Origin of the sequence: Bacillus sp. FSL R9-9492 (assembly GCF_038007365.1) — a bacterium.
Classification (GTDB): Bacteria; Bacillota; Bacilli; order Bacillales; family Bacillaceae_G; genus Bacillus_A; species Bacillus_A mycoides.
Genome location: NZ_JBBOXC010000001.1, coordinates 1,347,401 through 1,405,071, shown reverse-complemented (window position 1 = coordinate 1,405,071; position 57,671 = coordinate 1,347,401). Strand labels below are relative to the sequence as shown.

Sequence of the window (57,671 nt, the reverse complement as noted above, 5' to 3'; positions counted from 1 at the left end):
ATTTATTTGTAGTATCCATAACAGAACGATGTACACGGGATAATGCAATAAATACTTTTAAAGATTGAGAAATGTCTTCTCGCTCATTATTTGATGTCATACCATTTCAACCCTTCACTTAAATTCTCCGCAACAAAAAGAAAAGCAACGTAGCACTTCATTACAACTTCCGAATGAATATTCACTCATTCCTTTTCCTTTCCCTAATGTAATGCAAATGATTCTTGAATAAAAACATGACAATTTTAACATAGTTTATATATAATGATAATAAAAAAAGAAGGAGTACCAAATTTGAAAGTCAAATTACAAAGCATAGTTTTTTACATACTGCTTGTTATACTGCCAACGATAGGGATTGGTGCCACATTTTTTTCATATCACACTTATCAAATGAAACAGGCAAACAAACTATCTGCTCACACTGTTCTCTTTTTATATAGAGACTATTTAGACCATCACCTTGGTGAAGCTATATCTGCCTTAGAAATGCTCGCAAAAGTCGTAGGGACCGAAACTGGAAACATCAATGGGATTAAACAGATTGTACATGATACCGATGGAAATGATGAACGTTTTTCCGGTCTATATTACGCTACGACAGATGGGATGATTACACTCGCATCCCAAGGCGATTCGCCGCCTATTGACGTTTCTGACCGCCAATACATCCAAGATGCGTTGCAATCTAAGAAAACAACTGTATCATCAGTTATTACAGATCGCGTTCTTGGACATCAAGCTATTATGATTGCGTCTCCAATATTTAATAGACAAAAGGAACTCTCAGGCTTATTATTAGCAAGTTTACGCTTTGACTACATTTCAGCCTCTTTAAATGCTATTAAACCACAATATCATTTCGAAGTGACTGATAAACATGATGTAGTTTTTCTAACCGATGATAATAACGAAACAAGCGATGGGCATTCTAACATGCTTACTACCCCACTCCAAAGATTAAATTGGAAAGTCTCTGTTTCTCCGTTACCTATTCATCAACAAACTTTATACCAGTTAGTTTCAATAGAGTGTATAGCTACTTTATTTTTAATGTCTATTTTATTTTTACTTGCTCAATATATGTTATTAAAACGTCAAACAAAACTAGAAAGACAACAAAATGAACTACAAAAAATTGAATTGGTTGGAACTTTTGCAGCTAGTACAGCTCATGAAATCCGTAACCCTCTTACTGGAATTAAAGGACTCGTTGCTCTGTTAAAAGAGAAATATAAAGATGAACAGGATCAGTTCTACTTTTCCGTAATCGAGCAAGAAATAGAGCGGATTAATGAAATTGTAAGCGAATTTCTTATTCTTGGAAAACCAACTGCCATCATTGAACAAACATATGATGTAAGAACGATTCTTAATGAGGTAGCATTAATTATCCAATCTGAATCGAATCTACATAACATTGTATTTCATTTACATTTGCCAGACCACCCTGTTCATATACGTTGCTCAAAAGACCATATGAAACAAGTGGTTTTAAACATTACAAAAAATGCAATTGAAGCCATGGCTTCTGGTGATTCATTAACCATTGTAGTAACAAACAACGAAAAACACGCACACTTGCAAATTATTGATACTGGAAAAGGGATTCCTAAACATATTCAAAAACACCTCTTTCATCCGTTCTTTACTAATAAAGATACTGGAACAGGTCTTGGGCTTGTTATATGTAAACGAATTGTAGAGATGTACAATGGGCATATATTTATTGATAGTAAAGAAAACAAAGGAACGACAGTTCATATAGAGATTCCATTACACATAGTATAATTATCCTTATCCTAAAAGGGTAATTATACTTATTTCATAAAACCAGCTACAAACATTCTCCAAAAATTGTTTGATTTCCCTTCATACCCAATTTGAAAAATAGGAACCTTTATAATTGAAAACCATTTCGGTGTTTGTTTTTCTTTGTAACGCTGATACTGTACGATAAGCTTGTCCAATTCTTGACTAACTTGAATTGTCTCCATACTATTTAACCCACTTGTTAATCCTAAATGAATCATTTCTTCACGTTTCATATGAATATCATGCGAAAGCTTTTCTAATGTGTACTTCCTTTTTACAGTAAACATCCATATCCCCCTTATTTTTCTTCCATACTCTCAACGCCTCTTCTACTTTAGCCCTTTAAACACTTAATTCTATTTAAAATTGAAGAATCAGAAAATTTAACATTTTTCTCCTGTAATTTACAAATCTTTACCCTCACTTTGAGAATTATTACAAATTATTCTATCTTTGTAAATACATTCGCAATAATAGACATTTTTTTCATCTTCTTTTTTGTAAATACTCCGTAAACAGTGGATTCTCTATTTTCAATGTACTTTTCTTCGACATTTTTTGTTTAATTTATGTAAAAACGCAAAACATAATGATGATTGATAAAGTGAACTTTAATCAGTGGGGGTTTTGTCCATCCCCCACTAATTATTAGCCTTCACCAATCGGGCGTTTACGGGCAGTGGATTTTCCACCTAACTTCTTTACTCCAGCCAAATTTTGAGGTGGGAGTCTTACTGTCCGCAAATAGCGGGATAAAATAGAAAGGAAATATTTATATGCGCAAATATACTATTACAGTTCTCATCTTCACCCTGTTCATACCATTCTTCCTCTTTCCTATTCAAGCAAACGCTCATACGAATAAAGTTGCTATTGTCATCGATGATTTCGGCAATAATATGAAAGGCACAGATAAGATGTTATCACTTCCTATTCCACTCACTGTTGCTGTTATGCCATTTCTTCCTTCTACTAAACAAGATGCAATAGCTGCCCATAAAAAAGGGCATGAAGTTATTATACATATGCCAATGGAACCAATTAGAGGAAAAAAAGAGTGGCTTGGACCAAAAGCGATTACAACAGATTTAAGCGATGAAGAAATAAACAACCGACTCGAACAAGCAATTCAAGAAATACCTCATGCAATAGGAATGAACAATCATATGGGATCAAAAGTAACCGCTGATGAAAGGATTGTACGTCTTATACTTTCTGCCTGTAAAAAGCACGGTTTATTTTATTTAGATAGTAAAACAAACCCTAATAGTGTTGTCCCAAAAATCGGTAAAGAATTAGGCGTTCCTATTATTGAAAACCAATTATTTTTTGATGATGTATATACGGTAAGTCACATTTCAAAACAAGCACAATTACTCATAAAAAAAATCCAAGACAAACCCATTATGGTAGCTATCGGACACGTTGGGGCTCCAGGTGAAATTACATCACGTATTATCGAAACTTCTATTCCTAAAATTCGTGAGCATGCAGACTTTATTTTTTTATCTGATTTAGCATTATCTCCACCTTCTGTTTCAAAATAAAATTCATTTCTCGTACTAAAAAAGATACCTATCTACACATAGCAGATAGGTACCTTTCCTTTTCAGCTTAAATATAATCTACATGACTCACCCTAAATCCCTTTTTCTCTATCTTTTCAATTAATTGCTTTAATTTTTTTTCATTTAACTCATCCGATATATTTACGATAACACGGCGAATATATTGATCACCGTTATCAAGAGTAAACAGTCCACCGATATTATATGCTTTTAATAATGTCCCAAGCTCTTTAATTGTTCCCTTACAATCTTGTGTTGCAATTGTTAATATATAACCACCCGTCCGCATACCGAACGAATCCTCAATGACATCAAATACATTAGAGTGTGTTAAAATGCCGACAAATTCATTATACTCATTTAAAACCGCTAAAAACGGGAGACGACGAATAACGTAAAAAGCTCTAAAAAAAGAATCCTTTTCAAAAATAAACGAATTTGGATTTTCCAGTACATCTTCTGTACTTACATCCTCTAATCTGCTATTACACTTCTTTTCTAAAAGATCTACTTTATAAATAATCCCCGTGAATTCCTTCTCATTTTCTGCTAATACAGGGATTGCGCGAAATCCCGTTTCATTCATAATTTGTAACGCCTTTTCACCAGAATCATTCGTTTTGCAAAATGTCACCTGCTGTTTTGGCAGAAAATGATATTTAACTCGCAAAATATGTTCCTCCTTACATGTCAACATGTAATCTATATATAATAAGGAGACCTATATTTTATGAGTAAAATTTCTTTTTAAAACGCTTTCATTTTTAAGGGATGGTAATATCTGTGAATACCTCTTTATATAACAGAACTTTTTGCCCCTTTTATCATTAAAAGCTTTACGTGATAGTTCATTAAATACTCTATACCTTCCAACCATTTTTTCGCTTCTTCTGGAGTTTTACCCCACACGATCATTCCGTAATTATGAACAAGGACTACTCCTCCACCTTCAATAAAATTCGGAACATTATTTTCTAATAAATTAGCGAATTTCTTTTCATCTTCTACAATTGGAATTGTCATTTCTGTAATACCGTCTTTTCCAAAAACACGTTCCACACTACGTTTTTCGAATGTTACTTCTCCTTCTTTCCCATATAGCTCTGACATTAAATGACTATCTACAGTCTGTACTTGTAAAATGCATTCTGCACTACTTTTTTTATAAATATCCGCATGCATAAATGACTCTATAGCTGGTTTTTCTTCGTTTTCAAATACTGGCTCACACATGCAATTTACGACAATAAAATCTTCTTCAGAAAATACCCCTTTATCTCTTCCCTCTACATTCACTAAAAATGTTAATGGCTCTTTTGATGTACACATCGATAAACTAATTTTCGTACCATAAAACCAATCGCGAAGTGCCAATTCTGCTTTCACATCTTTTAATTCGTTCCATTTTTTCAGAAAAAATAACATTTCGTCACCCCCGGCGTAATATTAATATAATATTCAAACCCTTTCTATATAAAAGGAATGTTTTTTGATTATTCTAAAAATTTAATTGAATTATCACACGAGAATGCCTTTTTGTCAATATGGTTTCAGCACCTATCGGAAAAATAGGCATATCACATGTAAGCACTCCTGTCTATTTCGTACTTGATTTTGTACATATAAAAAATACGTTATTCTTCTTATTAAAGAATAACGTATTTTTCTCATTTGTTATTTAATTATTGCGTTATATAAAAATTGTGCGTATTGTTCACGTGTTACGAAATCATCACCTGAAAAATTACCTTTGCCGTCACCTTTTGATACTTTATTATCCACTAAAGCTTTCACATATCCTTCCGCCCAATGACCAGATGGCACATCTTTAAAGCTATCTACACTATTTTCATTTTCCTTTAACTGGAATACTCTTTGTAATACCACTGCCATTTCATAACGAGTTAATACTCCATCTGGACGGAACTTATCATTACCGTATCCTGTCATAATTCCAGCTTGTACCACTGCATCAATAGCCTTTTCATACATATTTCCTTTCGTATCTGTAAACATCATTTTTTGTTCTAAATCAGTGTCTAATTTTAAATACCTTTGTATTAGAAGTGCTACTTGCCCGCGAGTAATGTTGTCACCAAATCCAAATTGCCCATTTCCATAGCCTATAAATAACTTTTCTTTCGCTAAATAGTTAATTGCTTCTTCTGACCAATGACCCTTTGGCACATCTTTAAATTCAATTACTTCTTCCGCTACTTTTTCATTTACAACATTTTGAATAACAGACCCTGTGAAGAAGATTCCTGTATCCGCAAATGGATCTTTCACTCCAAATTCATATGCTTTCTCACCTGGTGTACTCCATTTCACTACACCATTACTATACGTACCACCATCACTCTTCAGACGGATTTTTGTAGATACCTCACCGTCTTTTTCGTATATAGGTACTTTTACTTCTTTATTTACTTCTGTATTTACTTCTGTATCCTCTAAAAAGACTTTTTGGTTTTGAACATTAATGTAAGCTGTCTTACTTAGTTCTATTACTGGTCTAACATCGCGGATTTCATTTGCAACAAAACTTAAATATACTAACTTATTCAACTTACTAACTGGCGATAAGTCTGAAATATAATTTGCTTCTAAATCAAGTTTTTGTAAGTTTACTAGATTTGATAATGGAGTAATATCCTTTAACTCATTATTAGGTAAATCTAATTCTGTAAGCTGAGTCATTTTAGCAAGTTTTGTCACATCTTCAATTTGATTTTTACCGATAAATAATTTATTTAATTGATTCATTTGATCAATACCCGATAAATCTTTAACCTTATTACGCGTTAATACTAAGTCCTTTAAAGGTAATGAATATAACGGTTTAATATCTTCAATTTGATTACCTGCTAAAGTTAAGTATGTTACATTTTTCAATGCGCTTAATGGAGCAACATCCGTAATTTTATTATTTGCTAAATTCAAGTAATCTAGTTGTTCCATTTTCGCTAATGCTGTTACATCTTCTATTTGGTTGCCTGATAGATATAAACTTTTTACATTTTTCATTTCAATTAGTGGTGCAACGTTTGTAATTTTATTATTACTCAAATCAAGAGATTCTAAATTTTCCATCTTAACAAGTGGTGTTACATCTGAAAATTCATTACCTCGCAAAGCTAAATGATTTAATTGCTTTAAATTCGCAAAGAACGACGGATCTGTTATCTTCGCATTCGCAACTGTTAAAGATTTTAAATTTGGCATATATTTTAATGCACTATAATCCAGAATCTCATTCGTGTTTAAAAACAAGTCCTTTACTTGTAATAACTCTTCTTTCGTAATTGGTGTATTTAAATCTTTTCTATTAAATACTTTTTTATTAACAAGTTCTCTTAATTTGTTATCTGTTATCATATTTTGATTATCAACTGGATTATCTGTTTCCGAATTGCCTGAATTAGAGTTATCATCTGGTTTCTCTGTTTCTTTTTCACCTACAGTTGGATCTTTAATTTCAAATTGAACTTGATATTTGTGATCATATCCAATAGCCGGAATAAATATATGCATTTGCATATTGTGCTTCTGCTCAAATTCGCCAATTTCAAATTGGACTACTTTCGTTCCATTTTTTCTTTTATCTTCTGACAGAACTTTCACATCATGAAATACACCAGGTTGATTTCTATCTTCTATTCTAAGATATTGAAAATAATCGCTATCTTGTATTGTTACAGTAACGATTTTTTTCCCATCTTCAATTGCTACTTTAGGATTTTTTATGTACTGAGAAACCATAGATGGCTCATCTTTTTGATCCTTATATATTTTAATCTCAGTATCATACGTGCGATCACTGGCTGCTGCTACCGACTGGTTTGCTTCAATTTTTATTGCTGCTAACGCTGGAGTAGAATACGCAGCAAATGGAATAGCTAATGTTGTTGCTACTACTAGAGCTTTAATATAACTTTTTTTCAAAATAATATCCCCTTATCTTATATATATTTCAATTGATAATTACTATCAATTGCTAACATAATAAATGATAATGAATCTCATTATCATTGTCAATAAGAATATTACATTACGTTTATATTTCCATAGATAAAAAATAAAAAACCCTTTACTCAAAGGGCTTTTTTGCCTATCGTATGAAGGATTTCACTTTTTTCTTTTTCATTAATAACACCAATTTTTTGCAAAATGTTTGCATACAATACAAGTTTATTATATATCCGTTCCGACATACTTTCCCTTCTTTCCTTCGACCAACTTTTTTTGTATTGGTAAATTATATGAACGAGATGAGAAAATGTGTCCACTTTTTGCATAAATACAAAGCTTTTATTTTTTTACTTGCTGATAGTAAAACTCCCACCTAAAAATTAGGTGGGAGTCTAAACGTATTCAATTCATTTAGCAAACTGTCCATTGAATATTATGCTTTTTGACTTCTTCTTCAAAACTATAGGGCATTTTCTTATCACAAATAATATGTTGAATACGAGAAAATCCTGCTATTCGGTAGTTCCCTTTGACGCCTACCTTTGTATGATCGCATAAAATATACGTTTTCTCAGCTAATTTCATCATCGCTTCTGACAGTTTCGCCTTTTCTAATTCAAAGCTAGAAACCCCAAAACCTTGCAACAACCCATCAATCGAAACGAATGCTTTATGAAAATGAAATTGATGAATTACTTGCTGTGAAATAGACCCCGACACACGTGAATGTTTTGGAGATACTTTCCCTCCTATAAATAAAACTTCACCGTGAAACATCTTTTTATTAATAGAAGAAATTAATTGTGTTGCTACTGGAAATGAACTTGTTACAATCGTTAAATTTTTACGATGAACAAGATATGGCACCATTTGAAGTGGTGTACTTCCATCATCAATCGCAATAACATCTCCATCTTCCACAAACGTTGCTGCTTTATACCCAATTCTTTTCTTCTCTTCTATATGCAGCATCTCTCGTTCTAACATCGGTGCCTCTATCCCAGCTCCCGGAAGTTGAACGGCTCCACCGTACACTTTCTTCAATTTTTTTTCACGATCTAATTCTTCTAAATACCGACGAATCGTCTCTGTTGATACTGCGAACTCTCTCGCTAATTCTGAAACTTTTACTTTTCCTTTAAACTCTACCTTCTCAAGAATTGTCCTCTTTCTCTCTTCACCTACTACAGACATAGCCTCACCCCATTTATATCTACCTCATAAACTGTCTTGCTTATACAAAGTTATAATTTTCTTTGTAAGTAGAAATCTCTTCATGAATATAAATACCGCGCTTTTCTAGTTCGTCAAAAATAATTTGTGGATTTTCGAAAGCTTCTTCAGGAGTAATAACACCGACTTTATTAACTACTCCTTTTGCAATTAACTCTGTAGCGATTCCAAATGGGATACCAACATTTCTTGTATAGGCCCTTAATTTCTCCCAACCTACTACAGAACCGTCAGATAGCGGATGCGTATGGTATAACACATGCCTTTGTTCTTGATTATTTTTCATACCTACTACTTCTACATGAAGTGCATAACCATAAAGCTCTGTTGCTTGTCCTTCTTTCGATTTTAATAGATACTTCGAAATACAATCCATAATACCAATTTCTTTACCGTTTATTTCAATTTGATCATTACGCAATATACCATAATCATATAAAGCACGAACGAGCTGCATATTTTGCTCTGGCCAAGTTCCTCTTGTTTCAATAAGCTGTACACCTTTATCTTCCAGTGCCTTCGCTAACGTAATCGTTTCTGAATGCGGGATTATATACTGCATTGTTTTTCCGTAAGGTGCTGGTAATTCAATTTCTCTCGGGCGCGCAAACGGAGGTACTTGCTTAAATTCACCTTCCTCATACACTGTACGCGTCGGCAAATGTGGATCATATTCATATGTCGTTGTCTCTGTAATTGATGCAGAAAAAGCAATTGGACGATACGAGCCATGACTTACTCGAACTGACTCTACAGTATCTAACTGATTTGCTGCATACATGGCCATCATTTGCGTTACACCTGGTGTCATACCAAACCCAGGTAAACATGTTGTTCCATGTCGAACAAATTTAGAGTGGAATTCATTTTCTTCACCAAATCCATTTAAGTTCACACCGTGACAACCGGCATCTGCGATACAGCGAGTAGACAATCCATTTAACTTTATCGTCGTACCATCCATTACAATGTTATAGCCCTTCATTTTTGCGACCGTATCCTCATGATTTGTCACATCGACTTTCACAAAATCAACACGAGGATCATTTAACCACTCTACTACTTTTCGGCCTTCCTCTTCATTAAAATCTGCTACCGTAATCGTCTCAAAAGATGAAAATTGAACTAAATCTAAAATTGCTTCACGACAAATTTTACCTGCTCCACCTAAGCAAAATACTTTCACCCTATAACAACCCCTTTAGCAATACTATCAACTAAGCGATTAATATCGTCTTCATGTACATCACCGATATTTCCAATGCGGAACGTATCTACTTTCGAAATTTTACCTGGATAAATAACAAATCCATATCGCTTTAATTCATTATATAGCTGCAAAAATTCAAATCCTGCTTCTGGATAAATGAAAGATGTAATAATAGGAGATTGATATTTTTCATCTACTAATGGCTTAAAGCCTATTTCTTTCATTTTGTGCACTAGTAGTTTTTGATTGCTATAATATCGATTGTAACGGGCTCTTACCCCGCCTTCTTCTTCTAATTCAAGCAATGCCTGATAAAAAGCATGTACAACATGTGTAGGTGAAGTAAAGCGCCATTTCCCATTTTGCTCTTCCATCGTTTCCCACTGATCATATAAATCTAATGATAAAGAACGAGCTTGTCCTTTACATTTCAATAGTTCATCACGATTTGCGATGACAAAACCGAATCCGGGAACACCTTGAATACATTTATTCGCACTACTAATTAGAAAGTCAATTTGCAACTGAGCGATATCTATTTCAATACCACCGAAACTACTCATTGCGTCAACCAGTGTAACTTTTCCATATTGTTTTCCCAATTTACATACGTCTACAATTGGATTAATAATACCTGTAGTTGTTTCACAATGAACAACTACAATATGCGTAATCTCTTTATCTTGTTGTAATAACTGTTCTACTTCTGCAATATTAGTAGGCTCCCACTCTTCTGTTTGACTGACCACCACATCTATATGTAACATCTCTGCCATTTGTACAATACGCTTACCATACGCACCATTTGTACAAACTAGCAGCTTTCCGTTTCTAGGAATAACAGAACCAATTACTGCTTCAACCGAAAACGTACCGCTTCCTTGCATTAAAACTGTTGTGTACTTTTCTTCTTCCTTTGTCGCTAACGATACAAGCCTATTTCTTACATCTTGCACCATCGTGTTATATTCAACATCCCACGTACACCAATCGTATAACATAACTTCTTTTACAGTTTTTGTTGTCGTTAATGGTCCTGGTGTTAATAATAAATAGTGATTTTCATTCATGATTGTGTGCCCCCTTTATGAAATAATAAGTTCTTGTTTCTCGATATGTTCAATTACGTTTTCGAGCTCCTGCATCGTTTCAATTGTAAAATGAGCCCCATTTTCAATGAAACGATTACGAACTACTTCTATTTTTTCACGAAGCTCTAACGGATCCATATTCTCAACTTCCTCTTCCGTTAAACCGAGCTCACTACTACCGAGGATTACACCAACTGTCCACATTCCAGCATTTCTGCCCTCTTTCATATCTGACACGGTGTCTCCAATTTTTATCATATGATTCATTGGGTATACACAGAGTTCCATCGCATTTTTATAACACATCCACGGATATGGACGACCTGCTGGAACATCATTTGGCGTCACAAGAAAATCAGGTTTATACCCTTGTATTTCTGCTTCTTTTGCAACAATGTCCATCATTTCTCTCGTATAACCAGTTGTTGATCCAATTTTAATACCTCTTTCACGTAGTGAAGAAACCACTTCTTTTACCCCCTCAATTGGCGTGGCATAGTACGGTAAAATAGCAAAGAGAATTTCTTCAAACTCTTCATACATCTCATGAATATCTTCTTCTGTTGGTAATTGTCCGAAGACACGCTTCCACTCATTCGAAATACGGGGCATTTCCGTTAATACCCTAACATGATCAATCTTCAATAACCCCATTGGTTTACGAGCTTCTTCTGCTGTAATTTCAACACCGCGTTTATGAAAAATCTTCATGAATACTTCTAATGGTGCAAAACATCCGTAATCAACTGTCGTACCTGCCCAATCAAAAATGACTGCTTCAATTTTCATTCTATCCATCACCCTTCTTACTTATCTTTTTTGCCATTGTGACGTTCGGTTACGAAGTGCTTTCGTTCCCCATTCATATACAACCCTCACTACAATATTTGTAACAACAATAAGTACACTCATTGCAGCTGCTGGTGCTACATTTCCTGCATCATCCATATTTACAATTGATACAGCAGCTAGTTTAAAATCAGCCGCATATAAGAACACTACTGCCGATACAGTCACCATTGAATTTACGAAATAGTACATAACCATTTCTAACATAGCTGGTAAACACATTGGTACTGTTACTCGAAAGAAAGTTTTATAAAACGGTACGCTCATCGACTGTGAAACAAGTTCAAACTCTCGGTCCAGTTTCTTTAAAGCAGTCGTTGCGGTAACAAACGTTACAGAGTAAAAATGAATGATATTTACTAATACTAAAACAACAATTGTGCCATATAAGGAATGAAACGGATTTGTTACTGAAAGTCCTAGAATTTGAATTGTTGGTTGACTAAAGAAAAAGACATATCCTAATCCAAGTACTAATCCAGGAATCGCTAACGGTACAATAGAGAAAAAGTAGCCTACTTTTCTGAAAAACTGTAGCTGTTCTATTTTTTCAATCGCATAAGCGAACACAAATGTTAAAATCGCCCCGATAACTGCCGTAATAGCTGAGACAATTACACTATTTTTAAATGCTTCAATTCCGTCTCCTGTCAAACTTGAAAAATTAAAATGCTCAAGTGTAAAACTCATATTATATGGCCATACTTTCACACTTGCAGCAATACCAACTGCCACAAATAAAAGAATGATCATAAACGTGACTACGCTACAATATACGAATGAAATAACATCTCTTTTCTTATTATTTATTATTCTGTAAGGTACTGCTTTTGAAGATAAGAGATTCGCCTGTTTTCTTTGCGTAATACGATCAACTGCAAATGCGAAAATAGCTGGGATCAATAAAATCATTCCGACAGTTGCGCCCATGGACATATTTTGCTGTCCAATTACTTGCTTATATACGTCAGTAGCAAGTACGTTATATTGTCCTCCAACAATTTTAGGTGCCCCAAAATCAGTGAAACTAAGTGTAAATACAACGAACATCGCACTAATTAATCCGTATTTCACACTAGGTAAAGTAACCGTAAGAAACTGTTTCACTTTACTTGCACCCAACATATTAGAAGCTTCATATAAACGATAATCAGAACCTTGGAGAGCAATTAATAAAATAAGGAATGCTTGCGGAAATGTATACATAACTTCAGCCATTACAATTCCTACTGGTCCGTATAACGGTATTTGTATTCCTTCAAATAAACCAAACATTCCTTTTGTTATTAACCCTTGATTACCAAATAAATATGTAAGCGCTATACCGTGCATCATCGTTGGTGCGAATAATGGTAATAATGCTATGTATTGAAATACGCGCTTTCCAAAAACATTTGTACGAGCGATCGCATATGCGTAAGCGAAAGCGAGTGTAACCGAAATAATTGTTGTAGCGCCCGAAATCCATATCGTATTTTGTAGTGATTGAACTAGCGTTGGTGTTGTGAAATATTTACTGAAATTCGCAACACCAACAAAAGCTCCATCTTTATCATAAAAGGCTTGTGTAAACAGTTGTAATAAAGGCAATACAAGCATGATAAAAAATGAAAGAAGCATACCAATAATTAATAGTCTTTGTATCCACTCTTCTTTACCGATACGTCTCTTAATCTTTTTTTTTGTACTTTCTGCCTTAAAGTTTTCTAACATCTCCATCTATACAATGACCTTCTTTCCATATGACAACATATGATTTTCTGAGAAAGAGATTTGAATTGGCTTTCCTTTTCTAATAGCAGTTTCCTCTACTTCTGATGCCAATATATCCACTACAATTTTCTCATTATAAAGGTGTGTTTTCTCTTCTATGACCCGCACTTCCGTCCGGTATACAGAACCGCGAAATTCCATGCTTTCTACAACTGTTTTAATACCATTATTTTGTACAACTGTTACATGTTCAGGACGAATCGCATGTTCTTCGTTATTTTTCGAAAAGAAATTAATAGAACCAATAAAATCTGCCACAAACGGATTGGCTGGTCTTTGATAAATCTCCTCTGGTGTTCCAATCTGCATAATTTCCGCATGATTCATTACAACAATTTTATCAGCCATCGTTAATGCCTCTTCTTGATCATGCGTTACCATAATAGTTGTTACTCCCACTTTTTCTTGCAAATCTCGCATTTCTCTGCGCAACTTTTCACGCACTTTTGCATCTAAAGCAGATAACGGCTCATCAAGTAACAAAATATCGGGAGACAGAGCAAGCGCACGCGCAAGTGCTACTCGCTGCTGTTGTCCACCAGACATTTGAGCAGGATATTTATCTTTTACATTCAGCAAATCAACAAGTTCTAACGCCGATAGCGCTTTTTCTTTTACTTCTGCTTTTCCATATTTTTTTGTTTTTAAGCCGTATTCAATGTTTTCAAGTGCAGTTAAATTCGGAAATAATGCATACGATTGAAAAACCATTCCGAAGTTCCTCTTTCCAGGTGATAATGCTGTAATATCTTTTCCATTCACAGCAATACTACCTGTTGTTGCCTCTTCTAGCCCCGCTAAAATTCGGAGCAATGTCGTTTTCCCACAACCACTTGGGCCTAATAAACAAACAAACTCATTTTTTTTCACAGTAAAAGAAATATCCTTTAACGCTGTAAATGCATCAAACTGTTTTTGGATGTGTTGAATTGATAAATATTCGCTCATTTTTCTCTCTCCCACTCACTTACTTTTTCGGTTCTGCTTTTTGGCCAAACTCTTTTTCCCATTTTTCTAAAATTTTGTCACGATTTTCTGCTGCCCATTTAAAGTCATTCTTTTTATATAACTTTTCTGTCACATCTTTAGGGAATCCATCTGGAAGTTTATAATCATTTTTAATTGTCGCAAATCCATTTTTCTCGAAGTATAACTTCATTACATCATCTGTAATTGCCCAATCTAAAAATGCTTGCGCTAATTTATCATTTTTAGCATTATCTTTCTTAATAAGTGCGTTCGCTTCTACTTCCCAGCCTAATCCTTCTTTCGGCAGTACAACTTCAACTGGTGCACCTTTTTGTTTCTCTTTCAAAGCACTATAAACCATTGATACACCAACTGGATATTCACCTGCGCCTGCTAATTTCGCTGGTTTTGAACCTGAATGAGTATAAGTTGCCATATTATCATGAAGTTTCTTCATGTAATCCCAGCCCTTATCTTCTCCCATAATTTGTAGCCATGCAGAAACTGTTAAAAATCCTGTTCCAGAAGAAGCCGGATGCGGCATAACTAGCGTTCCTTTATATTCTGGTTTCGTTAAATCTTCATATGATTCTGGCATCGGTAAATTTTTCTTCTTCAATTCTTCTTTATTTACAGCAATCCCTGTCATAAATGCAGTATTTCCTACCCATTTTTCTGGTTTCTTATCGTCTTTAAATTGCGAAAGGACACGATTTGCTCCTTTTGGAGAGTATCCTTTTAACATATCTTTTTTCTCTAAAGCTAATAGACTAGACGCTGCAGTTCCCCATACAACATCTGCTTGTGTATTTTTTCCTTCAGCTAGCAATTTCGCTGTAATAACTCCTGTTGAATCACGAACAATGTTCAACTTCACGTCTGGGTACTTCTGTTTAAAAGAATCAAGATAAATCGGTACAAGCTCTTCTTCAATCGCTGTGTAAACAGTTAATGATCCAGATAATTTATCATCTTTTACTTTTGCTCCAGCACTTTCTTCTTTCTTTGCACCACACCCCATTAATAACGAAAATACCATTCCAGTTGCTACAGCTTTAAAGATTGTTTTTTTCACTGTCTCTCTCTCCTTTTACAAATCTTATGTACAACTCTAATATAAACAACTAGTGTAAAAGCAGTATTAAACCAACATTAATCTTTTGTTTGTTGTTTGTTTTTGTGTAATACGTTGCTACTTCTATGTTTTTTCGCATTTTTCTGCTAATATCAAACATGAAATTTACAAATAATTAAAAAAACCTTTATAATCCCACAAAAAAATGAGGCGTTTGTAAAAAACGCCTCATTTTTGTTTACCTTTTTTTGAATTACGATTTGCATACTTCGCACCATTTTCTCCTTCATACTCTAATGCAAATTCTGCATCTGGTAAGCTTTCTTTCGGAGTTTTATTATTATTAATTGCTGCATTTTGTTTTACTTTTCTTTTTACCAACATATTCACCTGCTCTCACGAAATAACTTTCTATTCTAGTTTGAAACAACTTACAGTAATTATTACTGGGAAGTGTTAACAAGTACATAAGAGCTTATAGATGGAAATACTACATACGAACAAGCCATTACAAAAAGGAGCGATTACTTTGAAAGAAAAAGAAACGATACAATCGCCAATTTTAGACGAGACGCTCCCTCATCAAATGAACTTTCCTTCTTTTAAAGGCACAGGCAAAAAGATGCAACAACCTTTTATAAATCAATATGATGTTGTAATTGGAGACAGTAAATACGATTCCACTAACAGTCCTCTTAATAATTGGAGTGATGAGGTAGATCCTGCCATTATGGCTGGGGAAGAATGGATCCATCCTACAAATGATATCGGATGGATTGCAGAAGAAAATCAAGAATTACTTAAAAACGAAGTTGATAATAAAAATGGTGCTTTTATGCATCCCCAATTCGGAATTAACGACTAAAAAACCATTCTACCTAACGCAGGTAGAATGGTTTCATACTATCCAATAATAATTCGCTCTTTCGGGTACTTATAGCGAGCTGGTTGCTCTCTTCCACCACTAGCTAAAATAAATGTCAAAATACCGACGCGTCCGATAAACATAAGTACAATAAGTACAAGTTTACCAACAGTTGTTAAATCAGGAGTAACACCTGTTGATAGTCCCGTCGTTCCGAAAGCAGAACAAACTTCAACGATTAAGCTCATAAGCGGTACATTTTCCGTAATAGATAAAATGAATAGCGCTGAGGCACATAATAAAATCCCCATCGTCATAACGACAGATGCTTTCAACACGTCCTCTTCATGTAGCTGACGTTTGAAAACTCGGACTGTTCTCCCGCCTCTTGCAAATGTATATAACGATAATATACTAACTGCAAATGTTGTTGTACGTATTCCGCCCCCAACTGAACTTGGAGATGCCCCAATGAACATTAATATACTCATAAATAAAAGCGTTGGTTGTGATAATTCACGTATGTCCATTGTAGCGAGTCCTCCACTTCGCGTCGTCACAGATTGGAATAATGTATAAAATACAGTTTCATGCCATGACTTTCCTACTAAAAAATGATTTCGTTCCAATAGAAAAATCATAATTGTTCCAACAATAACGAGTACAAAAAATGTCGTTGTCGTCAATTTTGTAAATAACGAAAAGCGAAATAGTTGTTGTCGCCTTTTACTAAGGAATTGTTTTACTTCCATTAACACTGGGAAACCGATAGCTCCTAAAATAATAAGCAACATATGAATCATTTGAACAATATAATCTTTTTTGTACGGAATAAGTGATTGTCCTGTTAAATCAAATCCTCCGTTCGTTGTTGCGCTCACAGCGGCAAAGAAACCGTGAAAATAAGCTTCTTGCCAAGTCGGGAAATATAGTAAGAACCTTGTACCTAACAGTATTGCTCCAATGAGTTCTATCGAAATAATTACAATTAAAATAGAACGCATCAATTCTACAAGGCCCGATAAATTCCCTTGGTTATGGTCTGCCATAATTAATCTTCTTCTTTGCAAACCAATCTTTTTCCCCGTTATAATCCAGACGAATGTACCAAGCGCCATAATTCCTAATCCGCCTAATTGTAAAATAAGGGCTAAAACAATAATTCCTGCCGTTGTAAACGTATCTGAAATCGTAACAACAGACAGTCCCGTAACACTTACTGCACTAACAGATGTAAATAGTGCATCGATAAATGTCCATTTCACTTCAGGCTTCGTAACAAATGGTAAACTAAGCAAAATTACCGATACGATTACTGCTAGTAAATAAAATACAACGATAAGTTGTACGGGACGTAACTTTTGTAAAAACTTTTTTATATCTCTCATTCCATCACTTCGCTACCTTTTTTCTATCGATTAAATAAAGAAAAATCATCACTTTCTTCATTTGTAAATAACTGCTGAAATAGTTTCGCAAATACCATTCCGTATACAGTTCCATTTCCCCCATACGGCAGTGCGTAATATAAATTATGTATTTTTTTATCTTCTTTTAAAATAGGAAGACCGTCATGACTGCCACCAAATGCTGCTGCCCAATAGTACTCTGCCCGTATATTTTTATACTGCGGGAACATTTCTTTTACAATGTTAATAAGAAGATCACGCTTATGCAATAATTTCGTATCGCCGATTTTTTGAATTTTCAGCGCCTCATCTAATCCGCCTATAACAATGCGGTTTTGATACGTTCGACTATACAAATACGGACGTGCTGTTTCCCAAATTAACGATTGCTCATGCCAGCCTTCAAAATAATCTATCTTATTTGTCACAACGGCATAAGACGTTTCTACTGTTGTATTTTTTTCTTTCTTTCCAAAAATTGCTTCATAACCTGTCGCCATAATAATATTCTTTGCTACAATTTTATTTCCTGTTTTCGTGTAACAAATTAAATCATTTTGGATTTGTTTAATATGTAATGCCTCTGTATGTTCATATATAGTAGCGCCCATTTGTTTCGCTTTATGCAAAAGACTATGCGCTAATAAATACGGATTCACTTCTGCATCACCGCTTGTATATAACGCTGCTTGTTTTGCAAATGAATAACGTTTCTTAATATCAGACTCTGTAAAATATTCAACCGGAAATCCATAATGGCGTAACGTATTATATTCTTCTTGTAAAAATGAAACATCCTCATCTCTACTTGCATAATACAAACTATTTCGCGGAATAAAATGGGGATCAATATCGAGAGTTGGCACAACCTTCTCCATTGTTTGCAGCGCTTCATAACAAAGTCTATATGCTCGTACCCCTTTCTCTTCACCAAATGTATGAATAAGAGAGGTTAACGATTTATCATGAACAAATTGTAATAATCCTGTATTTGCAGCTGTGCTACCACATGCAATTGCTCTTTTTTCAATGAGCATAACACGCATTCCAATTTTAGCTAACGAATATGCTATATGAGCACCTGCTTCTCCACTTCCAATTACTAGTACATCACATATCATATCATTTTCTAACGTTGGATAACAAGGTACAGAAACTCCAGCACTCCAAAACAACTTACCAGTCATAAGCTTCATATATTATACTCCTACAATGTATTTTTCTCCTTCCTATGTTTCGTCATTTTCCATAAAAAAAATCCAACTAACATAAGCTAGTTGGATTTCTTCTCTTTAATTAGAACGCTCTTCAAGCCAATTTCCAACCGTCGGATATGTTTGCTTTACAGCCGTTCCACCATACACGATAGACATATGTCCTGTCGGTAAACATACATACTGTTTATCTGTGCTAGAAATATGATCAAGTAAAGCTTCTACTTGACATGGCAGAGCAATGTGATCACGTTTCGCAGAAATATTTAAGACATTCGCCTTAATATTTGCAAGGTCTACCTTTTGTCCGCGAATAACGAGTTCACCCTTCACTAATTTATTATTTTGATAAAAATCACGAATCCATTGTCTATACGATTCACCTGGGAACGGAATACCATCGCCTACCCACTTTTGAACTAATTTCCAACTTTCGACGAAGCGCTCATTTTCTGAACGATCGACTAAAGCAACATATGGACCGACAAAGTTTGTAATTGGTTTTAACATCTTATTTCCGAAATCAATCATTTCTGGCGGAATATTTCCGAATGTATCAACCGCTTTATCTAAATTGAAATATTTCTCATCTAATAAAGGACCGTATAATCCTGTTTCAGAGAAATCAAAAGGACTTGTCATAAAAATCAAGTTACGAATTGGCATGTCCGGATGAAGCGCTGCATAAATAGATGTTAACGTTCCACCCATGCAATAACCAAGTAAAGAAATCTCGTCCGATTTTGCAGTTCTCATTACTTTTTTCACTGCTTTTGCAATATAATCGAACACGAAATCATCAAACTTCAAATGACTATCTTCTAAACCGAATGTGCCCCAATCAAGCATATACACATCAAAACCACGATCTACTAAATATTCCACTAAACTATTTCCTGGAGTTAAATCCATAATATACGGTTTATTAATAAGAGCGTATATTAATAAGATTGGAACTCTCTGTGTTTTTTCTTGTTTTGGAATGTAACGATACAGCTTCGTTTTATTCTTCGTCCAAATAACCTCTTTCGGTGTTAAACCAACTTGTGGTTCTGGTTCGCGTAATAAAACTTCGCTCGCCCTTTTCACACGGCGATATGCTTTACGATATTCTTCTGGGTACAACTCCAATTGCTTTTCCCATTCCGTTACGAATGTAGTCATTTTTCCTATCTCCTTTTTGGTCAATTTCTTTCTAAAAAAAGAAGTGCATTCCTGCTATGGATATGCACTTTTTTCTTACTTCATTACATGTATAATCCGCCGTTAATGTTTAATTGCTGACCTGTGATATACGCACCGTCACGGCATAGATATACTACACCTTTTGCAATTTCATCAGCTTGACCAAAACGTTTTTTCGGGATTTTCGCAACGATTTTTTGACGCACTTCTTCTGGTACTTCTGCTACCATTTCAGTATCAATAAATCCTGGGCAAATTGCGTTTACAGTTACATTTGTTCTTGCAAGTTCTAACGCTAATGATTTTGTAAATCCTAGCATACCTGCTTTTGCTGCTGAGTAGTTTGTTTGTCCAAATCCACCAGCTTGGCCAATAATAGAAGAAATACTAATGATTCTTCCTTCTTCTGCTTCCGATATGTATGGAAGTACCGCGCTTGTCGTATTAAATACACTGCTTAAGTTCACGTCAATTACGCGCTCCCAATCTTCACGATTTAACTTCTTGAATGTACGATCTCTTGTAATACCAGCATTATTAACAAGAATATCAACTTGACCAAAATGATTCACAGCTTCTTCTACAAGTCTGTTTGCATCTTCTACTTTAGAAACATCCGCTTGAACTGCATAAACGTCATGTCCTTCTTTTCCTAATTCATTTACTAAGTTTTCAGCTGCTTCTTTACTGCTGTTATAGTTAATAACTACTTTTGCTCCCTCTTCTGCTAATGCTACTGTAATTGCTTTTCCAATTCCTTTTGCCCCACCTGTTACGATTGCTACTTTGCCATTTAATTGAACCATTTCTTTTCCCCCTTAAATGAATTTGTGAACGATTATTATGAATCATTTTGGTACTCATACTATTGAGTCCATATATTAATTATGTTTCGTTGTTTATACATGAAAAGAGATTCTCCCTCTCTCTTTTACACGTTATAAACAAACGCCATTATCATTTTTTATTTTCTGGCTTATTTACAGGCTTTACTTCTTCTTTTACAGGTACTTGTAGTTTAGCTAGTACTGCATTTTGCTTTTCTAGCAATTCTAAAATTTGATCAACTTTCGTTTCTAACGTGCGCATATCTTGTTTTACTTTCGTAACATCACGCTTTAATGTAGGAGCTTGTCCTAATGAATCCACTTTCTCTTCTAGAATTTCCTCGATGTTATCAACTTTATTTTCTAAGTTAATAACAAGCGTAGCTACTCTAGCGATATCCTCTCTCGTCGGCACATTCACCTGTTCTAAATAATTTTTTGTCGTATCATTTAATGCTTTTTGATAAAACAAATTCAAATCTAGAACGCTGCCCATCCAAGCAGAATATTCTTCTGTTTTAATTGTTTCATTGAGCGCTTTCCCCCAAAATGTTTCGGTTTGTTCATAAGCATTTTTCCATGCTTGCAATGGATCGAATTTTTGATCAATCACTTCGACTACACTCCCTTTTTCGTTTTTGAAACAATTCAACCTATTCACTATTTTCTAATATTCCGAATAAAACTTCAAGTATATATTTTATTTTTCTTTATTTTCTAACAAATGTATTGACATTAAAAACAGATAGGTGTAAATTGCACTTATAAGCAAAAAATTCCATCTAACTGATTCATGAGGTGATGCACAATCATGCTACATAATGAACCAGAACACCCAGAAAGTTTGGAAAAAAACCAAGCGAAACAACCAAACTCCATGCCAAAAAACTTCTTAGTTCCTTTCTTACTTCTCTGTCTAAAAGACTGGAGTCTTCATGGTTACAAACTTATTCAAATGCTAATGGACATCGGCTTTTCTTCTGTTGACCAAGGTAATGTGTATAGGACACTACGCAAATTAGAAAAAGAAAATCTTATTTCTTCTACTTGGGATACAAGCGAAGGCGGGCCAGCGAAACGAATTTATTCTTTAACAGAATATGGAGAGCAATATTTAACAACATGTGCGACTTCTTTTGAACATTATCAAAATATGTTGCGGACGTTTTTCACGTTATACACCAATGCATTCTTTCCATTTTCTACTTCTCCAGAAAAGGATGAAAAGGATTCTTCATCTTCACCTGGTGGTACAGCAGAGTAATCTGCGTTCACAATACGCAAAAAAACATTTGGAGGTCAAACAATGGAAACTAAGCCATACGAATTAGTCGATGCATTTTGGAAAAACTGGTCTCAATCTCTTTCCCTCTTCTCTTCAGCTGGGAAACAATTAGAGCAACTTACTTTAGAAACGTTAAAACAACAACAAGACGCTTTGCATAAATTAACATCAGGAGTAGATGAACTAGAAAAAGAACTACACCAATTCACTGCTCAGTTCAATAACCAATATACAGACTATGTGAAGCAATTAACTGGAAACTCCTTAAATGATCAAATTAACGAGTGGCAAGAAAAGTGGAATGAGCTTTCTAATCAAATGCACCAACTTACTGTTTCGCCTACGAAAACATCTTTGTCTATTCTTACTCAAACTAGCGGCCAATTTGAAGAAACAACAAAACACTTTATCGAACAACAACAGTCGCAACGTGAAGAGGTTCAAAAACAGTTAGAAGTTTTTTTGGGAGAGTTCAAGTCCAAACAACTAGAACTCGCAAAGCAGTTCGAGGAAAACTCAAAAAATCTATTTACTTCCATCAAGTAAGAAAAATGTGGCAACTAACTGCAGCACAAACAAAACTCTTTCTTCCTCCTACTACATCAAGATGGCTTACATTTTTCGATATGGAAAAGAAGGAGGACAAAATGAATCCATTTCAAGAAGCACAAACTGTTCCGGAGCTTCGTTACGATGAGATTCAAGTCGGTGATCAAGCATCACTGACAAAAAAAATTACGGATGAGGACGTTATCAATTTTGCAAAATTGACTGGAGATGTAAATCCTATTCACATTCTAGACTCTTTTGCAAAAACGACAATGTTCAAAGAACGTATTGCCCATGGCATGCTCGTTTCAAGTTTTATTTCTACCATTCTTGGAACGAAACTTCCTGGCAAAAATACGATTTATTTATCACAAAACGTTTCATTCCGTGCTCCTGTCAAAATCGGTGATACACTTCGCGTTGTGGCAGAAGTTATTAAAAAACGGGACGATAAAAAAATTATCACATTGCAAACAAACATATATAATCAATCTGATGATATTGTCGTAGAAGGTACAGCGACAATACTGAAAAAAGAGTAGCAAATTTGCTACTCTTTTTTCTATCCAAGAACTTCTAATCACACCGTTTACTTCCGTGTATGAGTACGTCTTTTACACATAAAATAACATTACCAGATAGCACTTAGCTAAACTGGATTACTCTTTAAGGATGTGTATCAACATGGTGAAAACAAACAAATTACTAGTTCCGGGTGCAGAGCAAGCACTTGAACAATTCAAATATGAAATCGCACAAGAATTCGGTGTAAGCTTAGGATCTAATACAGCATCTCGTTCTAACGGATCAGTTGGCGGTGAAGTAACGAAACGTCTTGTTGCTTTAGCTCAACAACAATTACGCGGATAACTATATAACCTATGGCTTAGAGGCAGATATTCTCTGCCTCTTTCTTTTTTAACATACATAATAGTGCTTCTTCACATACTAGTAAGAGCAAATCGAAAGGAACGATATGTGAAATGAAACGGATTAACATTAGCATGAGTCCTCCCCGTGTTCTTACTGTATCTTTTATTATGCTATCAATTATCGGTACATGCCTATTGAAATTGCCAATTGCTACAACAACGTCTATTTCATGGCTCGATGCTTTATTTACAACGGTTTCTGCTTGTACGGTTACAGGGCTTGGTGTTGTGGACACTGGTAAAGTATTTACCTTATTTGGCCAATGTGTCATTTTAACACTTATACAAGTTGGCGGGCTTGGCATTATGAGCTTTGCTGTTTTAATCGCAATTATGCTCGGCAGAAAAATCGGCCTTCAAAACCGGATTTTATTACAACAAGCATTAAACCAAACAAATGTCGGCGGAATCATTCGTCTTGCAAAAGCATTATTTTTATTCTCTTTTACTGTAGAATGTATCGCTACTTTACTTCTCTCTTTTGAATGGGTACCAAAATATGGGGTTGCCAAAGGTATATATTACAGCTTTTTTCATTCTATCTCAGCCTTTAATAATGCTGGGTTTTCTGTGTGGAGCGATAATTTAATGTCGCACTCCCATAGCATTCTCGTCAATCTCGTTATTTCTTCCCTCATCATTTTAGGTGGGATTGGTTTTACGGTTATCGTAGATATAAAAAGAAAGAAAAACTTTAAAAACCTTACTTTGCACTCAAAGCTTATGCTCTCTTCTACTCTAATCGTCAATATTATTGCTACAGCTTTTATCTTTATATTTGAGTTCCATAATTCAATTTCCATGAGAGGTTTTACACCATTTGAAGAAGGTATGGCTGCTTATTTTCAAGCGGTTTCAACACGTACTGCCGGGTTTAATACTGTTGATATCTCTGCATTATCAAAACCTTCACTTTTATTAATGATGCTTCTTATGTTTATTGGTGCTGGCAGTGCTTCAACTGGTGGTGGGATTAAATTAACGACTTTTTTGATTATGTTTTTCGGCGTATTTAAATTTTTGCAAGAACAAGATGATATTGTCGTGTTTAAAAAATCCATTAAAGATACGCTCATTGTCAAATCATTAACGATTACTATTATTTCAATTTCGTTTATTTTTCTTTCCATTTTAATTTTAAGCATCACTGAGAAGGTTCCTTTATTAATGAGTGCTTTTGAAGTATTTTCAGCATTTGGAACTGTCGGCCTTAGCATGAATTTGACGCCACACTTAACAATTATCGGCAAAACAATTATTATCTTTATGATGTTTTTTGGAAAGATGGGGCCTTTAACATTAGCCTTTTCATTTGCACGTAAAAAACAAAGAAAAATAAAATATCCCAACGAAGATATTTTAACAGGTTGACAACCGTATAAATTATCCATATAATGAGAGTACAATAGCATATCTCCAAAGGGGAGTAGCGTCCAAGAACTATTTCTTGGAAACAAAGTCGTCATTACGTAGAACTTAGTTCTTCCGGCTTTGTTGGCATTTTCATTACATATGTCTAGCAAGACCTTTGCCTATCAACGGCAGAGGTCTTTTTTGTTTTCAAATTCCTTCCACCGTTGATACGCAGGAGTATGGGGAAACTAAACAGTGGGGAACTTCTTCACTTGTTTAGTCTTTATAGAAATGAGAGGAGAATGTACATGGATGTATCATTATTATTGGAGTATGGTTGGGTATTACTCATCCTAATTGCACTAGAGGGGATTTTAGCGGCTGATAACGCTCTCGTTCTCGCAATTATGGTAAAACATTTACCAGAAGAAAAACGAAAGAAAGCACTATTTTATGGATTAGCAGGAGCGTTCGTTTTCCGCTTCGGATCACTATTTATGATTTCGTTCCTAGTAGATGTATGGCAAGTGCAAGCAATTGGTGCGATTTATCTTATGTTTATCGCGGGGAATCACTTATTTAAAACGTATGTTAAAAAGAATACACATGAAGAAACAGAAGAAAAAGAAGCAAAGAAAAAACAAGAGAACTTTTGGTGGACTGTATTTAAAGTCGAAGTTGCTGATATCGCCTTCGCAGTTGATTCAATTTTAGCTGCTGTTGCATTAGCAGTGACTTTACCGAAAACAGGATTAGGTACGATTGGTAGTCTTGATACAGGTCAATTTATCGTTATCTTTACAGGTGGACTTATCGGATTAGTTATAATGCGATTTGCAGCAACTGCTTTCGTACAAATATTAAAACGTAAACCAGGACTTGAAACTGCAGCATTTTTAATTGTAGGTTGGGTTGGTGTAAAATTAACAGTTTATACGCTAGCACACCCTGCTTTAAATGTCCTTCCGCATTCATTCCCAGAATCCACTCCGTGGAAGCTTACATTCTGGATTGTATTAGTTGGAATCGCAGTTTGCGGTTGGTTCTTCTCGAAAGAAGTAGAAGTAAAAGTAGAAAAGAATTTAGACGAAAAAGCGCTGTAATTACAGCGCTTTTTCTTTTTTCTCGTTTCAATTCCCCTCTCTATTTTTAGAAAAAATTCCATTATACTACCTTTTGTAAACGCTTCCTTTCTAGATGTATGTCCTTTTTGTGAAATATTGCACAAACTTATTGAAACTATGAACAAATCCATGTACCTTATTCATATAAGGAGTATTTATAGACGATGTATTAAAGGAGCGTATTACTCATGCTAGAACAAGGATTAGATTACGTTGTAAAACTGGCTAAGAGCAAAAAACAAATGCTAGATATAAATCCAATGCAATATTTCATTCGTGCTGCACTTGCGGGCATTTATATCGGTTTTATTATTGTACTATGTTTTAAATTAGGTAACTTTTTTCATATTGCAGATTCACCAGCAACATATTTAGCTTCCTCCATGTTTTTCGGAATTGCTCTCGTACTTATTATATATGGCGGCGCTGAATTATTTACTGGCAATACGATGTACTTCACAGTGGCAACTTTAAGAAAAGAAACAACGATTTCTGATACACTTCGCAACTGGGTTGCTTGTTATGCAGGTAACTTAGCTGGCGCTTTATTCTTTGCCTTACTATTTTACGCAACTGGAATTTTCGAAGCAATTGATCACAGTCATTTAATGAATAAAGTTGTTGAAGGAAAGATGAATACACCTACAATGCAATTATTCTTTAAAGCGATTTTATGTAACTGGCTCGTATGTCTTGCCTGCTTCTTACCTTCTCAAGTGAAAGGTGACACAGCAAAAATATTAATGATGATGATGCTCGTTTTCACTTTCTTTTTATCTGGTTATGAGCATAGCATTGCAAACTTATCACTGTTTGCTTTATCTTTAGTATCACCACATCCTGAGACAATTTCTTTTGCGGGCGCTATTCATAACTTAATTCCAGTTACAATCGGTAACATTATTGGCGGATCCGTATTTGTCGGTATGGTATATCATTACTTAACAAAGAAAGCACCTGTTGTTGAACAAGAGAAAACTCAATTAGTTGGAGCTCAAACGGAGGAAATTATTCCTTTACAAGCACATATGAAACATTAAAAACTCCAAAGTTTTACTTTGGAGTTTTTAGCTCCCTACATATTTCAAGGCAATATAAGGATTAATTTCCCCGTTTTCCTTCCCTCTCTCTATGCTCTTTTTCATCTGATGCATACCGATGACATCATTTGTATGAAGGTGAATTTCATTAACATATAAACCTTCGTTGCAGAAAGCTTCTACGAAATCTAACCCACTTTTTTGTCGCCATCCCATATTATAATCGAGGGAAATAATATTCACCTCATTATCCCTAACAATTTGCAAGGCAGATTCTACTGTAGTTGCCAAAACATATCCGTATGGGCAACTTCTTTGATCATCCATATATACATTCATTTTCTATCTCCTCTCTATTTTGCATATGTGACCAACACATAACATATTGCTCCAAGGCTAATAAAAGGTCCGAACGGAATTGGAGTTCTTATGTTTATACGTTTTAGCGCTATACCTATCCCGAAAAAACAAAGACTAAAGCAAGATGCTAAAAATAAAATCATAAAAATCCCTTTCAGTCCCACTATAAATCCAAGCAGCGAAAGTAATTTTATATCCCCTCCACCAAGCCCTTCTGGATATATCTTTTGCATGCAATATAACAAAATGAATATAACGCCACTACCAACTATACTATCTGTCCAAGTGACTAACGGTACAAAAATACATTCTAAAATAAGCAAAAGCGAAAACCAAATTAAAATACGATTAGGTATTAGCATATATACTAAATCTGTAACTGAAATAATTAGAAGTAACGAAAAAAGCGATAAAATGATGATGAGCTCTCTTTCCATTCCAATTACATATACAGTAAGAAAAAATAAACTGCCTGTAACAAATTCAAATACTATGTACAAACTTGAGATTTTGCTCTTACAATTCGTACAACGCCCTTTTTGTATACAAAATGAAATGATTGGAATAAGTTCTTTCGGCTGTAACGTATACTTGCAGTAATGACAGTACGAACGCGGTGTAATAATAGATTCCCCTACTGGAACTCTCATCGCAATCACCATAAAAAAAGAACCAAACACCATACCTATTAACAATGCATATAAATAAGTGAACATCCCTTCCTCTCCTTTCCAAAAGAACATAACAAAAAAAGGAGAGAACTTCTACTTCATATTATCTTTATTCTATTAAAAAAGCAGGCCGTTTTCCGGCCTGCTTTCCCCTATTTTATACGATGAAATATACTGCTTTTAACGGCCCGTGTACTCCGACAACAAGATTCATTTCAATATCCGCAGAGTTACTTGGTCCTGTAATAAAGTTAATACAAGATGCGACTGCTTCACCTTTTTCCACACGTGAGTTCATATCCTGAACTGCTTGCGTAATACGAGGTACAAGTGTTTCACGTGGAATAATAGCAAAGTATACAGTCGGTAAAAAGTGTAAAGAACGCCCTTGTCCTTTATGACTTTGTACAACAATCGTACCAGATTCAGCTAAAGTATAATCACTAAATGCAATACCGATATTCGCTTTTTCCGCTATACGCATATTCTCTTCTTTTTTCTCAGGATCCCATACATTTACCTCAACATTTTGCTTTGGAAGCTCTTCTTTAAATAAAGAAGTCAATCCATAGGAATCAAAACGTTCATCTGCTGATAATATAATAGGTCCTCCGCCGTTTTCAACGATTACTTTTTGAATATCTTCACGTAAGCGGTCGTTTGTCGTTTCCACAACAGTTGTATGAATGTTTGTACATTGCTTTTTAAATACTTCTAACAATTCTTCTTGTGAATAATCTTTTAACGTTTCTACATTCACATTACTTTTCCATGCTGGACGTTCTACGCCTTCTGTTTTACGCGCGCGCCCAAGTTCTTTTGCGATATTATCTAGAAAGGACTCACGGTTTTGAATTAATCCTGTCATTATTTGTCCCCGCCTTTCTTATGATCTTTATACCAATCACGGAATCGTTCTTTACTTGGAGCTGGGAATTCACGAATATCCGTCCAGTTTTTAAGTGGTCCAACACCTTTTGATACACGGTTACCAGATGTAAATGGACTCATTGCTGCCGGTGCCATTTTCGATCCCATTTTATATAAAGCTGCTGAAGAAGCACCCATACTAAACATTTTCATTGCTAATTTTTCTGCAAGTGGGGCACGACCTTCTTGCTCAACGATGACTTGACGATGTTTTAATAATAAATCATGTAATGGAATTTTTACTGGACAAGCTTCTGTACATGCTCCGCATAAACTAGATGCATAAGGAAGCTCTTTGTAATCGTCATACCCACCTAAAAGTGGTGTTAATACCGCACCGATTGGTCCTGAATAAATAGATCCATACGAATGTCCACCAACGTGACGATATACGGGACATACGTTAACACAAGCGGCACAACGAATACATTGCAATATTGAACGGAATTCCGATCCAAGAATTTGAGAGCGGCCATTATCAACAACGACTAAATGAAACTCTTCTGGTCCATCTACCTCTTCCTCTTGAATTGGTCCTGCTACTGTTACATAACTTGTTAATTTTTGACCTACCGCACTACGACATAGTAAACCAACTAAAACATCTAATTCTTCCATTGTCGGAACCATACGTTCCATACCCATTACTGCAATTTGTGTTTTCGGAATCGACATGACAAGATCGGCATTACCTTCGTTCGTCACTAAACAAAGAGAGCCAGTATTTGCAACAGCGAAGTTACAACCTGTCACACCAATTTCTGCATCCATAAATTTCTCACGAAGTTGTTTACGAACAAACTTTGTCATTTCGTATGGATCATCAGAATTTTCATATCCAAGTTTTTCTTTAAATACATCACGAATTTGCGTTCTGTTTTTATGAAGTGCAGGCGCAATAATATGTGATGGTGGATCGTTATCTACTTGCAAGATATACTCTCCTAAGTCACTCTCTAACACTTCACAACCAATCTCTTCAAGGGCATGATTCATACTAATTTCTTCAGTTACCATTGATTTTGATTTTACAACTTTCTTCGCTTGTTTCTTTTTTGCAACGTCTTGAATATACTTTGCTGCATCCTCTTTCGTTTTCGCAAAGTAAACGTGACCGCCTCTTTTTGATACATTTTCACTTAACTGCATTAAATAATAATCAAGATTTTCTAACGTATGTTGACGAATTTGTTCACCTAGTTCACGCCACTCTTCCCAATTTCCCAACTCGTCAGCTGCTTTTAATCGATTTGTATATAAACGCGTTTGTGCAGAAGATACCGCTCCGCGCATAAACGAATCTTGAATTCCATCGCCAACGCGATCATTAAATTTTTTCTCACTGATTTTCATAGACATAGCTTATGTTCCCCCTTCATGAGCGACTATTCAAGACCTCAGCAATATGCATTACTTTTACTTCTTTTCCTAAACGCTCAATACGTCCGCCAATGTTTAACAAACACCCACAATCTGCACCGATTAAATAATCAGCACCTGTTTCCATTACACTATCTACTTTTTCATCTACCATTTGCTCAGAAATTGGAGTCATCTTAACTGAAAACGTTCCCCCAAACCCACAACAATTTTGCGCGTTCGGCAGTTCTCTCACAATTAATCCTTTTACGCTTGATAATAAAATTCCTGGTGCCTCTTTTACTCCAAGCAGGCGTGTCATATGACAAGATTTATGAATAGTAGCTATCCCTGGTAAACTTGCACCAACATCTGTAACTTTTAAAACATCTACAATAAATTGTGTAAATTCATATGTTTTATCAGCAACCTTTTGTGCACGTTTAGCCCACTTTGGATCATCTTTAAAAACATGCGGATACTCATGAAACATTGTCGCACAAGATCCAGATGGCGTAACGATATATTCTGCATCTTCGAAAGTTTCAATCATATGTTTCATCGCTTCTTTTGCTGCTTCTACATGGCCGCTATTATAAGCAGGCTGACCACAACAAACTTGTGCTTCTGGAAATTCAATTTCACAACCTAAACGCTCCAATACTTCAACTGTTGCTTTACCGACGTTTGTTTCAAACATATCGACTAAACAAGTAACAAATAAAGTAACTTTCATAACTATAATTCCCCCTCATTACAACTCCGCCAAAAATCATATGGTCATCAGATGACTAAGATTAGAAGAAGTAGGCTCAACCATAGCCTATCCTCTCCCTCTTCTAAAGAAAACGCTTACTTAATCTCTCTCTATTTTATCAGAAAATTAGATTTTTAAAAGATTAAATTACGAATTTATATCGCTTTTACCTGTGACAATATGTTCTACATTTGTTAAATGATCTAGCATCGCTTGCTGCGCTAATTCCACATCTTGCTTTAACACCGCATCATATATAGATTGATGCTCTTCTAAAAGTCGTTCTGATGTTGTTTGTTCACCATATAAAATAATGCGTCTTGATTCACCAATCGTTTCAGCAATCATCTCTGAAACATGATTCATGAGCTCAAGCAAGATGTTATTATGCGAAGATTCTGCAATTCCCATATGAAAATGAAAGTCTGCTTTTTCGCCAGCCTTCTCATCTCCAATGCTCTTTGCCATTTCATCTAACCACTGCTTCATATTTTGCAAATTAGCTTCCGTACGTTTTGCCGCTGCCGCTCGAACTGCCCCCACTTCGAGCACCTTCCGTACTTCTAATAAATTCAAAATATCCTCTTTCTTCATTAATAACTTGTTATTTAGTGATTTTGTTAATGAAGAAGGATCGAAATTCCTTACATATGTACCTTCTCCTTGTTTCATTTCAATTAAGCCCATTGCTCTTAGCGCACTTAGCGCTTCACGAACAGCAGATCTGCCAACTTGAAACTGCTCAGCTAATTGATGAACAGGAAGTAGTTTGTCACCAGGTTTTAACGTACCATTTTTAATCATTGTTAAAATAGCTTCAGATACTTCTTCGTAAATTTTTTTCGGTTTAATAGATTTGTACTCCAGTTAAATCACCTCAGTATCTTCCAAACAACAATTGTAACGTTTTATAAGAACTTAGCATCCATAACTATTTTAGAACGAATTAGTAAGAAGTACAAATGTTTTGTTCATAAAATAGTCAAATTTTTGATATTTGTTTGATATTAATTAATACATTTACGCGTAACTATTTACCTTCAATATGAAGAGCATATTCCAAAAGTTAGAATATGCTCTCCTCATCTTGTGCTTTTAATTTAATACTAACTGTCGTGCCCTTACCTTTTTCACTTTCTATTCTCCACTCACCGTCATGTATATGAACAATTTGCCTTACAATTGCAAGACCTAAACCTGTTCCACCATGTTGACGACTTCTCGCTTTATCTACTCGGTAAAAGCGTTCCCCCAGATTTTCTAAATGCTCTCTATCAATACCTATTCCTGTATCTTTTATGTGCAATTCACAATAATCATCGATTTGCTTTAATGTTATTATGATATCCCCGTTTTGATTTGTATAACGTATCGCATTATCTAATACATTATGAAGTACTTGTTGCATACGATCCTCATCAATCATTACGATAATTTCAGGATTTAAATTCGTTGAAATACGAAGGTTTTTTTCTACAAACTGTAACTCGTACGTATTTAGTACATCTTCAATAAGCTGTGAAAAAACGATAGGTTGTTTCTTTAAGGGGAAGTGTTCACCTTCTAGCTGCGCTAGATCTAATAAATCATGAACGAGGCGCTGCATGCGACCTGCTTCTTTATGAATAAGTTGCGTTACTTTTTCCTGCTGCGGCCCCTTCGCTACACCGTCTAAAATAGCTTCACTATATCCTTTAATATAACTAAGCGGTGTTCTAAGTTCATGCGAAACATTAGCTAAAAATTCCTTACGCTTTACATCTTCTGTTTCTAAGGAATTTGCCATTTTATTAAAGGCTTTTCCCAATCGTCCAATTTCATCTTCTGAAGAAATTGTAATCCGCTCTGAGAAATCTCCAGTAGCCAAATGATTTGCAACTCGTTCCATTTGCGAAAGCGGTCTCGTAATGGCGATAATAATTTTTCTACCAATCCATATTGTAATTAAAATCATTGCAAGTGCTAACGGCCCTAAAATAAGACCCATATCAAATATTAAGTCTTTTATACTTTTTAAAGGAATATAAGAGTATACAATACCAACTAATTTTTTATTATCTAAAACAGGGATGACAACACCCATAATATTACGATCAAAATGTTCTTCATACCCTATCTTTGTCACAGTTTTCCCATCTAATAGCGCCTGTCTATCCCCTTCACTTATAAGAGAATGATGGTGAACATCAAAAGGCAAACATGCGCTTAAATCACGCGGATTGTATACGAAAAGGACATCTGAACTAGATATTTGATCATATGCCCTTACTTTCTCTTCAAAAGTGGATACTCCTTCACGTTTATCATATTGCGTGGCAAGACGTTTCCCTTCCATTACTAATGAATCTTTTAAATTATCAACGTATAACTTTTCATATGAGTATAAAGATACAAAATAAAGAAAGGAAACTGTTACACATACTGCACATACTACTGTAAGCCAAAGCTTTTGTACCATCGTAAACATACGTTACACCTCAAATTTATAACCTACACCCCAAACGGTTTGAATGTAGTTTCCACTTTCTCCTAGCTTTAGACGCATCGTTTTCACATGCGTATCTACCGTTCTTGTACTTCCTGCATAATCATATCCCCACACCTTTTCAAGCAATTGTTCCCGGCTAAATACTTGTCCATTATGTTGGCAAAGAAAATATAGTAAATCGAACTCTTTTACCGTAAGAGGAATCGTCTCACCATTCGTCTCGACCCTCCTACTTTTTTCATTAATAAGAATCGGTCCAAATTGAATCTCTTCTTGCTGTTCTTGCTTTGTATATCGTCTTAAAACAGCTTCCATACGAGCAATTAGTTCCCCAGGACTAAATGGCTTTACAATATAATCATCTGCTCCCATACGTAAGCCGTTCACCCTATTCCACTCTTCACCTTTTGCTGTTAAAAATATAATAGGTACATCCGACGTTTTTCGAATCTCTTTACAAACTGAAAGCCCATCCATCTCAGGCATCATAATATCTAGTACAACGAAATCATAATGATCCGTCTCTAATTTTCGAAGTGCCTCTTTTCCATTTTCAGCTTCTCCCCACTCGTATCCGAAGTTATCTAAGTACATTCCGACAAGTTGCCTCATATCACTTTCGTCATCTACGACTAGCACGTTATATTTACTCATTGTCCTTCCCCTTCTCTCTCTATGAGTTGAAACGGTCCTTTTCCGACTTTAATTGTTTGTTTTATTTTCATATTCTTCATATCCATTACGCATACTTCATCGCTATCATAACTAGCTACATATCCTTCTGCACCGCTTTTCAAAAATGCAAATGGATTAGATCCTACTTCTGCAAATCCTACCTCTTGATACGTACTTGCATCAAACTTTCTAAGCGTATTTGAACCGTGACTTAGCGCATATACATACTTATCATCCTTTGTTATATTCACAGGCATAAACGGAGCATGTAAAGAACGCATCATCTCTCCGCTTTGTAAAGAATACACTAATACTTTCTCATTCACTTGACTTCCATCACCATGTCCACCAATCCATATTTCTTTCCCATCAGCGCTAACCGTTGCTCCTGTTGATGCTGGTGGAATCATAAAGGACTGTATCACTTCTTTTTTCTTTGTATCAATGGTCGTTAGTTTCGTATCATAAAAGTTGAGTACAGATAACTGGTTATGATGCTCTACCATCGTTATCGGCCCTTTTCCTGTTGAAACACTCCCTGTCTCTTTTCCTTTTATCGTAAAGAACCTTACCTTTTGTTCATTTTGATCGGCAGCAAATAATTGTGTTCCATCATCTGATGCGATAACATTAGCAATTCCTTTTCCAATCTTATATTTGTCCACTTGTCTTCCTTCTGCTAGTGAATATACATACATATATTCTAATTGCTTACCATAAACAAGTATTTCCTCGCCATTTGGAAGTAGCGTAACCCCCGCAAGCGGCTCATTTAATTCCCATGTTGTTAATAGCTTCTTTGTTTTTTTATCAATAAAACTAATACTACCTTCCTTTATATTCGTTGTTATAATAACACTTTTATCTTTAGCAATCGGTGTATACGAACTTCCTTGACACCCTACTAATAGAAATAAAAAACAGAGAAGAAAAACATACTTTCTCAAAAGATTCCCTCCATCTTCGGATGATTTCGTTATAATTGTAAAATAACAAATAAATGTGTGGAAAATGTGAAATCTTCCTTTATTAATAAACTTACATATATAATGTACAACAAATAGAATTTGAGGTGTGTAAATTATGCTTTTTCCTGATTTAGCGAATAAAATTGTACGTGAAGTACGCAGATTAATTACTGAAAACATTATTATTATTAATATACAAGGCGTTATTATCGCAAGTACAGATGCGGAAAGAATCGGTCAATTTCATGAAGGTGCACTCCGCTGTGCGAAACAAAAGAAAACTGTCATTATTACAAAAGACGATGAACGACGACTGCAAGGTGTAAAAGCTGGGATGAACCTTCCTTTACTATTCCATGACGAAGTAATCGGCGTGATTGGAATTACAGGAGAACCTGAAAATATTTCACAATACGGAGAAATATTACGTAAGATGACCGAATTATTAATTCATGAAAACTACTTTTTAGAACAACTAGAACTTGAGCACCGTTCTTATGAAGCATTTGTCTTTGATTGGCTTCAAAATACAGACTGGTCTCCAAGTTTTCTCGATCGTGCAAAAACGCTTGGCATTGATTTATATAAGAAGAAACAACTTATTTTATTATCAATCGCCCAAGATAATACGATGCTCCAGCGTAAAATTTGGCAACATATGCGCAACATTTTAGCAAAAGAAAATTTATTTGTTCGCTGGGGAAATGATCGGTTTATTTTGTTTACAACAATCCAATCCAAAGAGCAAACCTTTCAATTTTTAAAACGGTTAAAACAAGACTGTGAAACTTTATTTTCTATTACTTTATATATCGGGATTGGACAAACAGTTACGCCAAGCAATATGAACTTATCGTACGAACAAGCATTACGCGCCCTTTCAGTATCACTTGAAACGAAAAAAATTGTATTTAATGAAGATTTACGTTTAGAAATGTGCTTACAAGATATTTCTACTGAAACTCGAGAACAGTTTCTAGAGCGTACCATTGAAAACTTAGTATCATCTCCTGAGCTTATGCACACTTTACGTTTATTTATCGATTATAACCAATCTTATAAGCAGACAGCTGAGCAATTACATATACACATTAACACATTGCATTACAGGCTAAAAAAGATTGAAGAACATACAGGACTTGACCCGAAACAATTCAAAGATTTAAATGTTTTATACTTCGCACTCCTCTTATTAGATAATCATACAAAAAATAACGATAAAATTGATTAATCTTTAGATGATTGTACATAGAAAGAATCCTCCAACTTTTTTATCATTATAATGAAAGCACTGTTACAACGTTTTTTATTATGACGAAATACGTTAACAGTTTGAGGGGGATTTCCAATGTTAGAAAAGCAAATTATTGATTCATTCGTATCTATTGTTGGCGAAGATAATGTAGATACATCCAATATGGGGCGTTTAACTTATAGTTATGATGCCACTCCAAACTTCCAAGCGATGCCTGATGCAGTCATTGCTCCTCGTAATACAAATGAAATAGCAGACGTGTTAAAAGTGTGTAACACTCATAAAATCCCAGTATACGTTCGCGGGTCTGGAACAAATCTTTGCGCTGGAACGTGTCCACTTGAAGGTGGTATCGTCCTTATTTTCCGCCATATGAACAATATTTTAGAAATTGACGAAGAGAATTTAACAATTACTGTACAAGCTGGTGTTATTACACTTGATATTATTAAAGCAGTAGAAGAAAAAGGTTTATTTTATCCACCAGATCCAAGCTCTATGAAAATTTCTACAATCGGCGGTAACATTAATGAAAACTCCGGCGGATTACGTGGTTTAAAATATGGCGTAACACGTGATTATGTAATGGGGCTTGAACTTGTCTTACCGAACGGCGATATCATTCGTACTGGTGGTAAATTAGCAAAAGATGTCGCTGGTTATGATTTAACTCGTTTATTTATTGGTTCTGAAGGAACACTTGGTGTTGTTACGGAAGCTATATTAAAACTTGTCCCTATGCCTGAAACGAAGAAAACGATGCTTGCGCTATATGAAGATATTAACGAAGCTGCTCGAGCTGTTTCTGCTATTATTGCAAATAAAATTATTCCGGCGACACTTGAGTTTTTAGACCAACCAACAATTGAAGTTGTAGAAGAGTTTGCACAAATCGGTTTACCAACTGACGTTAAAGCAATTTTATTAATTGAACAAGATGGCCCGCCCGAGGTTGTCAATCGCGATATCGAAAAAATGGCTAACGTTTGCCGTGCTATGAATGCGGTCGATGTTCGCGTTGCAAAAGATGAAGCCGAAGCAGATGCGCTTCGTACAGCACGCCGTAGTGCACTATCAGCACTTGCAAGACTAAAACCGACAACAATATTAGAAGATGCAACTGTACCACGTTCACAAATCGCTCCAATGGTTGAAGCAATTAATGCAATTGCAAAGAAACATAATATTCCTATTTGTACTTTTGGTCATGCTGGTGATGGTAATTTGCATCCGACTTGTATGACAGATGCCCGTAATGAAGAAGAAATGCATCGTGCCGAACAAGCTTTTGCTGAAATATTTGCGAAAGCGATTGAGCTTGGTGGTACGATTACTGGTGAACATGGTGTTGGCGCAATGAAAGCTCCGTATTTAGAAATGAAATTAGGCAAAGAAGGTATTGCTGCTATGCAAGGGATTAAACAAGCCTTCGACCCAAACAACATTATGAATCCTGGAAAGATGTTCGCGAAAGACTCTCGTAAAAGAGTGGTGGTTGAGCGATGACCACATTAAATAAAGAAAACATTCAAAAGGAATTTAAAGAACGATTAAGTGAAGATGAACTACTAAACTGTATGCGATGCGGCTTTTGTTTACCAACTTGCCCTACTTACATTCAATCTGGGTATAAAGAATCACATTCCCCACGCGGACGTATCGCCTTAATGAAAGCCGTCGTTGATGGTTTAATTGAGCCGGATGAAGATGTTGAAGATACATTAAATGTTTGCCTTGGCTGCCGCGCTTGTGAACCTGTTTGTCCATCTGGTGTGAATTATGGACATTTATTAGAAGAAGCTCGTGATATTATTAATCAAAATAAAAAGTTCTCCATGCCCGTGAGAGCTGTTCGTAAAGTTGTTTTTGAAGGACTATTCCCGCATCAAAACCGAATGCGAACATTAACAGGACTAATCGGATTTTACCAGCGTTCTGGTTTACAAACGCTAACACATAAAACAGGTATTATGAAGTTATTCCCTGAAACACTTGCAACGATGGACCTCGTTTTGCCAAAAGTCCCTAAAATGAAAGCAATGAAAGATCGTCCTGAATTTTTACCTGCTGAGGTGGCAAAGAAGAAACAAGTTGCATTCTTCACAGGCTGTTTAATGGATACGATGTTTTTAGAAACAAATAACGCAACGATGAAACTTCTTCAGTTAGCTGGTTGTGATATCGTTATTCCGAAAACACAAAGTTGCTGCGGGGCATTACATGGGCATGCTGGTGAAAAGAGTGGAGCAAAAGAATTAGCAAAACGAAATATAGAAGCATTCGAAGATTTAAACATCGACTATATTATTACGAATGCAGGTGGTTGCGGAGCTTATCTCGTAGATTATGATTATTTACTAAAGGATGATCCAGAGTGGGCAGAACGCGCAAAGCAGTTTGTTTCTAAAATTAAAGATATTACTGCTATACTAGTAGAACTAGATTTCCATAAACGTAATGACTTACGACTCACGCCGCAAATCATTACGTATCAAGACTCTTGTCATTTACGTAATGTTATGCGAACATCTTCTGAACCTCGTATGTTACTAGAGGCCATTCAAGGCGCAACATACCGCGAAATGAAAGATGCGGACCGTTGCTGTGGTTCTGCTGGTATTTATAATATTGTCCATTCGGAGTTATCAATGGAATTTCTAAATTACAAAATGGATCGTGTGCATGAAACAGCTGCAGCGACAATTGTTACTGCAAATCCTGGGTGTCTATTACAAATGAAACTAGGTATTGAACGTGAAAAAATCTCTCATAAAATGCGCGGAATTCATATTGTAGACTTATTATTAGAAGCAATTGAAACCAATTCGTAATAACTCGTAACATACGTAATAATAGGAAAACGGCTATCTCCTTCGTCTATGTAAAGAGATAGCCGCTTTTTTGTCCGCTACAACATTAAAAATATGTTACTTTATTATAAAAAAGAACAACAGAAACATTACAGTTTTGTAAAAATACATCCATTATATTCCTCAAAAAAAATGCTAAAATCATTGATACAATAGGATTCTTCATTTTTAATATAGGTACATTTATCCAAAAACCCCCTCTTAAAACCAAGTATAAAAATGCTAAAAATTCCTTTTATACTCTATGTTTCTCTTATTTCATCCCTTTCCTCCTCTTAGGATAAATTAGGAAATTTTTAAGTCTATGAATTTTTTTCCATCTTTTTTCTCGCAAATTGTATGCTACGATGAATTGGTCAGTCAGACAGGCTGTCAAAAACAAATCGTGTGAAAACAAATTAAAACTTTATATAGGGGGACACACATCATGAAAAAGCGTGTTTTATTATCTGTAGCTGCTGCAACAGCTCTTACTTTAGGAGTATCTTCTTTAGATGCACAAGCTGCAACAGTACAACCATCTAACGTAAAGGTTCAAAATATTCAGCATTCAAAAATGATGATGAAGCAAATGAGCCAACAAGAATTACAAGCATTCTTACAATCTATGGGAGTTGAATCATTAGCACAATGGAACCAAGGACAATTCCAACAAGATTGCTTCATTCCTGGTCAACAGCCTACTGAAAATGTTGTTACTGAACAACCAACAGCTAAGCCAGAAGCTCAAAAGCCTGCTGAGGAAACTCAAAAACCAGCTGAACAAAAGCCTGCTGAAGAAGTTGCTAAACCAGAAGCTCAAAAACCAGCTGAAAACAACAATACTCAAAACGAAACACAAAAACCAGCTGAGCAAAAGCCTGCTGAAGAAGCAAAATCTTTAAGCGAATTCGAACAACGCGTTGTTGAATTAACAAACGCAGAGCGTACAAAACAAGGCTTATCAGCATTACAAATCGATACTGAATTAAGCAAAGTAGCACGCATTAAGTCTGAAGATATGCAAAAAAACAACTACTTTGATCATAACAGCCCTACATACGGGTCTCCGTTTGACATGATGAAGAAATTTGGTATTTCTTATAAATCTGCAGGTGAAAACATCGCCCAAGGACAACGTACTCCAGAAGAAGTTGTACAAGCTTGGATGAACAGTGCCGGACACCGTGCAAACATCTTAAATAGTGGCTTCACTCATATCGGTGTTGGTTATGTAGAAAGCGGCAACTACTGGACACAACAATTTATTACGAAGTAAATAAAAAAAGAGTCTTCTCCTAGAAGACTCTTTTTTTATGTTTCATAGCTTTCTAATATGTATGCGTATAAAATATAGAACATAAACAAAATAGACCCGCAGCTTATTACACTAATTAACAAGTAAAATCCCCACTTTAGGCTCAAAAGCAACGAAAATAATATGCTGCATGCCATCACTTGAAAGATTCGCCTACTAACTAAACGGATTTTTTGTAATTTGATCGGTTCTTTCTCTCTATCCTTCACCTTTTTAAACACTTTACTAAACATAAAAAGAAACATACTAATTCCAACCGTTAGTCCTGTCTGAAAGGATATAATACTTCCCAAATTAATAAAGAGAATTAGTATATGGACAAACATCATAAATAAAGTAATACTCTTTATAAATCCATTTATAATGAAATACTCCCCTTCATTAAACTTATATATATTATGCAAAATAACATATACTAATCCATGTAAAATAATAATAAGGACAGGGATAAATAATACGACCACTTGTTTACTCATAAACTCGTTCGCTCCACCATTCTCGTTCCAATGCACTGCCATACGATTTGGTAAATATGGATAAATACATAGAGTAAGTAAAAGACAAGCGAAAAATATCCCTAGCATATATTTATATTTGATCAAGTAATTCTCACCTCTCTTTTCTCTTAACGGCTTCGCCTCTTTTAGAGAAATCCCTGCAAAAATCTACCTTTTTCAACTTTAAACTTACACTTTACCTATTTTCTCTTTCAAATTTTTTCATTGTATCGTTTAAATTTGTAGGGAAAGGTACGTCAACAACGATCTCTTCTTTCGTAATCGGATGCAAAAAATTAATCTTCATCGCATGTAACGCTTGCCCGGACATATATGTTGTTTGCCCACCATATAATACATCCCCAACTAATGGATTTCCATTATAGCTCATATGAACGCGAATTTGATGTGTTCTACCGGTTTCTAACTGTAACGTTACGAGCGTCGCATTTTGTTTTTTAAAATATTTCTCTACTTTATAGTACGTTATAGCTTTGTCTCCCTTTGGAGAAACACGGCGCCTTGTAGCATGATGTCGATCTCTTCCGATGGCCGCGTCAATTGTCCCTTGCTTCTTTTTTACTTTTCCTTCAACAAGTGCCGCATACGTTCTTTTAATTTTCCGTTCCATTAATAAACGATCCATAATTGCACCCGCAATTCTATGTTTTGCGAATACAACACCACCTGTCGTATCTTTATCTAATCTATGGATATGCCGAACCTTCGTCTCTAAACCTTGCATTTGAAAATGAAAAGCAACAAGATTGGCAAGTGTTCCCGTCCCATTTTTTTCAGAAGGATGTGTATCCATTTGCCCCTGCTTATTTACAATGAGTACGTGATCGTCTTCAAACACTACATTTAATTCACCATATTCCGGCTCTACGCCGTACTCCTCCTCCATAAACATATGAACTTGTAACTTATCTCCTTCTTTTAAAAGTTCATTCCATCTCCTTTGTTCTCCGTTAACAGTAACACCTTTTTCCATACGAAGCTGATGTAATAACTTTTTTGGTACTTCCCATTCTACTTTTAACAACGACTCAATACTTATACCATTCCACGTCGCTGGAACCGTAATTTCGCACCATTCGCCCTTTTTCTTTGTTTCCATACTATAATCACCTTATTTCTATTGATTCTCTCATTGTAACGGAAAACATACTTTGATGCACCGTCAAAAATAGAGGACAGCCTTATAATCGACTGTCCCCTCATGCTCTAAGCCTTTTCATTTCCTGCAACACTTCTTCAGCTTTTTGTTCATACAATAAATCTTTAAAGAAATCCGCCAATCGTTTATAGTCGTTGTACGTATCTAATAAGTCGTCTATTTTCTCTCCTTTCATAACTTGTTGCTTTTGCTTCATTTTTACTGGATAGCGATACCCCGATACTTCTTGTATTTTGTAATACTCATCCTCTACTTGAATGACTTTTACAAGTTCCTCTTCTTCCGCATCCATCGTATACCCGTCAAAGTCTCTAAGCAGTTCATAAATAATATGAGTCCATTCATCTTTTGGGTAAAACCCTTTTTCCAACCGATAACCGACAATGCGATACATATGCCCATCGTTTTCAGCAAACTGTACTGTATCATTTAGCTTAAACTTAAAATAACGAAACATTGCCTTCACCTACTTGTATGTAATGTTCTTATCACATACTATGCGCAAAATATGGGCCCTGCTATTCATAAAAAAAACTCATCTTATAGATGAGTTTTTTTTATGATGATTTTTCTCTTTTCTTTCGAAATGGTAGCCACCAGTTCCAATCCCCAAACAATTTCATTAAACTTGGTACGAGCATAAGACGGATAATTGTTGCATCAAGAAATATTGCTAATGCAACCCCAAGCCCCATCTGCTTTACTGGTAAAATATCAGTAAAGGCGAACGCACCGGTAACAACAATCATAATTAAAGCGGCGGACGTAATAATTCTACTTGTCGAAACAAGTCCTTCTAACGTTGCTTGATCGTTATCTCCTGTTTCTTCATAAAGCTCATGAATACGTGAAATAAGAAATACTTCATAATCCATGCTAAGCCCAAATACGAGGCCGAAAATAAAGATTGGTAATACAAATAAAACTGAACTCTCTTCTAATCCGAAATGACCACCTTCAAATAACCAAATTACAATTCCAATTGTTGCACTCAAACTAAGTACGTTCATAATAATAGCTTTAATTGGAATGAGTATAGAGCGGAATGCGAATAATAAAATGACAAAGGTTGATCCAAATATAACAGACATACCAATTGCAACTTTATCTTTAATTTCATCTTCTAACTCTTGCTGGAACGTCGTCATACCGCCCAAATAATAAGTAACATCATTTTCTTTATAATTCTTTTTGAAATCACGAACCCATTGTTTTGCGGTTTCTGTACTTGGCTTCGTATCCAAAAAGACTTCCATTGTTGTTTTATTCCCTTTCGTATACGCTTCAAATACAGGAGCTATTTTCGCAGCTTCTGGCGACTGTAACATTCCAGCAACTTGATCTGCTTTCATTCCATTTAGCCCGTCATATACACTTTTCACCTTATATACTTGCTTATCGTCTTTTAACTTTTGAACAACAGCTTCTATCTTTTGTAAACTTTCTTTTTCTGTTATATTTTTCTTCGTCTCTACTACTAATGTAACATCAGCGTGTGTTTGGACAGTTTTATTAAAGGCTTCTTCATACTTCTCAAATGCAACTCTCGTATCACTCTTTTCAGGTAACGCTTCAACACCAGGAAACTGCAAGTTAGCTGTACGTAGCGGTAATAAACAAATAACAATAAATGTTGTAACAACAATAATCATAACGATTGGATGTTTCATTACAAACTGTGCAAATTTACGCCATACATTTGATGGGGTAGGCGCCCCCTGATTCTTTTTTAATATCCTTTTACCAATTAAAGATAATAACGCCGGAAGAAGTGTGAGCGAAAACAAAATGCTCATAATAACGACAATCATCCCGCTAATAGCAACAGACTGAATATAATCTATCTTAAAGAAAAATAAGCCTGATAAACCGACGAATACACATAACCCTGAAAATACGATAGCACGCCCTGCCGTTTGATACGTAATCGCTATCGCTTCTTTCACTGTTCTCCTCGCTACTTCCTCTCGAAAACGATTTACAAATAACAGTGCAAAATCAATTGATAATGCGAGCCCAATCATCGGCGCAACATTTAACACGAAAATAGATAGCTCTTTATCACTACCTATAAAATATAAAATCCCCATCGTACTAATGACACTAAGCGCACCATTTACAATCGGTAAAATAGAAGCAATCAGACTACCAAATGAGAATAATAGTACGAGAAAAGCAATAGGTAATCCAATCATCTCTGCTACTTTTAAATCATTTTGCGTTCTTTCATTAATCTCTTGATTAATTTTCGGATATCCTGTCGGTGTTACTTTTAATACGCTATTACTTTCCTTCTCGATTTTTCCGGCAAATTGTAATGTCTTTTCCATTCGTTCTTTATTTGTTTTCCCGGAAAATAAAATCGTCGCATAACCGATATCATCTTGTATCATCACTTTATTTTCTATCGGATGATGAAAAGACTCATACGTTTCTTTCTCTTGAATATGTTTTATAATTCCCTCTATACCTTTTTGAAACTCCTCATGTGAAGCATTCTTGTTCTTCTCAAAAATGAGTAAAAGTGTATCCTGAGACTGCTTAAAATCTTTATCTAAAATTTCCTTCGTCTTTTGATAATCCCCTTCTGTTTGGAAACCATCACCGCCCAATACTCCTGGAAGTTTTGGAGCAAAAATACCGAGCATTATCGCAAGTAGTAGTAATGCTACAATTACTGTATAACGAAATTGATACAAAAAAGTTCCTAACTTCCCCCACTTATCAATTTTATGTACATTTGTCTTCACACATTTTCACCTACTTTATATAATTCACTTGTCATTTATACTGTATCACATCTCCCCGTAAACAAAAAACGTCTAGAAAAACTATAATACTAGTTTTTCTAGACGTTTTTCTATCTCTCGTTATTAAGTCCCAATCTCTCGGTAAGTAAACGATGACAATAAATTGCGATGATTAACAAAATGCCACCTACGCAGTAACCTGCTAAAATATCGGTTGGATAATGAACATTTAAAATGACTCTACTTAATCCAATCAATATAATTAATATGCCCATTGAAATCGTAATACCACATTTTCCAGCTACACTCTTCAAATTCGCAGCAATGATATAGGCAAGAAAACCAAATGTTATAATAGATAGCATTGCATGTCCACTTGGGAAGCTATACCCAAGTGCGTCAAGTGCCTCATTTAATGATGGGCGGTCTCTTTTTGCAATTTCTTTTATTCCCTTATTAACAAGGTGTGTCATTAATATAGCCATTGGGTACACAATCATAGCAGCATAATAACGCTTTTTCCAAAAAACGAGCAAACTTATAATTAGTGTCGTTATAACTCCAATTGCAGATCCTAGCTTTGTAAAGTAGGAGAAGAATGTAAGTGAGCTTTCCGTTTGCAATCCTTTTACCATATCACGTACGTATGTATCCATCATTGTAACACCACCTACATATACCCTCCAAGCGATGATACTAAATAGAACAAACAACAAAATGATACACATTAATTCATACTGATGTAACTTTTTCTTCAATCGATTTCCTCCTACTATGAAAAAATGCGATTTCTACTTTAGAAACCGCATTTTCTTACTTATTTACCTTTTGTTTTCAGCTCTGTCCAGTAGCGATCGTAGTCTTTTAACTTATCGTCTACATCAACAAGCCACTCTGTACGATCTAATTCTTCTTTTGTTAAGAAGATCATGTGATTATCACGATATTCTTTACTATGAAGAGGATGAGCTTTTTCATTTGGATTACTGTAACCAATTGACTCGTAGTTTTTCACACTTACTTTTTCATCTAATAAGTAGTTCATAAACTTCTCTGCAAGTTCTTTATTTTTCGCACCTTTTGGAATTGCTAACGTATCAGCCCAAATTGTGCCACCTTCTTTTGGTACAACGTATCCTACATCTTTATTGTCTTTCGCAATGAATGCTGCGTCTCCAGACCAAACTGTCCCGATCCAAGCATCTTCTGTAATGAATTTTTGTTTAATGTTATCTGTATCGAATGCTAATAAGTTTGGAAGTAGCTTCTGTAAATCATTTGACGCTGTCTTTAACTGTGCATCCTCTTTCGTGCTATTAGAGAAACCGTTTTTCTTAAGTCCCATTCCTAATACTTCACGAGAATCGTTTAATAAAGTAACATGTCCTTTATATTTCTCGTTCCATAAATCATTCCAGCTTGTAGGTGTTTCTTTCACATACTTTTTATTGTATGCAATTCCTGTTACACCCCAAGTATATACTAGAGAATACTTATTCTCTGGATCAAACGCAGGTGTTTTAAAGTTAGAAACAAGGTTCTCGATGTTCGGGATATTCTTCTTATCTAAAGGCGCTAATAAGTCCATCTTCGCCATCGTTTTCACCATGTAATCAGATGGCTGAATTAAATCATATGTCGCGCCACCAGCTTGTAATTTCGCAAGCATTTCCTCATTACTTGCATATTTATCGTAGTTAATTTTCACGTTATATTTCTTTTCAAAATCTTTTAAAACTTGCTCATCAAAATTGTCAGCCCAGCTATAAATGTTTAATTCTTCTTTTTTCTCACCACAACCAGCAAGTACACCTGCAGCAAGACTGAAGCTAATTGCTATACCAGCTAATCTCTTCACTAATTTCATCGGTTTATTACCTCCTCGTTCTTTCTATATCATTCGTATTATAAAGGAAGGTGTCCTCCAGAGTTCTCTTCACCGTCTGCACCTTTATTACGGAAGATTTCCGATAGCACCATTAATCCTACAATTACAACAATTAATATTGTAGAAAGAGCATTAATTTCAGGCGATACTCCACGCTTAACCATACTATAAATGTATAATGGCAATGTTGTTGATCCTGGTCCTGATACGAAGAAACTAATTACAAAATCATCAATCGATAATGTGAATGTTAATAATGCGGCTGAAATAACTCCTGGTGCAATTGCTGGAAACGTTACATAACGAAACGTTTGCCACGGCGTTGCTCCTAAATCGTTTGCAGCCTCTTCTAAATCACGTCCCATACTAGAAAGACGTGCCGCTAAAATAACAACAACAAATGAAATACTGAATGTAATGTGTGCAATAATAATTGTTGTTTTTCCAAGTTCCATACCTAATTGACTAAATAGGATAAGTAAAGATAATCCCATTAAAATATCAGGAATTAAAATTGGTAAATATACAAGACCGTTAATGGCCCCTTCAAAACGATATTTGTAACGGTGTAATGCAATAGCAAAAATCACACCAAGAACTGTCGTCACAATTGTCGTTATAACAGCAATCGTCATACTATTTACAAACGCATCAATAACATCTTGTTTTTGAAATAAATCTGTATACCAATGGAGTGTAAAGCCCTCCCATTCCGCATTAATGCGAGAATCGTTGAAGGAATATACCATTAAAACCATCATTGGAAAATACAAAAACAATAAGATTAACCAAGAATAAGAAACTAAAAACTTCTTCATTTTTACCTATTCCCCTCCGTTTCCATCATATTTATATACTTTCGTTGCACGATAATATAAGTAAATTAACAGAACAGAGAATAGAACAACAATCATAGATAACGCGGAACCAAACGGCCAGTCACGTGAACCTAAGAATTGGTTTTGAATTACGTTTCCGATTAATGCTACTTTCGATCCACCCATAACGTCTGATACAACAAACATTCCGATAGAAGAAACGAATACTAAAATAGAACCAGTAGTAATCCCTGACATCGTCATCGGTACTGTTACATTCCAAAATGCCTTTACTGGTGTTGCTCCTAAATCATAAGCCGCCTCTAGCTTACGCTTATCAAGCTGCTCAATTGCTGCATACACTGGTAAAATCATAAATGGTAATAAAGAATATACCATTCCGAGTATTACAGAAGGCGTATTATATAGCAGATTTAAAGGTTCACTAATAATACCTAGTTTCAATAGCAATGTGTTTACAAGACCTTGTGAACGTAAAATAACAATCCATGCGTATGAACGAACAAGAAAGTTAATCCAGAACGGAATCGTTGCCAATAATAGAAGGATAGAACGATATTTACGATCAACAATTGTAATTGTATAGGCGAATGGATAACCGATTAATAAACATAGTACTGTCGTAATAACAGCTATCTTCACTGTTTCCCATAACGTCCCCATATATAATGGATCAAACACACGTGCTATGTTATCTAATGTAAATTTCATTTCCACTGTCCCGTATGCTCCGCGCTGCATGAAGGCAAATGCTAATACGAACAGAAGTGGAATTAGGAAGAAGAGTAACAGCCATACGACTGTAGGTAATGCGAGTAATTTCCCTTTCTTCAATTTAAGGTCACCTCGTCCTCTTGCTCCCAGCCTACATATACATTATCTCCAATGCTCCACTGCGTTGCTTCTTCAGCAGTTTGGTATGCCATTAGTAATTCCGCTGTTTTCTCCTCACGTACATATAGCTTTTCCATATTTCCAACAAATTCAATATCTTCAATATGTCCAAGATGGTATTCTTTTAAAATTGGCTCTTCAACCGAGCGAACTTTTACATTTTCAGGGCGAACTGCTACGTAGTTTCCCCCATTTTTCACGATATTATTTTCACCGATGAACGTCGCAACAAACAATGTTTTCGGCTTATTGTAAATTTCCTTAGGCGTGCCGACTTGTTCGATATGCCCTTTATTCATAACGACAATACGATCACTCATACTCATCGCTTCTTCTTGATCGTGCGTTACATATATGAACGTAATTCCTAAATTACGTTGTAAGTTTTTCAATTCACGTTGCAAATCTTTTCTTAACTTAAAGTCAAGCGCTCCAAGTGGCTCATCTAATAGTAATACACGTGGGTTGTTTACAATTGCTCTTGCAATTGCTACACGCTGCTGCTGTCCACCAGAAAGCTTCGAAGGTTTACGATTACGGAACTCAAGTAACTGCGTTAAACGCATTGCCTCTTCCGCACGTTCTTTCTGTTCTGCTGCTGATACTTTTTGCATTTTCATACCGAAACAAATATTTTTTTCAACATTCATATGTGGGAATAGTGCGTAATGTTGGAACACTAAATTCATATGACGCTTGTATGGCGGCAAATCGTTAATCTTTTCATCATCTAATAAAAGATTCCCTTTAGTTGGGGTTTCAAATCCTGCGATCATACGAAGTAAAGTCGTTTTCCCGCAACCACTCGGTCCTAAAATTGTTAAAAATTCTCCTTCTTTAATATCTAAAGAAAGAGGGGGGATAATCACTTGATTTCCAAAATGTTTTTCTACTGCTTCAACTTTAATAATCTTTTTCATTTTCCCGTCCTATCTACCTTAAATTTTAATTTTTATATTCATGAATAAATATTTATGTTCTATAGACTATTTTTTTGTTTCGATCCAAACAAAAATGGTTGTTTAGCAGCGTTCTCTTCTATTCTTTATGTAGTATGTTTGATTCATTTTCGCATGATACATATGTCGAACAGAAAAACCCCTTCAGTTGCGAAGGGGTTTTTATCATACGGCTACGCCTACTGATAAACACCATCATCATTTTAACAACTTTCGTATGAATTTTAAAGCACTTTTTGTAGAAGAGTAACGAATTTTCATGTCGAATGCTGTAGATTGGGACAAAATGCTTTTATAATGGGAAAAAGTCCGAAAACTTTGTTCACCATGATAGCTGCCTAATCCACTACTTCCAACGCCCCCAAAAGGTAAATATGGCGTTGCAAGATGATATACGACATCATTTATACATCCTCCGCCATATGAAATATTACTCGTCACTTTCTTTTGCACTTTTCTATCTTCAGAAAATACATATAGTGCTAACGGCTTTGGATGGTGCTGAATCGTTTCAATTACCTCTTCTATTTTGTCATATTCTATAATTGGTAAAATAGGTCCAAAAATTTCATCTTCCATAACAGCACTTTGCCATGTAACATTCGTTAACACTGTCGGCTCGATGTGTAATGTTTCTTTCGTATAATTCCCGCCAATCACAGGTTTACCGTCTTGTAAAAATGTACATAGACGTTCAAAATGACGCTCACTCACAATTCGCACATAATTGTCATTTTGCAAAGCATCTTTTCCATATTGCTCTGCGATTTCATGTCTTAATGCCTCGATTAACTGCTCTTTCACTGAAGAATGAACGTACATATAATCAGGAGCTACACACGTCTGCCCAGCATTCAAAAACTTGCCCCAAACGATACGTCTTGCGGTTACATCTAGCTTTGCATCTTTATGTACAATACATGGGCTTTTCCCGCCAAGCTCTAACGTAAGAGGCGTTAATTTTTTCGCCGCTGCTTCCATAACAACTTTTCCGACACCAACACTACCTGTAAAGAAAATATAGTCAAACGGTTCCTTTAAAAGTGCAGTGCTTTCCTGAGCACCGCCTTCTACTACCGATACAAGCTCTTCTGGGAATAATTCACCTAACATTCTCGTAAGCACTTTTGAAACGTTTGGCGTTAACTCTGACGGCTTTAAAACGACTGTATTGCCAGCTGCCAATGCTCCTACGAGTGGTGCAATCGCTAATTGAAACGGATAGTTCCACGGTGCGATAATAAGCGTCACACCATACGGTTCTGGCACCACTTTCCCCTTCGATCCAAAATGAGTAAGAGCAGTGCGAACACGCTTTGGTTTACTCCAAGATGAAATATGCTTCATTTGAAAAGAAATCTCTTTTAGTACATATCCAATTTCTGTTGTAAATGATTCGTGAACTGATTTATTCAAATCTAATTTCAACGCTTGAAAAATCTCATCCTCAAAACGCTGAATTCCTTCATAAAGCTTCTTCAAATTATTCTTTCTCGTCTCTAGACTTCTCGTATGTCCTTTGTAAAAATATTCCTTTTGTTTATTTACAATAGAGGAAATACTCATGCACTCACCTTCTCCCACTATTTTTATCCAATTCTTTCATTATTTATATAGACTTCATATGTAACAAATTTCTATCCTTAAAGTTACATTATATATAACTTTTCCCTTTATATAAAATTCATTGCTCACAAAAAACTACCGAAAGAAAATCTCCCGGTAGTTTTACTGTATTAACGGTATAAACGAACAGCACCTGCAGAATTATCATCAGCTTGTCCTACTACTTCAAACTTCAGACCAAGCTTCGGTAAAATACGTCCTGCATCTGGAATCTGCTCATTAATATACTTTTTAGAGTCATCGAACTTCGGTACCCCTGGTAATCCATCGTATACGAATGTTCCACGCGTTGGAGATACAACTTTCCAAGCTGGCGTTTTGTCGAATGAGAACGCCGCATCAGCAATTTGGAATCGCGTACTGCTTGTAAATGTTGGTTTGCCATTTAAAGTTCCTGCAATTGCTTCTGGATGAGAGTCAACTACACCAAGGAAACCATGTCCTGGATGTATGCCAACCCAGTTATCTGTGTAAGCTGAATCCGCATACCATACAACCATACCAGTGTTATATACTGGACCGCGAGCAAATTTCAATGCGTTATCTGAACCCGCATAGTTTCTCCACTCTACATAGTAGTTATGCTTTTTCTTATCCATTCCGTTAGATGCAACGAAACCGTCCAATTTGAATTGTGGTGTACCTTCTGCATCATCAGAGAATGCAACATTTCCATCTACAGTTAGTGACGCATTATCAAGTGTAAATCCATTTAACGCTAATCCACCGTCTGTAATATATTCAAATACTAGTTTCACTTTCTTACCTTTGAATTGACTTAAATCATATGATTTATCAACCCATTTTCCATTTGTCGTAGCTGCATTTCCACTATTTGCTTTCTCACCAATTCTTTCAATCAACGTTTTTTGTCCATCTTCTGTTACAGCGTGTACTTCAAGGAAATCGTACTCTGCTTCGATTTCATACAATGACTTATAATCGAATTTTGCAGTCGTTGCTTTCGTTAAATCGAATAGTGGCGTTTCCATCGTTGTATGAAGGTCATCACCTTTTGTGCTGTAGTAATACTGTTTACCAAATGCAGGCTGAATTCCTTTTACATCTTTATCTGGTAAGTTAACACGAATCAGACCTGGACGATCTGACTTCGTAACACTTTGGTCTAAGTATGTTGCAAGACCGATACCTTTATTTAATTTCTCGTAATCTACTTCTACGATATTCGCCCAGTTACCACCGATTGTTTTTTGGAAAAACTCTTTATTTTGTGGTGATAAACTCGTTGGCGTTGTTCCTGCGATTTTACCAGCCCAGCTTCCGCCACTCATAATAGACCAAGCTTCAACCGGTTCACCATCACCGCTATACTGTGTATCATACTCATCTGGAAGACCTAAATCATGGCCATATTCATGTGCGAATACACCAACCGCGCCATCTTCTGGTTCAATTGTGTAGTCGAATGCTGCCATATTTCCGCCCCAATATGGAACTTTCGCTTGTGTACCTTCAATTGCGAATGGTTTTGGTCCAACTGTCCAGCGATGTGACCAAATTGCATCATCACCTAATTTACCACCGCCAGCTTCTTGTCCAACACCCGCATGAATAATCATTAAGTGATCGATTAAACCGTCCGGTTGATTTTGATTCCCATCACCATTTACATCATATTGATCGAACTGATCAAACTGTGATAAATCAAGTCCGCTATCTACAGCCGCTTTTAATGCATCTTTTACTAGATCACGTGGTCCTTTTGGTCCTTTATTATCATGACCTGTACCAGCATCTGCACCGTAATCAGCAGCTTTACCTGGAACTGTTAACCATTTTGTGACTGTTCCGTCCACTGTGTAACTACCACCTGATTGCTCTTCGTAATATTGTTTAAACGTTTCGATTTTGCTTCCATCCTCTAACGCGAATGGCTCATTACCGAATAACATTTTTTCATAATGTTCTTTGTTAAAATCGTTAGAATACATGTAGCCAGGCTCTTTATCAATATTGTTATGCTTGAAATCAGCGTACTCTACAAGTAAAACAAGTACTTTATCTTTACGAACTTCACCGTTATACTCTTTTTGCTTAGCAGGTGAAGTTGGTACTTTCCCATTTAAGCCTCCTCTAACTGGACCTGTTCCTGCTGTAGTCCCGTTTGCTGGCTGCTCTGATTTTTCTTTCGTATCTGCCTTTGCATCTTTCACTTTCTTTAAAAAGTCAGATGCATCTTTCGTAAGTTGGTCCCCACTTGCCGCTTCTTTCCCAGGATTTTCACCCTTCTTTTTCTCTACATACTTTTCGACAGCTTTCTTTGTTTCTGTCCCTGAAGCAGATGAATCAATTACCCCACGTTTTTTTAGCGCATTTGCTAATCTCTCTTCTGGGATTAAGTGATCATCAACTGGGCTTGTAGCTGTCTTGTTCTCCGGCGTTTCAGCATATACAGACTGGCTTCCAGCACCAAACGACAAGCCTAGAACAGCTGTCAAAGCAATTGATGATAACACTTTAAATGGTTTCTTTTTCATCCCTTATTGCCTCCCCTAATATAAAATATGTATTACATACTCTATATTATTAAAAATTCAATATATTTTCAATATTTAGTTATATTATGTAATTTTTTTAATATATTTGTAAAAATTTCATAGTTAGTATACGAATATATCACAATTCAACAATGTTTTCAGAAAATATTGAAAATATTTGTCAGAAACTTTATAATCGCCATAGAGGGAATTTAATGGGGATTTTATCTTTGTTTCATCTACAAAATATTTGATAATTCACTATATAAAATACAAAATCCGATTGCATTATCATATATTCTGTAGCAGCAATTATGACCACTAATTAGGGAGGAATTACATTTGTACAAAGATAAGGCTGACTCACTAGATCAAGAATGGATTGATTTAATACTTGAAGCTCTAGATGCTGGCATTGCCCTGCAAGATATTGAACACTTTTTTCAACGTATGAAGCATACGAGCCAGGCTCAATAGCCTCGTTCTTTTTAACGAAGTTTATGTTATAATAATCACATCATAAGACGACTACATATTGATAGAAAGGTGCGCAAATATGATAGGAGAACGTATAAAACGCCTTCGTTTACAAAAAGGCATTTCATTAACAGAACTCGCCGAAAAAGCTGGTGTCGCTAAATCTTACATTAGTTCTATAGAACGGAATTTACAAAAAAACCCTTCTATTCAGTTTCTTGAAAAAATTGCAGCTGTTCTACAAATTCCAGTTGATACTTTACTTCACGATGAAACAACAACGGAAAGTCATCTAGACTCCGAATGGACACAGCTCGTTAAAGATGCGATGAGCTCTGGTGTCTCAAAAGAACAGTTTCGTGAATTTCTCGAATTTACACAATGGAAGAAAAATCAACAATAATACATATGAAAGAGTGCTTAAAACGGGCACTTCTTTTTTTCTTTATAAAAAAAAGCGGGGAAATCCCCGCTTTTTTTATTTATTATTTTTCTTCGCCATCTGTTTGGTTAGCATTGAATGTCCATTCTAAGTTCAATGAATCGCCTTGGAATTTGTTTTGATCTTTACCATCATCTTCGAATACAAATTGTACCCATAGATAGTCTTCTGTTCCAGCTTCTAAGCCACCCTTTTCTCCCCACTCAGGAGCAAAGATGTCTTTAGCTAAAAGATCTGGATCAGCATTTTGTAAATCCGCTAAAGTTGTTTCATATACAGGCTCACTTTGTTTATCCCAGTTCCAAAGGAATTTTACTTTAATGTGCTTACCAAAATCTTCACCAGCATTATCACCTTTTGCATCTGTAATGCTGTACTTTGTCGCTAATTTAACATCTTTAATTGCTAAAGTACCGTCGTTCTTTAATAAGAACTCTTTCTTAACAGAATCCCCTGGTTTTAAATCTTTAATATCTACAAGCGTTTTAGGGTTTAATGTAAGATCTAACGTCCCAGCTGCAAATGTATTGTTTGATACTTCTTTATCGCTAAAGTAAGCGAATGTTCCTCCACCAATTAAAGATAACCCCAATGCTGCTGATGCAACTCCCATACCTAATTTCTTTTTCAGACTCACAATCAATTCCCCCTAGCTGTTTTTTGTATTTTTATCTCTTATTTCAAAATAAGAGGTGTAACTAAAACTATATTAGCTTAGCTAATATTTGTTCTTTTTTTAAAACCTTAAGTTCATTATAACGAACAAGACTATATAAATACAATATATATTTTGATTATTTTTATTTCTCAACATTTTTTCCTTTTTTTCAGAAAAGTATTGAGAAATAAAGTGAAACTTTAATCAGTGTTTTTCTGTCCATCCCCACTGATCATTAACCTTCACCAAGCGGTGGGCTGCCAACTAACTTCCTCGCATTCGTTAAATTTTTAGGTGAAGACCTTATACCCACGAATAGTGAAATAAGAAAAACAAAGCAAATAGGTGAGTCGTAGGGCTCTCTCACCTATTTGTCTTATCATTGTATTTATTCCTTCCGAAATGCTGCTGTATTTTACTTACTATTCCTTCTGTTCTTCTTGCTTCTTACTCTCTTCTAGTTTTTTCGCCTCTTCTTGCTTCTTACTCTCTTCTAGTTTTTTCGCCTCTTCCTGCTTCTTACTCTCTTCTAGTTTTTTCGCCTCTTCCTGCTTCTTACTCTCTTCTAGTTTTTTCGCCTCTTCCTGCTTCTTACTCTCTTCTAGCTTTTTCGCTTCTTCTTGTTTCTTACTCTCTTCTAGTTTTTTCGCCTCTTCCTGTTTCTTGCTCTCTTCTAATTTCTTTTTCTTCTCTGCCTCACTCACTTGCTTTGCTGTTTCATCTACTAATGATTTCTCAAAAGCTTGAATTTGTTTATCAATCTCCTGTAAATTAACCTCTTTATCCACATACTCGCAGTATTCTTTAACTATATGAAAACCAGCATTCACATACGAGAATACTTGCTTATTAGATTCACTTTTATCTCCAGTTAACTCTTCTTTCACTTTGTTATAAGGATTTTCTATTGATTCATATACTTTTTGTAACAACTCTCTCTCAGCAGCTATTTTCTCACGCCCTTGCTTCCACGTAACAAGCACCTGTTCTAACTCTTGAGTGGAAGTGAAAGTTACTTTCGATTTCATCTCTTCAGACTCATGCAAAATAACTTCCTTATGTTGCTTAGCTTGTTCTGTCAACTGATCAACTGTTTTTGGAAAAATACTTGCTGTCGAAATAGTAGCCTGCACTTTCGTCTCATGAATGAAAGTTGCCCCTGTATAAGTCATCATTTGAGAGCCTAAATAAAAAGTAATAGAGCACAAACATGGCAATATAAGCATCTTTTTGAATTTGCGAGGTGTCTTCAGCATTTTAATCTCTCCTATCGAACATCTTGTTCTTTATCAAGAACTATAACCTTATTATAATAAAGCGAATTACAAAATGATATAAAAATTATGTTTCTTTTTACATTTCTCTTTTAACACAAAAAGAGACTACCACTTTTGATAGTCTCTTTTTGTTGTCATTATTATTTCGTTTCACCATCGCCTTGCTGTGCATCAAACGTCCAAGTTAATTGTAACTTATCGCCTTGGAATTCATTTTGATCTTTTTTATTATCAACGAATTCAAATTTCACTTTGAATTTATCAGATTTACCTGCAGAAATACCTTTTTCATCCCAGAACCAAGCAGCTAAATCATTATTTACTGCTGTAAGTGTATCACCCTTCAATTTATCTAATGTAGTTTCTTTCACAATCGTCTCATGCTTATCTACATTTTTTAAGAATGTTACTTTAATATGTTTACCAAAATCATCTTTATTATCTTTCTTCGTATCTTCTACATTATAGTCTGTTTTTAATAGAACCTTTTTAATATCTAAAGAGCCTTTATTTTCTAGTTTAAATTCTTTTTCAATTGTATCACCAGGTTTTAAATTCGATACATTAACAACTGTTGATGGATTTAATGATAAATCAAGTGTACCAGCCGCAAATGTATTATTTGACACTTCTTTATCGCTAAAGTATGCAAATGTTCCTCCACCAACTAATGCTGCTCCTAATACTGCTGATGCGATACCCATTCCTAATTTTTTCT

Annotated in this window: 57 protein-coding genes and 1 riboswitch (2 of these 58 running past the window's edge); of the genes, 16 read left to right on the top strand and 41 right to left on the bottom strand. The window is 35.5% G+C overall.

Annotated elements, in window-relative coordinates:
- On the bottom strand, positions 1 to 100 hold the 5' portion of the coding sequence (locus tag MKY70_RS07095) for a MarR family winged helix-turn-helix transcriptional regulator (protein ID WP_002011538.1). It extends 347 nt beyond the left edge of the window; only the first 100 of its 447 coding nucleotides appear in the window; its start codon is at positions 98 to 100; its stop codon lies beyond the left edge, outside the window.
- A gap of 194 nt (positions 101 to 294) precedes the next feature.
- Between MKY70_RS07095 and MKY70_RS07090 the strand changes: the two genes are divergently transcribed.
- Positions 295 to 1,791 carry a DUF3149 domain-containing protein gene (locus MKY70_RS07090; RefSeq protein WP_113770118.1) on the top strand — a complete coding sequence of 499 codons (1,497 nt, stop codon included), beginning with the start codon at positions 295 to 297 and terminating at the stop codon, positions 1,789 to 1,791.
- Between the two features lie 29 nt (positions 1,792 to 1,820).
- Here the strand turns inward: MKY70_RS07090 and MKY70_RS07085 are convergent, their stop codons facing one another.
- The gene (locus MKY70_RS07085) at positions 1,821 to 2,102 is read right to left on the bottom strand and encodes an aspartyl-phosphate phosphatase Spo0E family protein (protein WP_002011543.1); all 282 of its coding nucleotides are present in this window, start codon (positions 2,100 to 2,102) and stop codon (positions 1,821 to 1,823) included.
- A gap of 489 nt (positions 2,103 to 2,591) precedes the next feature.
- On the opposite strand from MKY70_RS07085, the gene MKY70_RS07080 reads away from it, so the two are divergent.
- Positions 2,592 to 3,362 carry a divergent polysaccharide deacetylase family protein gene (locus MKY70_RS07080; RefSeq protein WP_002011545.1) on the top strand — a complete coding sequence of 257 codons (771 nt, stop codon included), beginning with the start codon at positions 2,592 to 2,594 and terminating at the stop codon, positions 3,360 to 3,362.
- A 67-nt stretch (positions 3,363 to 3,429) separates the two neighbouring features.
- Here the strand turns inward: MKY70_RS07080 and cbpA are convergent, their stop codons facing one another.
- The 11 genes from cbpA to MKY70_RS07025 all read right to left on the bottom strand — a co-directional run bounded on the left by cbpA (position 3,430) and on the right by MKY70_RS07025 (position 15,939).
- Positions 3,430 to 4,053, bottom strand: a complete 624-nt coding sequence (gene cbpA / locus MKY70_RS07075) for a cyclic di-AMP binding protein CbpA (RefSeq protein ID WP_002140932.1) — start codon at positions 4,051 to 4,053, stop codon at positions 3,430 to 3,432.
- A 125-nt stretch (positions 4,054 to 4,178) separates the two neighbouring features.
- Positions 4,179 to 4,808, bottom strand: a complete 630-nt coding sequence (locus MKY70_RS07070) for a class II aldolase/adducin family protein (RefSeq protein WP_002011549.1) — start codon at positions 4,806 to 4,808, stop codon at positions 4,179 to 4,181.
- 249 nt (positions 4,809 to 5,057) lie between these two features.
- Positions 5,058 to 7,328, bottom strand: a complete 2,271-nt coding sequence (locus MKY70_RS07065) for an NEAT domain-containing leucine-rich repeat protein (RefSeq protein WP_341074482.1) — start codon at positions 7,326 to 7,328, stop codon at positions 5,058 to 5,060.
- 438 nt (positions 7,329 to 7,766) lie between these two features.
- On the bottom strand, positions 7,767 to 8,549 hold the full coding sequence (locus MKY70_RS07060) for a DeoR/GlpR family DNA-binding transcription regulator (RefSeq protein ID WP_002030497.1): 783 nt from the start codon (positions 8,547 to 8,549) through the stop codon (positions 7,767 to 7,769).
- A 40-nt stretch (positions 8,550 to 8,589) separates the two neighbouring features.
- A complete protein-coding gene (locus MKY70_RS07055) occupies positions 8,590 to 9,774 on the bottom strand; it encodes a saccharopine dehydrogenase family protein (protein WP_341023787.1) in 1,185 nt (394 codons plus the stop codon).
- Positions 9,771 to 10,868, bottom strand: coding sequence for a 2-aminoethylphosphonate--pyruvate transaminase (gene phnW / locus MKY70_RS07050; protein WP_341023786.1), 1,098 nt, complete (start codon positions 10,866 to 10,868; stop codon positions 9,771 to 9,773). The genes MKY70_RS07055 and phnW overlap by 4 nt, the downstream gene beginning before the upstream one ends.
- A gap of 15 nt (positions 10,869 to 10,883) precedes the next feature.
- The gene (gene phnX, locus MKY70_RS07045; protein WP_341023784.1) at positions 10,884 to 11,678 is read right to left on the bottom strand and encodes a phosphonoacetaldehyde hydrolase; all 795 of its coding nucleotides are present in this window, start codon (positions 11,676 to 11,678) and stop codon (positions 10,884 to 10,886) included.
- A 21-nt stretch (positions 11,679 to 11,699) separates the two neighbouring features.
- Positions 11,700 to 13,457, bottom strand: a complete 1,758-nt coding sequence (locus MKY70_RS07040) for a putative 2-aminoethylphosphonate ABC transporter permease subunit (RefSeq protein ID WP_341023783.1) — start codon at positions 13,455 to 13,457, stop codon at positions 11,700 to 11,702.
- Entirely contained in the window at positions 13,458 to 14,459 is a 1,002-nt protein-coding gene (locus tag MKY70_RS07035; protein ID WP_341023782.1) for a putative 2-aminoethylphosphonate ABC transporter ATP-binding protein, read from the bottom strand. It lies immediately after the preceding gene.
- A 19-nt stretch (positions 14,460 to 14,478) separates the two neighbouring features.
- Entirely contained in the window at positions 14,479 to 15,555 is a 1,077-nt protein-coding gene (locus tag MKY70_RS07030; RefSeq protein ID WP_061675914.1) for a putative 2-aminoethylphosphonate ABC transporter substrate-binding protein, read from the bottom strand.
- A gap of 228 nt (positions 15,556 to 15,783) precedes the next feature.
- The gene (locus MKY70_RS07025; RefSeq protein ID WP_341026446.1) at positions 15,784 to 15,939 is read right to left on the bottom strand and encodes a hypothetical protein; all 156 of its coding nucleotides are present in this window, start codon (positions 15,937 to 15,939) and stop codon (positions 15,784 to 15,786) included.
- Positions 15,940 to 16,036: 97 nt separating this feature from the next.
- Here MKY70_RS07025 and MKY70_RS07020 point away from each other — a divergent pair, with 97 nt between their 5' ends.
- Positions 16,037 to 16,420: a DUF3905 domain-containing protein gene (locus MKY70_RS07020; protein WP_215574621.1), complete on the top strand. Its 384-nt coding sequence runs from the start codon at positions 16,037 to 16,039 to the stop codon at positions 16,418 to 16,420.
- Between the two features lie 38 nt (positions 16,421 to 16,458).
- Here MKY70_RS07020 and MKY70_RS07015 read toward each other — a convergent pair whose 3' ends face one another.
- From MKY70_RS07015 to phaR, 5 genes are all read right to left on the bottom strand, one after another.
- The gene (locus MKY70_RS07015; RefSeq protein ID WP_341023777.1) at positions 16,459 to 17,808 is read right to left on the bottom strand and encodes a TrkH family potassium uptake protein; all 1,350 of its coding nucleotides are present in this window, start codon (positions 17,806 to 17,808) and stop codon (positions 16,459 to 16,461) included.
- Positions 17,809 to 17,831: 23 nt separating this feature from the next.
- Positions 17,832 to 19,025: an NAD(P)/FAD-dependent oxidoreductase gene (locus MKY70_RS07010; protein ID WP_000772580.1), complete on the bottom strand. Its 1,194-nt coding sequence runs from the start codon at positions 19,023 to 19,025 to the stop codon at positions 17,832 to 17,834.
- 96 nt (positions 19,026 to 19,121) lie between these two features.
- Positions 19,122 to 20,207, bottom strand: a complete 1,086-nt coding sequence (gene phaC / locus MKY70_RS07005; protein WP_000206840.1) for a class III poly(R)-hydroxyalkanoic acid synthase subunit PhaC — start codon at positions 20,205 to 20,207, stop codon at positions 19,122 to 19,124.
- An 83-nt stretch (positions 20,208 to 20,290) separates the two neighbouring features.
- Positions 20,291 to 21,034, bottom strand: coding sequence for an acetoacetyl-CoA reductase (locus tag MKY70_RS07000; RefSeq protein WP_002086832.1), 744 nt, complete (start codon positions 21,032 to 21,034; stop codon positions 20,291 to 20,293).
- 151 nt (positions 21,035 to 21,185) lie between these two features.
- Complete coding sequence (phaR, locus tag MKY70_RS06995) at positions 21,186 to 21,668, bottom strand: polyhydroxyalkanoic acid synthase subunit PhaR (protein ID WP_000566956.1); 483 nt, start codon at positions 21,666 to 21,668, stop codon at positions 21,186 to 21,188.
- Positions 21,669 to 21,866: 198 nt separating this feature from the next.
- On the opposite strand from phaR, the gene phaQ reads away from it, so the two are divergent.
- The 7 genes from phaQ to MKY70_RS06960 all read left to right on the top strand — a co-directional run bounded on the left by phaQ (position 21,867) and on the right by MKY70_RS06960 (position 27,338).
- Entirely contained in the window at positions 21,867 to 22,319 is a 453-nt protein-coding gene (gene phaQ, locus MKY70_RS06990; RefSeq protein WP_000903018.1) for a poly-beta-hydroxybutyrate-responsive repressor, read from the top strand.
- A 42-nt stretch (positions 22,320 to 22,361) separates the two neighbouring features.
- Entirely contained in the window at positions 22,362 to 22,886 is a 525-nt protein-coding gene (gene phaP / locus MKY70_RS06985; RefSeq protein ID WP_002011575.1) for a polyhydroxyalkanoic acid inclusion protein PhaP, read from the top strand.
- A 101-nt stretch (positions 22,887 to 22,987) separates the two neighbouring features.
- Positions 22,988 to 23,431, top strand: coding sequence for a MaoC family dehydratase (locus tag MKY70_RS06980; RefSeq protein WP_001067911.1), 444 nt, complete (start codon positions 22,988 to 22,990; stop codon positions 23,429 to 23,431).
- 142 nt (positions 23,432 to 23,573) lie between these two features.
- Positions 23,574 to 23,759, top strand: a complete 186-nt coding sequence (locus MKY70_RS06975; RefSeq protein WP_000241212.1) for an alpha/beta-type small acid-soluble spore protein — start codon at positions 23,574 to 23,576, stop codon at positions 23,757 to 23,759.
- 113 nt (positions 23,760 to 23,872) lie between these two features.
- Entirely contained in the window at positions 23,873 to 25,192 is a 1,320-nt protein-coding gene (locus MKY70_RS06970; protein WP_033708914.1) for a TrkH family potassium uptake protein, read from the top strand.
- Between the two features lie 38 nt (positions 25,193 to 25,230).
- A riboswitch (yybP-ykoY riboswitch) is annotated at positions 25,231 to 25,403 on the top strand.
- 79 nt (positions 25,404 to 25,482) lie between these two features.
- The gene (locus MKY70_RS06965; RefSeq protein ID WP_002011580.1) at positions 25,483 to 26,277 is read left to right on the top strand and encodes a TerC family protein; all 795 of its coding nucleotides are present in this window, start codon (positions 25,483 to 25,485) and stop codon (positions 26,275 to 26,277) included.
- A 209-nt stretch (positions 26,278 to 26,486) separates the two neighbouring features.
- Entirely contained in the window at positions 26,487 to 27,338 is an 852-nt protein-coding gene (locus MKY70_RS06960; RefSeq protein WP_002011581.1) for a formate/nitrite transporter family protein, read from the top strand.
- 27 nt (positions 27,339 to 27,365) lie between these two features.
- Here the strand turns inward: MKY70_RS06960 and MKY70_RS06955 are convergent, their stop codons facing one another.
- The 9 genes from MKY70_RS06955 to MKY70_RS06915 all read right to left on the bottom strand — a co-directional run bounded on the left by MKY70_RS06955 (position 27,366) and on the right by MKY70_RS06915 (position 35,525).
- On the bottom strand, positions 27,366 to 27,677 hold the full coding sequence (locus tag MKY70_RS06955; RefSeq protein ID WP_002064363.1) for a cyclic-phosphate processing receiver domain-containing protein: 312 nt from the start codon (positions 27,675 to 27,677) through the stop codon (positions 27,366 to 27,368).
- Positions 27,678 to 27,691: 14 nt separating this feature from the next.
- Entirely contained in the window at positions 27,692 to 28,414 is a 723-nt protein-coding gene (locus MKY70_RS06950; RefSeq protein ID WP_341023774.1) for a prepilin peptidase, read from the bottom strand.
- A 112-nt stretch (positions 28,415 to 28,526) separates the two neighbouring features.
- Positions 28,527 to 29,237: a LutC/YkgG family protein gene (locus MKY70_RS06945; protein WP_002030525.1), complete on the bottom strand. Its 711-nt coding sequence runs from the start codon at positions 29,235 to 29,237 to the stop codon at positions 28,527 to 28,529.
- Positions 29,237 to 30,658 carry a LutB/LldF family L-lactate oxidation iron-sulfur protein gene (locus tag MKY70_RS06940; RefSeq protein WP_002011586.1) on the bottom strand — a complete coding sequence of 474 codons (1,422 nt, stop codon included), beginning with the start codon at positions 30,656 to 30,658 and terminating at the stop codon, positions 29,237 to 29,239. Before MKY70_RS06940 ends, MKY70_RS06945 begins: the two co-directional genes overlap by 1 nt.
- A gap of 16 nt (positions 30,659 to 30,674) precedes the next feature.
- A complete protein-coding gene (locus MKY70_RS06935) occupies positions 30,675 to 31,394 on the bottom strand; it encodes a (Fe-S)-binding protein (RefSeq protein WP_088034997.1) in 720 nt (239 codons plus the stop codon).
- A gap of 168 nt (positions 31,395 to 31,562) precedes the next feature.
- A complete protein-coding gene (locus tag MKY70_RS06930) occupies positions 31,563 to 32,252 on the bottom strand; it encodes a FadR/GntR family transcriptional regulator (protein WP_201053587.1) in 690 nt (229 codons plus the stop codon).
- A gap of 229 nt (positions 32,253 to 32,481) precedes the next feature.
- Positions 32,482 to 33,882 carry a sensor histidine kinase gene (locus MKY70_RS06925; protein ID WP_088034999.1) on the bottom strand — a complete coding sequence of 467 codons (1,401 nt, stop codon included), beginning with the start codon at positions 33,880 to 33,882 and terminating at the stop codon, positions 32,482 to 32,484.
- Between the two features lie 3 nt (positions 33,883 to 33,885).
- Positions 33,886 to 34,557: a response regulator transcription factor gene (locus MKY70_RS06920; RefSeq protein WP_002126137.1), complete on the bottom strand. Its 672-nt coding sequence runs from the start codon at positions 34,555 to 34,557 to the stop codon at positions 33,886 to 33,888.
- A complete protein-coding gene (locus MKY70_RS06915) occupies positions 34,554 to 35,525 on the bottom strand; it encodes a YncE family protein (protein WP_088035001.1) in 972 nt (323 codons plus the stop codon). The genes MKY70_RS06920 and MKY70_RS06915 overlap by 4 nt, the downstream gene beginning before the upstream one ends.
- A 136-nt stretch (positions 35,526 to 35,661) precedes the next feature.
- Here MKY70_RS06915 and MKY70_RS06910 point away from each other — a divergent pair, with 136 nt between their 5' ends.
- From MKY70_RS06910 to MKY70_RS06895, 4 genes are all read left to right on the top strand, one after another.
- Positions 35,662 to 36,777 carry a CdaR family transcriptional regulator gene (locus MKY70_RS06910; protein ID WP_002140915.1) on the top strand — a complete coding sequence of 372 codons (1,116 nt, stop codon included), beginning with the start codon at positions 35,662 to 35,664 and terminating at the stop codon, positions 36,775 to 36,777.
- Positions 36,778 to 36,894: 117 nt separating this feature from the next.
- On the top strand, positions 36,895 to 38,307 hold the full coding sequence (glcD, locus tag MKY70_RS06905) for a glycolate oxidase subunit GlcD (RefSeq protein WP_088035015.1): 1,413 nt from the start codon (positions 36,895 to 36,897) through the stop codon (positions 38,305 to 38,307).
- Entirely contained in the window at positions 38,304 to 39,632 is a 1,329-nt protein-coding gene (locus MKY70_RS06900) for a (Fe-S)-binding protein (protein ID WP_088035017.1), read from the top strand. The genes glcD and MKY70_RS06900 overlap by 4 nt, the downstream gene beginning before the upstream one ends.
- A gap of 466 nt (positions 39,633 to 40,098) precedes the next feature.
- Positions 40,099 to 40,929: a CAP domain-containing protein gene (locus MKY70_RS06895; RefSeq protein WP_088035019.1), complete on the top strand. Its 831-nt coding sequence runs from the start codon at positions 40,099 to 40,101 to the stop codon at positions 40,927 to 40,929.
- Positions 40,930 to 40,964: 35 nt separating this feature from the next.
- On the opposite strand, the gene MKY70_RS06890 is transcribed toward MKY70_RS06895, so the two are convergent.
- From MKY70_RS06890 to inhA1, 11 genes are all read right to left on the bottom strand, one after another.
- Positions 40,965 to 41,570, bottom strand: coding sequence for a DUF1648 domain-containing protein (locus MKY70_RS06890; protein ID WP_088035021.1), 606 nt, complete (start codon positions 41,568 to 41,570; stop codon positions 40,965 to 40,967).
- Between the two features lie 91 nt (positions 41,571 to 41,661).
- Positions 41,662 to 42,585, bottom strand: coding sequence for an RluA family pseudouridine synthase (locus MKY70_RS06885; RefSeq protein WP_088035023.1), 924 nt, complete (start codon positions 42,583 to 42,585; stop codon positions 41,662 to 41,664).
- Positions 42,586 to 42,685: 100 nt separating this feature from the next.
- On the bottom strand, positions 42,686 to 43,102 hold the full coding sequence (locus MKY70_RS06880; protein ID WP_002126125.1) for a hypothetical protein: 417 nt from the start codon (positions 43,100 to 43,102) through the stop codon (positions 42,686 to 42,688).
- Positions 43,103 to 43,202: 100 nt separating this feature from the next.
- Complete coding sequence (locus MKY70_RS06875) at positions 43,203 to 45,395, bottom strand: MMPL family transporter (protein WP_341023771.1); 2,193 nt, start codon at positions 45,393 to 45,395, stop codon at positions 43,203 to 43,205.
- A 110-nt stretch (positions 45,396 to 45,505) separates the two neighbouring features.
- Positions 45,506 to 46,153: a phosphatase PAP2 family protein gene (locus MKY70_RS06870; RefSeq protein WP_113710101.1), complete on the bottom strand. Its 648-nt coding sequence runs from the start codon at positions 46,151 to 46,153 to the stop codon at positions 45,506 to 45,508.
- A gap of 59 nt (positions 46,154 to 46,212) precedes the next feature.
- Positions 46,213 to 47,262, bottom strand: coding sequence for a spermidine/putrescine ABC transporter substrate-binding protein PotD (gene potD, locus MKY70_RS06865; RefSeq protein WP_060751346.1), 1,050 nt, complete (start codon positions 47,260 to 47,262; stop codon positions 46,213 to 46,215).
- 38 nt (positions 47,263 to 47,300) lie between these two features.
- On the bottom strand, positions 47,301 to 48,101 hold the full coding sequence (gene potC / locus MKY70_RS06860; protein WP_328025904.1) for a spermidine/putrescine ABC transporter permease PotC: 801 nt from the start codon (positions 48,099 to 48,101) through the stop codon (positions 47,301 to 47,303).
- Positions 48,102 to 48,107: 6 nt separating this feature from the next.
- Positions 48,108 to 48,956 (bottom strand): spermidine/putrescine ABC transporter permease PotB, encoded by an 849-nt coding sequence (gene potB / locus MKY70_RS06855; protein ID WP_002126118.1) that lies wholly within the window; start codon positions 48,954 to 48,956, stop codon positions 48,108 to 48,110.
- Positions 48,953 to 49,936, bottom strand: a complete 984-nt coding sequence (potA, locus tag MKY70_RS06850; RefSeq protein WP_002126115.1) for a spermidine/putrescine ABC transporter ATP-binding protein PotA — start codon at positions 49,934 to 49,936, stop codon at positions 48,953 to 48,955. The genes potB and potA overlap by 4 nt, the downstream gene beginning before the upstream one ends.
- Before the next feature lie 237 nt (positions 49,937 to 50,173).
- The gene (locus MKY70_RS06845; RefSeq protein ID WP_088035027.1) at positions 50,174 to 51,541 is read right to left on the bottom strand and encodes an aldehyde dehydrogenase; all 1,368 of its coding nucleotides are present in this window, start codon (positions 51,539 to 51,541) and stop codon (positions 50,174 to 50,176) included.
- 170 nt (positions 51,542 to 51,711) lie between these two features.
- Positions 51,712 to 54,099, bottom strand: coding sequence for a M6 family metalloprotease immune inhibitor InhA1 (gene inhA1 / locus MKY70_RS06840; RefSeq protein ID WP_002188852.1), 2,388 nt, complete (start codon positions 54,097 to 54,099; stop codon positions 51,712 to 51,714).
- Between the two features lie 342 nt (positions 54,100 to 54,441).
- Here inhA1 and MKY70_RS06835 point away from each other — a divergent pair, with 342 nt between their 5' ends.
- Together MKY70_RS06835 and MKY70_RS06830 are read left to right on the top strand one after the other, a co-directional pair.
- Positions 54,442 to 54,576 carry an anti-repressor SinI family protein gene (locus MKY70_RS06835; RefSeq protein ID WP_002011474.1) on the top strand — a complete coding sequence of 45 codons (135 nt, stop codon included), beginning with the start codon at positions 54,442 to 54,444 and terminating at the stop codon, positions 54,574 to 54,576.
- A 79-nt stretch (positions 54,577 to 54,655) separates the two neighbouring features.
- Complete coding sequence (locus tag MKY70_RS06830; RefSeq protein WP_002011473.1) at positions 54,656 to 54,979, top strand: helix-turn-helix domain-containing protein; 324 nt, start codon at positions 54,656 to 54,658, stop codon at positions 54,977 to 54,979.
- 82 nt (positions 54,980 to 55,061) lie between these two features.
- On the opposite strand, the gene calY is transcribed toward MKY70_RS06830, so the two are convergent.
- From calY to MKY70_RS06815, 3 genes are all read right to left on the bottom strand, one after another.
- Positions 55,062 to 55,655, bottom strand: a complete 594-nt coding sequence (calY, locus tag MKY70_RS06825; protein ID WP_060751349.1) for a biofilm matrix protein CalY — start codon at positions 55,653 to 55,655, stop codon at positions 55,062 to 55,064.
- 443 nt (positions 55,656 to 56,098) lie between these two features.
- A complete protein-coding gene (locus MKY70_RS06820) occupies positions 56,099 to 56,932 on the bottom strand; it encodes a DUF4047 domain-containing protein (RefSeq protein ID WP_341074481.1) in 834 nt (277 codons plus the stop codon).
- Between the two features lie 161 nt (positions 56,933 to 57,093).
- Positions 57,094 to 57,671, bottom strand: the 3' portion of a protein-coding gene (locus tag MKY70_RS06815) for a CalY family protein (protein ID WP_193652820.1). 10 nt of this gene lie beyond the right edge of the window; the window shows 578 of its 588 coding nt (coding positions 11–588); its start codon lies off the right edge, out of view — the gene reads right to left on this strand; it ends in the stop codon at positions 57,094 to 57,096.

Excerpts from the sequence above, each read along its gene's own strand:
- MKY70_RS06895 (WP_088035019.1), top strand. The coding sequence starts at position 40,099 with ATGAAAAAGCGTGTTTTATTATCTGTAGCTGCTGCAACAGCTCTTACT.
- MKY70_RS07025 (WP_341026446.1), bottom strand. The coding sequence starts at position 15,939 with ATGTTGGTAAAAAGAAAAGTAAAACAAAATGCAGCAATTAATAATAAT.
- MKY70_RS07080 (WP_002011545.1), top strand. The coding sequence starts at position 2,592 with ATGCGCAAATATACTATTACAGTTCTCATCTTCACCCTGTTCATACCA.
- MKY70_RS07015 (WP_341023777.1), bottom strand. The coding sequence starts at position 17,808 with ATGAGAGATATAAAAAAGTTTTTACAAAAGTTACGTCCCGTACAACTT.
- MKY70_RS06820 (WP_341074481.1), bottom strand. The coding sequence starts at position 56,932 with ATGCTGAAGACACCTCGCAAATTCAAAAAGATGCTTATATTGCCATGT.
- MKY70_RS06920 (WP_002126137.1), bottom strand. The coding sequence starts at position 34,557 with ATGAGTAAATATAACGTGCTAGTCGTAGATGACGAAAGTGATATGAGG.
- glcD (WP_088035015.1), top strand. The coding sequence starts at position 36,895 with ATGTTAGAAAAGCAAATTATTGATTCATTCGTATCTATTGTTGGCGAA.
- phnX (WP_341023784.1), bottom strand. The coding sequence starts at position 11,678 with ATGAAAATTGAAGCAGTCATTTTTGATTGGGCAGGTACGACAGTTGAT.
- potD (WP_060751346.1), bottom strand. The coding sequence starts at position 47,262 with ATGAAATTAGTGAAGAGATTAGCTGGTATAGCAATTAGCTTCAGTCTT.
- MKY70_RS06935 (WP_088034997.1), bottom strand. The coding sequence starts at position 31,394 with ATGAAAGTTACTTTATTTGTTACTTGTTTAGTCGATATGTTTGAAACA.
- MKY70_RS06945 (WP_002030525.1), bottom strand. The coding sequence starts at position 29,237 with ATGACAGGATTAATTCAAAACCGTGAGTCCTTTCTAGATAATATCGCA.
- MKY70_RS06955 (WP_002064363.1), bottom strand. The coding sequence starts at position 27,677 with ATGAATGTATATATGGATGATCAAAGAAGTTGCCCATACGGATATGTT.
- MKY70_RS07085 (WP_002011543.1), bottom strand. The coding sequence starts at position 2,102 with ATGTTTACTGTAAAAAGGAAGTACACATTAGAAAAGCTTTCGCATGAT.
- MKY70_RS06880 (WP_002126125.1), bottom strand. The coding sequence starts at position 43,102 with ATGTTTCGTTATTTTAAGTTTAAGCTAAATGATACAGTACAGTTTGCT.
- MKY70_RS07020 (WP_215574621.1), top strand. The coding sequence starts at position 16,037 with ATGGAAATACTACATACGAACAAGCCATTACAAAAAGGAGCGATTACT.
- MKY70_RS06970 (WP_033708914.1), top strand. The coding sequence starts at position 23,873 with ATGAAACGGATTAACATTAGCATGAGTCCTCCCCGTGTTCTTACTGTA.
- potA (WP_002126115.1), bottom strand. The coding sequence starts at position 49,936 with ATGAAAAAGATTATTAAAGTTGAAGCAGTAGAAAAACATTTTGGAAAT.
- MKY70_RS06925 (WP_088034999.1), bottom strand. The coding sequence starts at position 33,882 with ATGTTTACGATGGTACAAAAGCTTTGGCTTACAGTAGTATGTGCAGTA.
- MKY70_RS06830 (WP_002011473.1), top strand. The coding sequence starts at position 54,656 with ATGATAGGAGAACGTATAAAACGCCTTCGTTTACAAAAAGGCATTTCA.
- MKY70_RS06960 (WP_002011581.1), top strand. The coding sequence starts at position 26,487 with ATGCTAGAACAAGGATTAGATTACGTTGTAAAACTGGCTAAGAGCAAA.
- MKY70_RS06885 (WP_088035023.1), bottom strand. The coding sequence starts at position 42,585 with ATGGAAACAAAGAAAAAGGGCGAATGGTGCGAAATTACGGTTCCAGCG.
- MKY70_RS06845 (WP_088035027.1), bottom strand. The coding sequence starts at position 51,541 with ATGAGTATTTCCTCTATTGTAAATAAACAAAAGGAATATTTTTACAAA.
- inhA1 (WP_002188852.1), bottom strand. The coding sequence starts at position 54,099 with ATGAAAAAGAAACCATTTAAAGTGTTATCATCAATTGCTTTGACAGCT.
- phaC (WP_000206840.1), bottom strand. The coding sequence starts at position 20,207 with ATGACTACATTCGTAACGGAATGGGAAAAGCAATTGGAGTTGTACCCA.
- potC (WP_328025904.1), bottom strand. The coding sequence starts at position 48,101 with ATGAAGAAGTTTTTAGTTTCTTATTCTTGGTTAATCTTATTGTTTTTG.
- MKY70_RS06975 (WP_000241212.1), top strand. The coding sequence starts at position 23,574 with ATGGTGAAAACAAACAAATTACTAGTTCCGGGTGCAGAGCAAGCACTT.
- MKY70_RS07010 (WP_000772580.1), bottom strand. The coding sequence starts at position 19,025 with ATGAAGCTTATGACTGGTAAGTTGTTTTGGAGTGCTGGAGTTTCTGTA.
- phnW (WP_341023786.1), bottom strand. The coding sequence starts at position 10,868 with ATGAATGAAAATCACTATTTATTATTAACACCAGGACCATTAACGACA.
- MKY70_RS06900 (WP_088035017.1), top strand. The coding sequence starts at position 38,304 with ATGACCACATTAAATAAAGAAAACATTCAAAAGGAATTTAAAGAACGA.
- MKY70_RS06980 (WP_001067911.1), top strand. The coding sequence starts at position 22,988 with ATGAATCCATTTCAAGAAGCACAAACTGTTCCGGAGCTTCGTTACGAT.
- MKY70_RS06910 (WP_002140915.1), top strand. The coding sequence starts at position 35,662 with ATGCTTTTTCCTGATTTAGCGAATAAAATTGTACGTGAAGTACGCAGA.
- MKY70_RS07000 (WP_002086832.1), bottom strand. The coding sequence starts at position 21,034 with ATGGTTCAATTAAATGGCAAAGTAGCAATCGTAACAGGTGGGGCAAAA.
- MKY70_RS07040 (WP_341023783.1), bottom strand. The coding sequence starts at position 13,457 with ATGGAGATGTTAGAAAACTTTAAGGCAGAAAGTACAAAAAAAAAGATT.
- MKY70_RS06965 (WP_002011580.1), top strand. The coding sequence starts at position 25,483 with ATGGATGTATCATTATTATTGGAGTATGGTTGGGTATTACTCATCCTA.
- MKY70_RS07035 (WP_341023782.1), bottom strand. The coding sequence starts at position 14,459 with ATGAGCGAATATTTATCAATTCAACACATCCAAAAACAGTTTGATGCA.
- MKY70_RS06950 (WP_341023774.1), bottom strand. The coding sequence starts at position 28,414 with ATGTTCACTTATTTATATGCATTGTTAATAGGTATGGTGTTTGGTTCT.
- phaQ (WP_000903018.1), top strand. The coding sequence starts at position 21,867 with ATGCTACATAATGAACCAGAACACCCAGAAAGTTTGGAAAAAAACCAA.
- phaP (WP_002011575.1), top strand. The coding sequence starts at position 22,362 with ATGGAAACTAAGCCATACGAATTAGTCGATGCATTTTGGAAAAACTGG.
- MKY70_RS07070 (WP_002011549.1), bottom strand. The coding sequence starts at position 4,808 with ATGTTATTTTTTCTGAAAAAATGGAACGAATTAAAAGATGTGAAAGCA.
- MKY70_RS07060 (WP_002030497.1), bottom strand. The coding sequence starts at position 8,549 with ATGTCTGTAGTAGGTGAAGAGAGAAAGAGGACAATTCTTGAGAAGGTA.
- MKY70_RS06940 (WP_002011586.1), bottom strand. The coding sequence starts at position 30,658 with ATGTCTATGAAAATCAGTGAGAAAAAATTTAATGATCGCGTTGGCGAT.